General features: G+C 72.9%; 55 protein-coding genes and 1 tRNA gene (1 of these 56 running past the window's edge). 38 read left to right on the forward strand and 18 right to left on the reverse strand.

The window, feature by feature from the left end:
- Positions 1 to 483: 483 nt before the first annotated feature.
- The gene (locus tag ACIQIB_RS18890; RefSeq protein WP_363606603.1) at positions 484 to 1134 is read left to right on the forward strand and encodes a helix-turn-helix domain-containing protein; all 651 of its coding nucleotides are present in this window, start codon (positions 484 to 486) and stop codon (positions 1132 to 1134) included.
- Between the two features lie 37 nt (positions 1135 to 1171).
- Entirely contained in the window at positions 1172 to 1978 is an 807-nt protein-coding gene (locus ACIQIB_RS18895) for a S16 family serine protease (protein WP_400759122.1), read from the forward strand.
- Between the two features lie 42 nt (positions 1979 to 2020).
- Here ACIQIB_RS18895 and ACIQIB_RS18900 read toward each other — a convergent pair whose 3' ends face one another.
- Positions 2021 to 2584: an Lrp/AsnC family transcriptional regulator gene (locus tag ACIQIB_RS18900; RefSeq protein WP_363606607.1), complete on the reverse strand. Its 564-nt coding sequence runs from the start codon at positions 2582 to 2584 to the stop codon at positions 2021 to 2023.
- A gap of 200 nt (positions 2585 to 2784) precedes the next feature.
- On the opposite strand from ACIQIB_RS18900, the gene ACIQIB_RS18905 reads away from it, so the two are divergent.
- A complete protein-coding gene (locus ACIQIB_RS18905) occupies positions 2785 to 3315 on the forward strand; it encodes a VOC family protein (protein ID WP_363606608.1) in 531 nt (176 codons plus the stop codon).
- A 7-nt stretch (positions 3316 to 3322) separates the two neighbouring features.
- Here ACIQIB_RS18905 and ACIQIB_RS18910 read toward each other — a convergent pair whose 3' ends face one another.
- A complete protein-coding gene (locus ACIQIB_RS18910) occupies positions 3323 to 3880 on the reverse strand; it encodes a hypothetical protein (RefSeq protein WP_400759125.1) in 558 nt (185 codons plus the stop codon).
- A gap of 178 nt (positions 3881 to 4058) precedes the next feature.
- On the opposite strand from ACIQIB_RS18910, the gene ACIQIB_RS18915 reads away from it, so the two are divergent.
- The 4 genes from ACIQIB_RS18915 (at position 4059) to ACIQIB_RS18930 (ending at position 9732) form a co-directional block, all read left to right on the forward strand.
- Entirely contained in the window at positions 4059 to 4784 is a 726-nt protein-coding gene (locus tag ACIQIB_RS18915) for a response regulator transcription factor (RefSeq protein WP_363606611.1), read from the forward strand.
- A complete protein-coding gene (locus ACIQIB_RS18920; protein WP_400759127.1) occupies positions 4781 to 6322 on the forward strand; it encodes a sensor histidine kinase in 1542 nt (513 codons plus the stop codon). Before ACIQIB_RS18915 ends, ACIQIB_RS18920 begins: the two co-directional genes overlap by 4 nt.
- A 244-nt stretch (positions 6323 to 6566) precedes the next feature.
- Positions 6567 to 8153, forward strand: coding sequence for a cellulose binding domain-containing protein (locus ACIQIB_RS18925; protein WP_400759129.1), 1587 nt, complete (start codon positions 6567 to 6569; stop codon positions 8151 to 8153).
- A gap of 175 nt (positions 8154 to 8328) precedes the next feature.
- A complete protein-coding gene (locus ACIQIB_RS18930; RefSeq protein ID WP_400759132.1) occupies positions 8329 to 9732 on the forward strand; it encodes a glycosyltransferase 87 family protein in 1404 nt (467 codons plus the stop codon).
- Between the two features lie 71 nt (positions 9733 to 9803).
- Here ACIQIB_RS18930 and ACIQIB_RS18935 read toward each other — a convergent pair whose 3' ends face one another.
- A complete protein-coding gene (locus tag ACIQIB_RS18935; protein WP_363606615.1) occupies positions 9804 to 10220 on the reverse strand; it encodes an SsgA family sporulation/cell division regulator in 417 nt (138 codons plus the stop codon).
- Positions 10221 to 10623: 403 nt separating this feature from the next.
- Between ACIQIB_RS18935 and ACIQIB_RS18940 the strand changes: the two genes are divergently transcribed.
- Both ACIQIB_RS18940 and ACIQIB_RS18945 read left to right on the forward strand, forming a co-directional pair.
- Positions 10624 to 12114 (forward strand): RDD family protein, encoded by a 1491-nt coding sequence (locus tag ACIQIB_RS18940; protein WP_400759134.1) that lies wholly within the window; start codon positions 10624 to 10626, stop codon positions 12112 to 12114.
- A gap of 78 nt (positions 12115 to 12192) precedes the next feature.
- Positions 12193 to 12924 carry an RDD family protein gene (locus ACIQIB_RS18945; protein ID WP_400759135.1) on the forward strand — a complete coding sequence of 244 codons (732 nt, stop codon included), beginning with the start codon at positions 12193 to 12195 and terminating at the stop codon, positions 12922 to 12924.
- Between the two features lie 38 nt (positions 12925 to 12962).
- Here the strand turns inward: ACIQIB_RS18945 and ACIQIB_RS18950 are convergent, their stop codons facing one another.
- Complete coding sequence (locus tag ACIQIB_RS18950; protein ID WP_363606618.1) at positions 12963 to 13220, reverse strand: hypothetical protein; 258 nt, start codon at positions 13218 to 13220, stop codon at positions 12963 to 12965.
- A 202-nt stretch (positions 13221 to 13422) separates the two neighbouring features.
- On the opposite strand from ACIQIB_RS18950, the gene ACIQIB_RS18955 reads away from it, so the two are divergent.
- From ACIQIB_RS18955 to mycP, 4 genes are all read left to right on the forward strand, one after another.
- Positions 13423 to 14142 carry an endonuclease V gene (locus ACIQIB_RS18955; RefSeq protein WP_400759137.1) on the forward strand — a complete coding sequence of 240 codons (720 nt, stop codon included), beginning with the start codon at positions 13423 to 13425 and terminating at the stop codon, positions 14140 to 14142.
- A gap of 139 nt (positions 14143 to 14281) precedes the next feature.
- Entirely contained in the window at positions 14282 to 14728 is a 447-nt protein-coding gene (locus ACIQIB_RS18960; protein WP_363606620.1) for a hypothetical protein, read from the forward strand.
- Between the two features lie 37 nt (positions 14729 to 14765).
- Positions 14766 to 16208 carry a WXG100 family type VII secretion target gene (locus ACIQIB_RS18965; RefSeq protein ID WP_400759140.1) on the forward strand — a complete coding sequence of 481 codons (1443 nt, stop codon included), beginning with the start codon at positions 14766 to 14768 and terminating at the stop codon, positions 16206 to 16208.
- An 89-nt stretch (positions 16209 to 16297) separates the two neighbouring features.
- Positions 16298 to 17623, forward strand: a complete 1326-nt coding sequence (gene mycP, locus ACIQIB_RS18970) for a type VII secretion-associated serine protease mycosin (protein WP_400759143.1) — start codon at positions 16298 to 16300, stop codon at positions 17621 to 17623.
- Between the two features lie 106 nt (positions 17624 to 17729).
- Here the strand turns inward: mycP and ACIQIB_RS18975 are convergent, their stop codons facing one another.
- Positions 17730 to 18218, reverse strand: coding sequence for a GNAT family N-acetyltransferase (locus ACIQIB_RS18975; RefSeq protein WP_400759145.1), 489 nt, complete (start codon positions 18216 to 18218; stop codon positions 17730 to 17732).
- A gap of 152 nt (positions 18219 to 18370) precedes the next feature.
- Between ACIQIB_RS18975 and ACIQIB_RS18980 the strand changes: the two genes are divergently transcribed.
- On the forward strand, positions 18371 to 18949 hold the full coding sequence (locus ACIQIB_RS18980; protein WP_400759148.1) for a DinB family protein: 579 nt from the start codon (positions 18371 to 18373) through the stop codon (positions 18947 to 18949).
- Positions 18950 to 19002: 53 nt separating this feature from the next.
- Here the strand turns inward: ACIQIB_RS18980 and ACIQIB_RS18985 are convergent, their stop codons facing one another.
- Complete coding sequence (locus tag ACIQIB_RS18985) at positions 19003 to 19446, reverse strand: hypothetical protein (RefSeq protein WP_363606626.1); 444 nt, start codon at positions 19444 to 19446, stop codon at positions 19003 to 19005.
- 291 nt (positions 19447 to 19737) lie between these two features.
- Between ACIQIB_RS18985 and ACIQIB_RS18990 the strand changes: the two genes are divergently transcribed.
- A complete protein-coding gene (locus ACIQIB_RS18990; protein ID WP_400759151.1) occupies positions 19738 to 20835 on the forward strand; it encodes a cation diffusion facilitator family transporter in 1098 nt (365 codons plus the stop codon).
- Positions 20836 to 20874: 39 nt separating this feature from the next.
- Here the strand turns inward: ACIQIB_RS18990 and ACIQIB_RS18995 are convergent, their stop codons facing one another.
- Positions 20875 to 21420: a hypothetical protein gene (locus ACIQIB_RS18995; RefSeq protein ID WP_363606629.1), complete on the reverse strand. Its 546-nt coding sequence runs from the start codon at positions 21418 to 21420 to the stop codon at positions 20875 to 20877.
- Between the two features lie 255 nt (positions 21421 to 21675).
- Here ACIQIB_RS18995 and ACIQIB_RS19000 point away from each other — a divergent pair, with 255 nt between their 5' ends.
- Positions 21676 to 22704: a hypothetical protein gene (locus ACIQIB_RS19000; protein ID WP_363606630.1), complete on the forward strand. Its 1029-nt coding sequence runs from the start codon at positions 21676 to 21678 to the stop codon at positions 22702 to 22704.
- A gap of 44 nt (positions 22705 to 22748) precedes the next feature.
- Here the strand turns inward: ACIQIB_RS19000 and ACIQIB_RS19005 are convergent, their stop codons facing one another.
- A complete protein-coding gene (locus tag ACIQIB_RS19005; RefSeq protein WP_400759154.1) occupies positions 22749 to 23339 on the reverse strand; it encodes a nicotinamidase in 591 nt (196 codons plus the stop codon).
- A gap of 161 nt (positions 23340 to 23500) precedes the next feature.
- The gene (locus ACIQIB_RS19010) at positions 23501 to 24817 is read right to left on the reverse strand and encodes a nicotinate phosphoribosyltransferase (RefSeq protein ID WP_400655581.1); all 1317 of its coding nucleotides are present in this window, start codon (positions 24815 to 24817) and stop codon (positions 23501 to 23503) included.
- Positions 24818 to 24962: 145 nt separating this feature from the next.
- On the opposite strand from ACIQIB_RS19010, the gene clpS reads away from it, so the two are divergent.
- From clpS to ACIQIB_RS19045, 7 genes are all read left to right on the forward strand, one after another.
- A complete protein-coding gene (gene clpS, locus ACIQIB_RS19015; protein ID WP_363606635.1) occupies positions 24963 to 25256 on the forward strand; it encodes an ATP-dependent Clp protease adapter ClpS in 294 nt (97 codons plus the stop codon).
- Positions 25257 to 25313: 57 nt separating this feature from the next.
- Positions 25314 to 25892: a DUF2017 domain-containing protein gene (locus tag ACIQIB_RS19020; RefSeq protein ID WP_363606636.1), complete on the forward strand. Its 579-nt coding sequence runs from the start codon at positions 25314 to 25316 to the stop codon at positions 25890 to 25892.
- Between the two features lie 186 nt (positions 25893 to 26078).
- Positions 26079 to 27521: an amino acid permease gene (locus tag ACIQIB_RS19025; protein ID WP_363606637.1), complete on the forward strand. Its 1443-nt coding sequence runs from the start codon at positions 26079 to 26081 to the stop codon at positions 27519 to 27521.
- A 55-nt stretch (positions 27522 to 27576) separates the two neighbouring features.
- Positions 27577 to 28008: a Mov34/MPN/PAD-1 family protein gene (locus tag ACIQIB_RS19030; protein ID WP_400759157.1), complete on the forward strand. Its 432-nt coding sequence runs from the start codon at positions 27577 to 27579 to the stop codon at positions 28006 to 28008.
- 139 nt (positions 28009 to 28147) lie between these two features.
- Positions 28148 to 28267 carry a putative leader peptide gene (locus ACIQIB_RS19035; RefSeq protein WP_363606640.1) on the forward strand — a complete coding sequence of 40 codons (120 nt, stop codon included), beginning with the start codon at positions 28148 to 28150 and terminating at the stop codon, positions 28265 to 28267.
- A 102-nt stretch (positions 28268 to 28369) separates the two neighbouring features.
- Positions 28370 to 28648, forward strand: a complete 279-nt coding sequence (locus ACIQIB_RS19040; protein ID WP_350544771.1) for a MoaD/ThiS family protein — start codon at positions 28370 to 28372, stop codon at positions 28646 to 28648.
- An 89-nt stretch (positions 28649 to 28737) separates the two neighbouring features.
- Positions 28738 to 29706 carry a PLP-dependent cysteine synthase family protein gene (locus ACIQIB_RS19045; RefSeq protein WP_400655586.1) on the forward strand — a complete coding sequence of 323 codons (969 nt, stop codon included), beginning with the start codon at positions 28738 to 28740 and terminating at the stop codon, positions 29704 to 29706.
- 35 nt (positions 29707 to 29741) lie between these two features.
- On the opposite strand, the gene ACIQIB_RS19050 is transcribed toward ACIQIB_RS19045, so the two are convergent.
- Complete coding sequence (locus ACIQIB_RS19050; protein WP_363606644.1) at positions 29742 to 30182, reverse strand: type II toxin-antitoxin system PemK/MazF family toxin; 441 nt, start codon at positions 30180 to 30182, stop codon at positions 29742 to 29744.
- A 185-nt stretch (positions 30183 to 30367) separates the two neighbouring features.
- On the opposite strand from ACIQIB_RS19050, the gene ACIQIB_RS19055 reads away from it, so the two are divergent.
- On the forward strand, positions 30368 to 30559 hold the full coding sequence (locus ACIQIB_RS19055; protein ID WP_363606646.1) for a MerR family transcriptional regulator: 192 nt from the start codon (positions 30368 to 30370) through the stop codon (positions 30557 to 30559).
- Between the two features lie 185 nt (positions 30560 to 30744).
- Positions 30745 to 31491 carry an MBL fold metallo-hydrolase gene (locus ACIQIB_RS19060; RefSeq protein ID WP_363606647.1) on the forward strand — a complete coding sequence of 249 codons (747 nt, stop codon included), beginning with the start codon at positions 30745 to 30747 and terminating at the stop codon, positions 31489 to 31491.
- Positions 31492 to 31527: 36 nt separating this feature from the next.
- Here ACIQIB_RS19060 and ACIQIB_RS19065 read toward each other — a convergent pair whose 3' ends face one another.
- The gene (locus ACIQIB_RS19065) at positions 31528 to 32442 is read right to left on the reverse strand and encodes a branched-chain amino acid transaminase (RefSeq protein ID WP_400759161.1); all 915 of its coding nucleotides are present in this window, start codon (positions 32440 to 32442) and stop codon (positions 31528 to 31530) included.
- 142 nt (positions 32443 to 32584) lie between these two features.
- On the opposite strand from ACIQIB_RS19065, the gene ACIQIB_RS19070 reads away from it, so the two are divergent.
- Entirely contained in the window at positions 32585 to 33658 is a 1074-nt protein-coding gene (locus ACIQIB_RS19070; RefSeq protein ID WP_400759164.1) for a LuxR C-terminal-related transcriptional regulator, read from the forward strand.
- 52 nt (positions 33659 to 33710) lie between these two features.
- On the opposite strand, the gene ACIQIB_RS19075 is transcribed toward ACIQIB_RS19070, so the two are convergent.
- From ACIQIB_RS19075 to ACIQIB_RS19090, 4 genes are all read right to left on the reverse strand, one after another.
- A complete protein-coding gene (locus tag ACIQIB_RS19075; RefSeq protein ID WP_400759167.1) occupies positions 33711 to 34997 on the reverse strand; it encodes an LLM class flavin-dependent oxidoreductase in 1287 nt (428 codons plus the stop codon).
- Positions 34994 to 36037 (reverse strand): LLM class flavin-dependent oxidoreductase, encoded by a 1044-nt coding sequence (locus tag ACIQIB_RS19080; protein ID WP_363606653.1) that lies wholly within the window; start codon positions 36035 to 36037, stop codon positions 34994 to 34996. Before ACIQIB_RS19080 ends, ACIQIB_RS19075 begins: the two co-directional genes overlap by 4 nt.
- A gap of 407 nt (positions 36038 to 36444) precedes the next feature.
- On the reverse strand, positions 36445 to 37716 hold the full coding sequence (locus ACIQIB_RS19085) for a PTS transporter subunit EIIC (RefSeq protein ID WP_363606655.1): 1272 nt from the start codon (positions 37714 to 37716) through the stop codon (positions 36445 to 36447).
- Positions 37717 to 38575: 859 nt separating this feature from the next.
- Positions 38576 to 39865, reverse strand: a complete 1290-nt coding sequence (locus ACIQIB_RS19090; protein WP_363606657.1) for a PTS transporter subunit EIIC — start codon at positions 39863 to 39865, stop codon at positions 38576 to 38578.
- A gap of 403 nt (positions 39866 to 40268) precedes the next feature.
- Between ACIQIB_RS19090 and ACIQIB_RS19095 the strand changes: the two genes are divergently transcribed.
- From ACIQIB_RS19095 to rdgB, 4 genes are all read left to right on the forward strand, one after another.
- Positions 40269 to 40502, forward strand: a complete 234-nt coding sequence (locus ACIQIB_RS19095; RefSeq protein ID WP_030060521.1) for a glucose PTS transporter subunit EIIB — start codon at positions 40269 to 40271, stop codon at positions 40500 to 40502.
- Positions 40503 to 40602: 100 nt separating this feature from the next.
- Entirely contained in the window at positions 40603 to 41328 is a 726-nt protein-coding gene (gene rph / locus ACIQIB_RS19100) for a ribonuclease PH (protein WP_363606659.1), read from the forward strand.
- Between the two features lie 172 nt (positions 41329 to 41500).
- Positions 41501 to 41890, forward strand: coding sequence for a hypothetical protein (locus tag ACIQIB_RS19105; protein WP_363606660.1), 390 nt, complete (start codon positions 41501 to 41503; stop codon positions 41888 to 41890).
- A gap of 30 nt (positions 41891 to 41920) precedes the next feature.
- A complete protein-coding gene (rdgB, locus tag ACIQIB_RS19110; protein WP_400759171.1) occupies positions 41921 to 42526 on the forward strand; it encodes an RdgB/HAM1 family non-canonical purine NTP pyrophosphatase in 606 nt (201 codons plus the stop codon).
- A 67-nt stretch (positions 42527 to 42593) separates the two neighbouring features.
- Here the strand turns inward: rdgB and ACIQIB_RS19115 are convergent.
- Positions 42594 to 42680, reverse strand: a tRNA-Leu gene (locus tag ACIQIB_RS19115).
- Positions 42681 to 42952: 272 nt separating this feature from the next.
- Here ACIQIB_RS19115 and ACIQIB_RS19120 point away from each other — a divergent pair.
- The gene (locus ACIQIB_RS19120) at positions 42953 to 45448 is read left to right on the forward strand and encodes a chitinase C-terminal domain-containing protein (RefSeq protein WP_400759173.1); all 2496 of its coding nucleotides are present in this window, start codon (positions 42953 to 42955) and stop codon (positions 45446 to 45448) included.
- Positions 45449 to 45596: 148 nt separating this feature from the next.
- Here ACIQIB_RS19120 and bcp read toward each other — a convergent pair whose 3' ends face one another.
- Positions 45597 to 46073, reverse strand: a complete 477-nt coding sequence (gene bcp, locus ACIQIB_RS19125; RefSeq protein ID WP_400759175.1) for a thioredoxin-dependent thiol peroxidase — start codon at positions 46071 to 46073, stop codon at positions 45597 to 45599.
- Positions 46074 to 46217: 144 nt separating this feature from the next.
- Between bcp and ACIQIB_RS19130 the strand changes: the two genes are divergently transcribed.
- The 3 genes from ACIQIB_RS19130 to ACIQIB_RS19140 all read left to right on the forward strand — a co-directional run bounded on the left by ACIQIB_RS19130 (position 46218) and on the right by ACIQIB_RS19140 (position 48387).
- Positions 46218 to 46559 (forward strand): DUF3618 domain-containing protein, encoded by a 342-nt coding sequence (locus ACIQIB_RS19130; protein WP_363606666.1) that lies wholly within the window; start codon positions 46218 to 46220, stop codon positions 46557 to 46559.
- Between the two features lie 209 nt (positions 46560 to 46768).
- Positions 46769 to 47071, forward strand: a complete 303-nt coding sequence (locus ACIQIB_RS19135; RefSeq protein ID WP_148645002.1) for a co-chaperone GroES — start codon at positions 46769 to 46771, stop codon at positions 47069 to 47071.
- A 134-nt stretch (positions 47072 to 47205) separates the two neighbouring features.
- Positions 47206 to 48387 carry a winged helix DNA-binding domain-containing protein gene (locus ACIQIB_RS19140; RefSeq protein ID WP_400759178.1) on the forward strand — a complete coding sequence of 394 codons (1182 nt, stop codon included), beginning with the start codon at positions 47206 to 47208 and terminating at the stop codon, positions 48385 to 48387.
- Between the two features lie 31 nt (positions 48388 to 48418).
- On the opposite strand, the gene ACIQIB_RS19145 is transcribed toward ACIQIB_RS19140, so the two are convergent.
- The gene (locus ACIQIB_RS19145; RefSeq protein WP_400759181.1) at positions 48419 to 50752 is read right to left on the reverse strand and encodes a transglycosylase domain-containing protein; all 2334 of its coding nucleotides are present in this window, start codon (positions 50750 to 50752) and stop codon (positions 48419 to 48421) included.
- A gap of 328 nt (positions 50753 to 51080) precedes the next feature.
- Here ACIQIB_RS19145 and ACIQIB_RS19150 point away from each other — a divergent pair, with 328 nt between their 5' ends.
- From ACIQIB_RS19150 to ACIQIB_RS19165, 4 genes are all read left to right on the forward strand, one after another.
- Positions 51081 to 51941 (forward strand): ABC-2 family transporter protein, encoded by an 861-nt coding sequence (locus tag ACIQIB_RS19150; protein WP_363606669.1) that lies wholly within the window; start codon positions 51081 to 51083, stop codon positions 51939 to 51941.
- Positions 51934 to 52860 carry an ABC transporter permease gene (locus tag ACIQIB_RS19155; protein WP_400759184.1) on the forward strand — a complete coding sequence of 309 codons (927 nt, stop codon included), beginning with the start codon at positions 51934 to 51936 and terminating at the stop codon, positions 52858 to 52860. Before ACIQIB_RS19150 ends, ACIQIB_RS19155 begins: the two co-directional genes overlap by 8 nt.
- A gap of 42 nt (positions 52861 to 52902) precedes the next feature.
- Positions 52903 to 53862 (forward strand): ATP-binding cassette domain-containing protein, encoded by a 960-nt coding sequence (locus tag ACIQIB_RS19160; RefSeq protein WP_400655612.1) that lies wholly within the window; start codon positions 52903 to 52905, stop codon positions 53860 to 53862.
- A gap of 222 nt (positions 53863 to 54084) precedes the next feature.
- Positions 54085 to 54917, forward strand: partial view of a DUF445 domain-containing protein gene (locus tag ACIQIB_RS19165; RefSeq protein ID WP_363606674.1) — the 5' portion only. Its footprint extends 463 nt past the window's final position; 833 of the gene's 1296 nt are visible here — the first part of the coding sequence; it begins with the start codon at positions 54085 to 54087; its stop codon lies off the right edge, out of view.

Below are 54917 nucleotides of genomic sequence, written 5' to 3' on the forward strand. Positions count from 1 at the left end.
GTGAAACGGAGGTCGTCGCCGTGTCCGGCAGATCCCCATGTGGGTGACCAGATCGAACAACCTCAAGCCGATCACCGGAGGTAAAACGACAAGCTGAGCCGGCGGGCGTCCGGGGCCGGGCACCCGGGGCGGCCGGTCCGGGCGTGGCGCCCCCCTCCGGTCCAGGTGTCCGAACTTCGGACTGTGTTCGAACTGACACCCGGTCACGCCTTGTGATACGTGGGCATTTGCCCGGATTTGCCGGGCGCGTTCAAATCGATCATGCCCGAATTTTGGACAACCACTTCCGTCGCGACATTTCCTTCACTACCTTTCCCACACGCTCTTCCGCCGGGTAACCCCCGGGGACGGGCGCCGCAGGACCGCCAGGGCGTCAAGGACGACACACCGCGGCCCGAGCGCGGTCACCCACCTGCGCGCGACACCTGAGTCCCGGACCGGCGCCGCCGCTCCGGCGACCGCCGCGGAAAGGAATTGCGCGTCGTGACTGCAGAGACCTCCCAGACCCTGGACCGTGGCGTCCGGGTCCTCAAACTCCTCGCCGACTCCGAGCGCGGGCTGACGGTCACCGAACTGGCCGCCCGGCTCGCCGTCAACCGGACCGTCGTCTACCGGCTGCTGGCCACCCTGGAGCAGCACGGGCTGGTCCGTCGGGACATCGGCGGCCGGGCCCGGGTCGGCCTGGGTGTCCTGCGCCTGGCGCACCGGGTGCACCCGCTGCTGCGCGAGGCGGCCCTGCCGGCCCTGCGCAGCCTGGCCGAGGACCTCGGCGCCACCGCCCATCTGACCCTGGTGGACGGCAACGAGGCGCTGGCCGTCGCCGTGGTCGAACCCAGCTGGACCGACTTCCACGTCGCGTACCGGACCGGCCTGCGCCACCCGCTGGGCGAGAGCGCCGCCGGGCGGGCGATCCTGGAGGCGCGCGGGTTCCCCGGCCAGCGCCGGCCGGACCAGGGATTCGTCATCACCCGTGCGGAGGAGCAGTCCGGGGCGTCCGGCGCCGCGGCCGCGCTGCTGGGGCTGAGCGGGATCGAGGGCAGCGTGGGCGTGGTGATGCTGAACGGACTGGTCCCCGAGCGGGTCGGCCCCCGGGTGGTGGAGGCGGCGACCGAGGTGGCCGACGCCCTGCGGTAGTACCCGGCGGGAGTGCCGGGTGTGTTTGGATGCCTCTGTGTCCGACTCCAGGCTGCCCAAGGCCCTGACCGCCCCCCGTACCCGCGCGCTGGCGCTGTGCGGGGCGCTGGTCACCGCGCTGTTCGGCGTGGCGGCCTTCGTCCCGCTGCCGTACACCCTCACCTGGCCCGGCGTGACGGCGGACACCCTCGGCAGCTACCAGGACCGGCCGGTGCTCACCATCACCGGAGCGCCGGTCCGGGCCACCGACGGCCAGCTGCGGATGGTGACCATCTCGGCGACCAGCCCGGGGGAGCGCACCACCTTCTGGCGCTCGCTGCAGGCCTGGTTCGACCGGGACGAGGCGGTCCGGCCGACCGACACCGTCTACCCGCAGGGCAATCCGGCCAAGGCCGAGGAGGTCACCGCCCGGCAGATGGCCGAGTCGCAGAACAGCGCCGCGATGGCCGCGCTCTCCTACCTCCACCTCTCGCCGGACCAGGTGAAGGTGAAGGTCGACCTCGGCGACATCGGCGGCCCGAGCGCCGGCCAGATGCTGGCGCTGGGCATCGTCGACAAGCTCGCCGGGGACGGCAAGGGCGGCGACCTCACCGGCGGGCTGAAGATCGCGGGCACCGGCACCATCGACGACCAGGGCACCATCGGCGCGGTGGGCGGCGTACCGCTGAAGACGCAGGCCGCCGCCCGGGACGGCGCGACGGTGTTCCTGCTGCCCAAGGACGAGTGCACGGACGCCAAGGTGAACACGCCCGAGGGCCTGCGGCTGGTCCCGGTGGGCACGCTGGGGGAGGCCGTCTCCGCGCTGGAGGCGCTCAGGAACGGCGGCGGCGTCCCGAGCTGCTGACGGCCGACGGCGGCCGGACGGCGCGGGTGCCGGGCCGGGCGGCTACTCCGCGGCGGCCTGGTCCACCAGCGGCAGGATCCGGTAGGGCACCGGGTTCTCCAGCGCGATCGCCGTCGAGGACCGGACGATCCCGTCGAAGCCCACCACCCGGTCGATCACCCGTTGCAGATCGGCGTTGGAACGGGCCACGATCCGCACCATCATGTCCCCGTGCCCGGTGATCGTGTGCAGTTCCAGCACCTCCGGCACGCCCACCAGGTGCGCCCGCACGTCCGCGCCCTGCCCCTGGGAGATCTCCAGCGTGGCGAACGCCGTCACCGGGTAGCCCAGCGCCGCCGGGTCCACCTCCGGGCCGAAGCCGCCGATCACCCCCTTCGCCTGGAGCCGGTCCAGCCGCGCCTGCACGGTGCCCCGGGCCACCTGGAGGCGGCGGGAGCACTCCAGCACCCCGATCCGGGGCTCCTCCGCCAGCAGCCGGATCAGCCGTCCGTCCAGCGGGTCGATCGCGTCGTTGCCGCCGCCCGCGCCCGCCGGCGGCGCGGAAGGGCTCGGTGCGGCAGGGGAGTCGGCCGAGCCGGGGGAGCTCGGGGAGTTGGCGGGGGGCATCGCGGGCTCCGTCCTCCGGTGGGCATTCTGTACAGCGGTGCGGCCGATTCTCCCGCCCCGGCGCACACCTTGACCAGGAGGAAACGGAACAGTTGCGCGGCGGTCGGCTCGGCGCCACCCTCCAGCCACACCCCCGTGAGCCGGTCCCCGCACCGCGCCCGGGCTGATCGTGGTCCCGTACGCCTACCGGGAGGGCCGTCATGACCGACACCGCCGCCGAACCCGTTCTGCTCGCCGCGGGCCGGGAGGAGCCCGACCTCGTCCCGATGGGGCGCGCCGACGCGGTGGTCTTCGCGGTCGGGGACGCCGAGCGCGCGGCACGTCGCTACGCCGCCGCGCTCGGCCTGCGATGTACCGCCTACGCGGGGCCCGGGACGGGCGAGCCGGAGACCGTCTCGTACGTGCTGCGGGCGCCCGGGACGCGGTTCGTGCTCACCTCGCCGGTCCAGGTCGTCGGCCCGCGCGGGCGGGAGCTGGCCGCGTACCTGGCCCGGCACGGCGACGGGGTGGTGGACCTGGCGGTGGCGGTGCCCGACGTCCACTACGCGTACGACTTCGCCGTCGACCGGGGCGCCGGCTCGCTGGCCGAGCCGTACGAGGTGCGGGACCGCTACGGCACGGTGGTGCTCGCCGCGATCAGGGTGCCCGGCGGCACCCGGCACACCCTGGTCGACCGCTCCCGCTACACCGGGCCCTATCTGCCCGGGTACCTGCCGTTCGAGGGGTGGTGACGGGAGGTCAGCGGATCACCGGGTCGACAATCGGCGGGTGGCCGTTCCAGTAGGCGATGACCGAGTTGGTCTGGTCGTCCTTGGTGAAGTCCACCCGCAGCCACTGCTCGCCGTTCCAGACCCGCATCGTCCAGCCGGGGTCCGGTGTGGCGGAGACCAGCGAGGCACTGTCCGACCGGATGTCCAGGGCCACCTTGCCGCCCGGGACCGGGTAACTGCGCACGGTGGACGTGGGGGTGGCGGTCGGTACGGGCCGGCGGGAGGAGGGCTGGGCGGTGGCCGCGGTGACGGGACTGCGCTGGGTGGTCGGGGCGGCGGGCGTGGACGGCGGGGCGGGCGGCTGGGGCTGGGGCGTCGACGGCGCCTGCGTCTGGGCCTGCGCGGACGTGGGCGTCGGCGTGGGTGTCGGCCTGGTCCCGCTGGAGGCCGGGGAGGGCAGTGGCAGCGCCGTCGGCTGCTCGAACGCGGCGCCGGTCAGCACCGCGTGCACGCCGAGCCAGGACAGCGCCACCGCCGCCCCGGTGGCTGCCGCCCAGGCGCCGAGCTGTACCAGTCCGTTCCGCATCGTGCGCACATCCTGCCGTATCCCGGGGCGCGGCAGGTGGGCACCCCTGCTATTCGGCAGGGTAGTTGCACAAAACCCCGGCCGCGGGCCGGACCGGGTCCGGCCCCGCCCGCGGCCGGGGCCGGACCCGACCCCGAGGTACAGACCATTGCATGCCGATGGCGTACCGTGCAGCCCCATGGCAACAGTGCTCGTGGTCGAGGACGACCCCTTCGTACGCTCCGCCCTCATCCGGCACCTGGCCGACACCGGCCACGCGGTCCGCAGTGTGGGCACGGCACTTGAGGCGCTGCGCGAGGTCGCCCAGGTCGGCTGTGACCTGGTGATCCTCGACCTCGGCCTGCCCGATCTGGACGGCAGCGAGGCGCTCAAGATGATCCGCGGCCTGACCAATGTGCCGGTCATCATCTCCACCGCCCGCGACGACGAGACCGAGATCGTCCGGCTGCTCAACGACGGCGCCGACGACTACTTGGTGAAACCTTTCTCCGGTGAGCACCTCAGCGCCCGGATGGCCGCCGTCCTGCGCCGGCTCGGCGGCGGCGTGGCCCCCGTGGCCCAGGTGCTCAGAGTTGGCGGGCTCGCCATCGATCTCCAGCGGCGCGAGGCCGCGCTGGACGGGCGGCCGCTGGATCTGACCCGCCGTGAATTCGACCTGCTGGCCTTTCTCGCCGCCCGCCCGGGGGTGGTGGTGCCGCGCAAGGAGATCCTGGCCGAGGTCTGGCGTCAGACCTACGGCGGCGACCAGACCATCGACGTCCACCTCTCCTGGCTGCGCCGCAAGCTCGGCGAGACCGCCTCCAGCCCCCGTTACCTGCACACCGTGCGCGGCGTCGGGGTCCGGCTGGAGGCGGCCGGGCACCCCACCGGTCCCGGGCCGGCCCACGCGGAGCGCCGGACATGAGGAAGTTCGGCCACTCGCTGCGCTGGGCCCTGATCAAGGCCGCCGTGGCCGGTACCACCATGGTCGCGCTGGCCTTCCTCATTCCGCTCGGGCTGATGGTCCAGCAGACCGCCCGCGACCGGGCGTTCACCGCGGCGGAGCGTCAGGCCGCGGCCCTCGGCCCGGCGCTCGCCATCACCACCGGCCAGGAGGCCATCACCCGCGCCGTGGCCAGCACCGACGCGGGCGCGCAGCGCCGGATGGCGGTCCACCTGCCGGCCCCGGCGCGGACCGCCGCCGGGGCGGACGGCACGGCGGCCACGGCACCGGCCGCGGTGCCGGGCGTCCTGCCCGGCGCGGCACCGACCGCGGTGCCCGGCGTGCCCGCCGCGGCGGGCGGGGAGCCGGCCGGCGCGGGTGAGGGGGGCGGGCCGACCATCGGCGACGCCCACGCGCTCGCCGCCGACGTGGCCAGCGCCGCCGGCCAGGGCCGCTCGTTCACCGTCGAGGTGCCCGGCGGCTTCGCGCTGCTCCAGCCGGTCGCCGTCGACACCGGCCGGACCGCCGTGGTCGAGGTGTTCGTGGCCGACGTCGACCTCACCCGGGGCGTCTCCACCGCCTGGCTGGTGCTGTCCGCCGTCGCACTCGCCCTGGTCGCCATCTCGGTGCTGGTCGCCGACCGGATGGGCGCGCGGATCGTCGCCTCCGCCCGCCGGCTGGCCGGCGCCGCCCGTTCGCTCGGCGCCGGCAACCTCGCGGTCCGGGTGCCCACCGACGGCCGGCAGACCGCCGGCAGCCCCGAGGAACTGCGCGAGGCCGCGCACGCCTTCAACGCCATGGCCGACCGGGTCGTCCACCTGCTCGCCGCCGAGCGGGAGCTGGCCGCCGACCTGTCGCACCGGCTGCGTACCCCGCTCACCGTGCTGCGGCTCAACGCCGCCTCGCTCGGCGAGGGCGACGCCGCCGACGCCACCCGGCACGCCGTCTCCCAGCTGGAGCGCGAGGTCGACCAGATCATCCGCTCGGCCCGCCGGGCGCCCGAGGACGCGCCCGCCGTCACCGTCGGGTGCGACGCCGCCGAGGTGATCCAGGAACGGGTCGGCTTCTGGTCCGCGCTCGCCGAGGACGAGGGCCGCCGCTGGCAGCTCGCCGGCGCCGACCAGCCGGCCCCCGTCCCGGTCCAGCGCGGCGACCTCGCCGCCGCCGTGGACGCGCTGCTCGGCAACGTCTTCCGGCACACCGCCGTCGGCACCGCCTTCTCGGTGGACGTGCTCGCCGCCGACAGCTCGGTCATCGTCCTGGTCGGCGACGCCGGCCCGGGCTTCACCGACCCCGAGGCCGCCCTGCAGCGCGGCCAGGGCCACGGCGGCGAGGGCTCCACCGGCCTCGGTCTGGACATCGCCCGCAAGCTCGCCGAGGCCACCGGCGGCGATCTCGCGCTCGGCCGCTCCGCCGTGCTCGGCGGCGCCGAGATCCGGCTGCGGCTGGAGGCGCGCCCCGACGGCGCCCCGGCCCGGGCCGGCCGCCGCCGCAGCCGCAGCGCGCTGTTCCAGCGGTGAACCCCGGCGACGCCCCCGGCCTCTTTCTTAAGCGGGCCCTAAGGGACCTGTACCCCTCGCTCAGCAGGCCGGTTCCGGTCCTCGGGCACCGCTAGCGTCGTCCGCGCCGGTCACCCGACCGAGCCGGGTCGCAGGCCCGCGACGGGTCCACGCACCCTCGCCCGGCCGCTGCGGCCCCCACCGGCCCCACCTTGCCTCCCCCACCCTTTCGGGCGGGGAGGTTTCCCAGCGGAGGTACGCCCCTATGACGACCCAGCCCAACCGCCGTCCAGGCCGCCGCCGACGCAGCCGCAAGGGGACCGTCATCGGCGCCTCGGCGGTCGCCGCCGCGCTGGTCGCGGGCGGTGTCGTCGTCCTCGCGTCCTCGGCCAGCGCCGCCTCGCTGGGCGCCGTCTACAGCCGCACCAGCACCTGGGACGCCGGCTACACCGGCCAGTACCTGGTCACCAACCCCGACAGCGGCGCGATCGAGGACTGGACGCTCTCCTTCGACCTGCCCGCCGGAGCGAAGATCGACTCGCTCTGGAACGCCACCTTCAGCGCCACCGGGCAGCGCATCACCGTCAAGCCCGAGTCGTGGAACAAGCGGCTGGAGCCCGGCAGGAGCGTGGTGGTCGGCTTCGTCGCCCAGGGCTCCGGCGCCGCCCAGGGCGAGCCCGGCAACTGCCTGATCAACAACGTCTCCTGCAAGGCCGGCGACGGCACCGCGCCCACCCCCTCGGGCCGGCCGACCACCTCGCCCAGCGCCAGCGCCACCGCGACCGCCGTCCCGACGTCGGCCACCCCGACCGCGACGGCCCAGCCCACCACCGCCCCGCCCAGCCCCACCGCCACCGTCAAGCCCACCACCCCGGCGCCGACGCCGACCACGGTCCCGACGCCCACCGCGACCGGCACGCCCGTCCCGGCCACCGGCGCCGGCTTCGCCCCGTTCGTGGACACCTCGCTCTACCCGCCGTACGACCTGGTCGCCACCGCCAAGGCGAGCGGCGTCAAGAACTTCACCCTGGCCTTCGTGGTCTCCGGCGGCGGCTGCGTCCCCAAGTGGGGCGGCGTCAGCGACCTCTCCGCCGACGCGGTGGCCGCGCAGATCGGCGCGCTGCGGGCGATCGGCGGCGACGTCCGGGTCTCCTTCGGCGGTGCCAACGGCAGCGAGCTGGCCCTCGCCTGCTCCTCGGTGGCCGACCTGACCGCCGTCTACCAGAAGACCGTCGACACCTTCGGCCTGACCAAGATCGACTTCGACGTGGAGGGCGGCGCGATCGGCAACACCGCCGCCAACACCCGCCGCGCCCAGTCCATCGCCCAGCTGCAGAAGAACGCCGCGGCCAAGGGCAAGGCCCTGGACGTCTCCTACACCCTGCCCGCGCTGCCCTCCGGCCTCACGCAGGAGGGCGTCAACCTGGTCGCCGACGCCAAGAACAACGGCGTCGCGATCGGCGCGGTCAACATCATGGCGATGGACTTCGGCGACGGCGTCGCCCCGAACCCGCAGGGCCAGATGGGCAAGTACGCCATCGCCGCCGCCACCGCCACCCAGGCCCAGGTGAAGAGCGTGCTCGGCCTGGACGACGCGTCCGCCTGGCGCAAGGTCGCCGTCACCCCGATGATCGGCGTCAACGACGTCGCCAGCGAGATCTTCACGGTCGCCGACGCCAAGCAGCTCGCCGACTTCGCCACCGCCAAGCACCTCGCCTGGCTGGCCATGTGGTCCGGCACCCGGGACAAGGCCTGCGACGGCGGCGCCAAGGCGTACGCCGACGCCAGCTGCAGCAGCATCGTCCAGCAGCCGCTGGACTTCACCCGGGCCCTCGGCGCCTACGCCGGCTGACCCGTCGACCGCCCTCCCCCCGGCCCCGGCCGGCCGCGCACCGACCGCAACGGAGCGTGGCCGGCCGGGGCGTTTCCCTCAGGGTGGACACTCTCCGTGACCGAACGGCGCCGGGCCGGGGTGCCGGGCATCCGGTATCGTCGCTGGTTGGTCGAGCGGTGGACGGAGCGGAACAGTGACAGCGGTGCAAGACGAGCGCAGCCCGGTGCGAACCGCACCCGACCCGGCGCCCGCCCCCCTGTCGAACCGGCTGAAGGCCGCCCTCGGCGCGCCCGTCCAGGCCCTGCGCGAGGCGCCGCGCCGACCACTGCTGGCCGTCTCCGCCGTGGCGCTGCTGTCCCTGGTCGTCTACGCCGTCGTCCGGCACTTCGTCCACACCTCGATGGTCGACATGATCGTCTACCGGGCCGAGGGCGCCGCCGTCGCCAACGGCACCGATCTGTACGGACTGCGGGTCACCGAGTGGAACCTCCCCGCGACCTACCCGCCGTTCGCCGCGATGCTGTTCGTGCCGACCACCTGGTTCCCCGTCCCCTTCCTCCGGGTGGCGATCACACTCGGTAACCTCGGGCTGCTCGCGCTGCTCACCCACCTGTCGTTCAAGCTGGTCGGCTGGCCACGCCGGGAACTGCGCCCGCTCGGCGTGATCCTGGTCACCGGCGGCGGGGTCTGGCTCGAACCCGTCTTCACCACGCTGCGCTACGGCCAGATCAACCTGGCCCTGGCCTGCCTGATCCTCTGGGACCTCACCCGCCCGGACGGGCGCCGCAGCAAGGGCGTCGCGATCGGCATCGCCGCCGGCATCAAGCTCACCCCCGGCCTGTTCGCCGTCTACCTGCTGATCACCGGCCGGGTCCGGGCCGCGCTGGTGGCCGGCTTCACCTTCCTCGGCACCTTCCTGATCGGCGCCCTCGTCCTGCCGGACGCCACCTGGGGCTTCTGGACCAAGTACCTCTACGACTCCTCGCGGGTCGGCAAGACCGAGATCGTCGACAACCAGTCGGTGCGCGGCGCCATCGCCCGCCTGCTGCACACCGCCGACCCCGGCACCGTCGCCACCCTCGCCGGCGTCGTGGTCGCCGTGGCCGGTCTCGGCGTCGCCGCCTGGGCCTCCTACAGCTCCCGCTGGCTGCCCCGCGCCGAGGCGTGGGGCGTCTGCTGCGCCGCCGTCACCGCCGTCCTGATCTCGCCGATCAGCTGGACCCACCACTGGGTCTGGTGCGTGCCGATGCTCGCCCTGCTCGCCTGCGAGGCGTCGATCGAGCACGCCCGCCCGGCCGCCGTCCGCAAGCTGCGCTGGCGCGCCGCCTTCTGGGCCACGCTGGTCGCCTTCTTCTCCTTCGCGATGTGGGCCGTGCCGCACCACGGCGACCTCGACCTGCACCTCCCGCCGGCCAGTCAGCTCCCGGCCTCGGTCTACCCCTGGGTCGGGCTCTGCTTCCTGCTGGCCGCCGGGCTACGCATAAGGGCCAGGAGGCGCGCCGCCGGCGCTCCGCTGGTCCGGCTGCCCGGCCAGCGCGGCGGCGGTGGCCACCCGGGCCCCGCGCACGACCGTCAGCAGGCCCCCGCGGCCCGCTGAGTCGTCGGGGCCGCCTGGGCCGGCGAAGCGGTCCGGGCCGCCGGGGTCGTGCGCCCCGGGGGCGCGGCCGGTCACGCGAGCAGCTCGGCGAGCGAACCGTCCAGGTCCAGGGCGGACAGCTCGCTGCCCGGCGGCACCAGCCGGTGCGCCCGCTCCAGCCAGGCCGCGACGGCCGGCAGCGGCGCCTCCAGCAGCGCGTCCCCGGCCGGCGAGCTCAGCGCCAGACAGAGCACGCTGCGCCGGCCCGAGCGGGTCGGCCAGATCCGCACGTCCCCCTGGCCGCACGGCCGGAAGGTCCCCTCGACCAGCAGCTCGCGGGCGAACACCCAGGTGACCGGCGAGCCGGTGTCCAGGTGGAAGGTGATGTGCACCGCGTACGGGTCGTGGCTGCCGTACGACAGCCGGGCCGGGACGGGGACGCTGTGCTCGGGTGAGAGCACCAGGTTGAGTTCCAGCTCGTGCTCGACCACGCTCGTCGCGCGCTCCATGATCGGCTTCCTCTCTGCCTGCGGTTTCGTGCCCGGTTCCGGGCCCTGCCCCCTTTCAGAGCGCGTCCGGGGTCCGTTCTTACTCGGGTTTCCGAGATTTCTTCGCGGACTTCCGTGGACTTCGGTGAGGAGTGGTGAACACGGTGGAGTGAGCGCGTGTTCGTGGGCGCGCGCCGGGGCGACCGCAGGCCGGCCTTACCCCGTTCGAACCCGCTCCGTCCGATGATTGACCAACTTTCCACCTCGGGGCCGCCGAGGCACTACCCTTTGTGACTGTCCGGCGACTGTCCGCCCATGCGGTGGTGCCCCCGAGCGCGCCAACGGCGCAGCCGCCGCCCCGCCCCGGGTCGCCCGCGTGCTCGCCGGGCGCGCCGCATCGGCCCTGCCAGGAAAGAAGACCCCCATGACGGACCGGCCCTTCGTCGGCGGTACGGACACGGCCGTCGGCCCCGCGCCGGGCTACTACCCCGACCCCTCGATCCCCGGCTTCGTCCGCTACTGGGGCGGCACCGCCTGGGTGCCCGGCACCAGCCGGCCCGCCCCCGCGGCGGGTGAGGTGCTGGAGCCGCCCCGGTTCGCGTCCCGCAGGCCGGTGCAGGGGGGTGCCGGAGTGGGTGGCGGTGCGCGGTTCGTGCCGCCGCCGGTGGTGCCGGAGGCCGGCGGGGAGGGGGCGGGGTTGCCGCCGGGGGCGGGATCCGGGGAGGCGTTCGCGGCGGGGTCCGCGGTGGCCGCGGGGGAGACCGGGCCGGTGTACCTGGACCAGACCGAGGGCAGGGCGTCGTTCAGCGTCGGGCCGCCGGTGGAGCCTGCGGGCGGCCCGGTGTTCCTGCCCGCGCGTGGTGAGGCGGGGGCGTCCGCGGCGGTGGGGTACGAGTCCGTCCCGTCGGGCTGGCAGGTCGACCCGCGGACCCAGCGCGGACTGCTGGACACGGGTGACGCGCCGCGCTGGGTCTCCTGGGGCGTGCTGTCCGGGGCCGGCCCGGCTCCGGACTCCGTGGACTCCGCGCACTCCATGGGCTCTCCGGACTCCGAGGGTTTCCCGGAGCTCTCGGGCGTCCCGGGCTTTCCGGGCTTCCCGGGTGCGGGCGAGTGCGTCGCGGACGAGCGCGGGCCGGCGGCCGGATCGGGGGCCGCGCTCGGTCCTGTGCCCGGCCCCGGCGCCGCTTCCGGGCCCGGCGCAGGCCCGGTGGCGGTTCGCTCCGCCGTTCCGGCGGCTGCCGTGCCCGGTCCCGTACCGGCTTCCGCGGCCGCCTCGCCGTCCGCCCCGTCGGTCCCGTCCGCCCCGGTGGGGTCGGCCGAGTCGGTCCCGGTGGTACCCCCTCCTGCCGCAGCCGCCGTCCGGCCGGTGGCGGAGGCCGCCCCGCGCCGCCCGTCCACCGCCCGGCGCCGCCCCGCCCGGCGGACACCCGCCGGCCCGGGGCGCCGGCTGGCCGCCCGGCTGGTGGACACCGCCGTCCTGGCCGTGGTCGCCGCCGCCGCGGGCCTCCCGCTCGGCCGCGAGGTGTCCGCCCACCTCCAGCGGAAGCTCGACCAGGCCCGGATGGCCAGCGTCCTCACCCACCACCAGGTCCAGGTCTGGCTGGTGGACGGCGTGGTGGTGGGCAGGCTCGCCGTTCTCCTCGGCATCCTGGCCTTCGTCGGACTGCTCTACGAGGTGCTGCCGACCGCCCGTACCGGCCAGACCTTCGGCAAGCGCCTGGCCCGGATCCGGGTGGTGGACGCGGCCCCGGCGGCCGCCCGCGCCCGGCTGGGCTTCGGCCGGTCGCTGCTCCGCTGGACCGTCGGGCAGCTCGCGGCCCTGCTGCTGATCGGCCTGGTCTGGCCGCTGCTCGACCGCCCGGCCCGCCGCGGCTGGCAGGACCGGGCGGCGCGCACCCGGGTCGTCCGGGACTAGGACGTGTTGTGCGGGTCGAATAGGCAAAACGGACTAAATATCCCAACCCCATAGAATGCGTGATGTTCTACTCGGGGCATGAGCACCCACGACCCCTCAGGCCCCGAGCCGGAGGGGGGCGGCCAGCCCTCCTTCGACAAGCGGCCCCCGCAGTCGGGCGGCGGCACGCCGGAAGGTAAGCCGTCGGACCCGTACGGAAACCCCCCGCCGTCGTCCGGTGGCCCCGAAGACCGGCCCGGCGCGTACGGCGGTGAGTACGGCGGCGCCCCCGGCGGGTCGCCGTACGGGCAGAGCCCCTACGGCCAGTCGCCGTACGACCAGCCGCCGCCGCCGCCCGGCTACGGCCCGACCGGACACGGCACACCGGGCGCCGGGCCCCTGCCCGGGATGCCGCCGCTCGGCAGCTGGCCCAACCGGATCCTCGCCCGGCTGATCGACTACCTGCTCGTGCAGGTCGTGGCGATCATCGTGGTACTCCCCTTCGCCAGCCTCGGTGACCGCTCCGGTTCGACCGGCGCGTTCTGGCTCGCCTGCGCGCTCTACCTGGTCTACGAGGGTCTGATGCTCAGCCGGGACGGCCAGACGCTCGGCAAGAAGGCGATGAAGATCCGGGTCGCCATGCTGGCCGACGGCAACTCGCCGGCCCCGGCCGCCGCCTGGACGCGGGCCGCCGTCTTCATCGTCCCGGCGGTCGTCTGCTGCGCCGCCCTCTGGTGGCTGATCGACGGCCTGTTCGGCGTCTTCGACAAGCGGTACCGCCAGTGCCTGCACGACAAGGCCGCGAAAACCGTGGTGGTCTCCACGGCCTGAGCGCGAGCCCTTCGGGTCCGGTGCCGCCAGGTGGTGGGTCAGCGCTGCCGGGCGTACTCGTGCCCGGCGGGGCCCGCGGCGGGTGCGGGCGCCTGGGCGGTGGCGCCCGCCGGACGCCGGCGGGCGGCGGTGGACAGCGACAGCAGGGTCACCAGCGTGCCGAGCGCGAGCGCGAAGCCCAGCAGGACGGCGGTCTCCAGGACACCGGTGGCGCCCGAGACGGCCAGCAGCGCCACGGTGGCGGCGACGACGGTGAAGGTGCCGAGGCAGATCTGAGCGGTGGTCGGGCGCGGCATGGCGGTGGTCCTTCGCACGTCGGGGGGAACGGGCGGTGCCGGGGGAGGTGCCAGGAGCCATGCCCGGCACGGGAGTTCGGTACGTTCAGGCTAGCCCGCCGGCTCCGGGGCACAGGGGGCGCACAGGCTCACCCGGGGGTCGTCCGCCCCACTCGGTACGGTGGTCGCGACCCGACCGCCGACCCTCGCAGGGAGAACCGCCGTGCCCATCCCCGCCGACTGGCCCACCACCGAGGCCGAGGCGCTTGCCGAGCAGGAACGGCTGCGCCCGCTCGTCCGGCCGTACGGCGACAGCCCCGCCGCCGACACCGGCGAGCGGCCCGACGAGGCGCTGGTCGCCGGCGTCGACGTCGCGTACGACGACGAGCGGGACCTCGTGGTCGCCGCCGCCGTCCTGCTGGACCGCGACACCCTCGCCGTCGTCGAGGAGGCCACGGCCGTCGGCCGGATCGCCTTCCCCTACGTACCCGGCCTGCTCGCCTTCCGGGAGCTTCCCGCCGTCCTGGACGCCCTGGCCGCACTCACCCGCACCCCCGGCACCGTGGTCTGCGACGGGTACGGCCTCGCCCACCCGCGCCGCCTCGGCCTGGCCAGCCACCTCGGCGTGCTCACCGGCCTGCGCACCCTCGGGGTCGCCAAGACCCCGTTCACCTTCGACCACCGCGCACCGGACGCCGCCCGCGGCTCCTGGACCCCGCTCACCGACCCCGCGACCGGCGAGGAGGTCGGGCGCGCCGTCCGCACCCGGCCCGGCGTCAAACCCGTCTTCGTCTCGGTCGGCCACCGCATCGGCCTGCCCGAAGCCGTCGACACCACCCTCGGCCTCGCCCGCCAGTACCGCCTGCCCGAGACCACCCGCCGCGCCGACTCGCTCTGCCGCCGCGCCCTCGCCGCGCTGCAGGAGAGGACGCCCACGAACTGACCCCGGGTCAGGCGGTGTGGCGTTCACCGGCGATGCCGTTCTGCCGGCCCGGGCCATGTGTTAGACATGTGTTCCCGGGCGCCGCAGAGGGCCGCGCGGGACGAACGTACGGGACGGACGCACGGGGGAGGCGCCGGGAGTGGGCACGGGGACCGGTTCGAGCGGCGGGGCCGGCGGCGGCTACCGCGTCGAGGTCGAGCAGCTGAGGGCGTTCGCCGCCCAGGTCCGGGTACTGCTGGCCGAGTTCCAGCACTACGCCGACGGCACCACGACGCACGGCCGGAGCGGCGTCGGCAAGAACGCCTTCGGCACCTTCGCCGAGGCCACCGAACTGCACGGCCGGTACCAGGCGATGCGGGACGGCCTGCGGGACGTGCTCAACCAGCTCCAGGAAGCCGTCGACGACGCCCAGAAGAAGGCCGAACTCACCGCCACCAACTACGAGGAGCAGGAGCGCCGCACCGCGGGCAGACTCAAACTCGGCGACGACGGCTGGTCGGTGGCGGTCCCGTCCGCCACCAGCGCCGCCGCGTACGCCCGGACGGTGGCCCCGCCCCGGCACTCCGGCGGGAAGTCCGAACGGTGAGCACCGAACAGCCGAGGAAGAGCGGAGGCGACCACCGGTGAACTACACCGACTTCGGCGCGTACAGCCACGGCCAGCTCCGGAAGATGGCCGAGGCCCTGAACCCCGGCGAGGTCATGGCCGCCAGCGACCCCTGGCGCCGCGCCGCCGACACCCTCAAGGCGATCCGCACCACCCTCACCCGCGCCAGCACCGAGGCGGCCGTCAGCTGGGAGGGCAGCACCAGCGACGCCTTCCACACCCGCATGCTCCAGCTCGCCGCCACCATCAACAACACCGCCGCCTACGCCAACGACGCCGCCATCACCCTCAAGGCCATGTCCGAGGCCATCGCCAAGGCCAAGCGCGACATGCCCGAAGAACCCAGCGGCTGGGACCAGTTCAAGGACGGCGTCGGCGACACCGTCTCCTCCCTCTTCGGCGGCGACGACGAGGACACCAAGACCGCGGTCGTCGAGCAGAAGAAGGCCGAAGCCGTCGCGGTCATGCAGACCCTCGCCATGCACTACCGCGTGGCGACACCGATGCTGAAGCCGCCGCCTCCGCCGCCTCCGCCCGGAAAGCGCGGGGACAACCGTGATCCGGTCTCGCAGGACGACCCCACCGGCTCGGCGGCGGTCGGTGCGATGATTGCCGGAACCGCCATGGGCAGTACCGGAACGCCCTCTTCGGTGACGAACAGCCCGGCACCGCAGAGGCGGAAGCCTCCGGACCAACTTGCGGCGAAGCGCCCCGCCGCGTCGGCAGCGGCCGCGCCGACCGACTCCGGGATCAAGGGTGGTGCGGCGCGCACACTGCCGAAGTCTCCGGGCACGACCAATATCGGCCCCGGTGTGGGCATTGACGGTACGAACGCGAGCATCCCCGGTAGGTCCGGCAGCGGTCTTCCTGCTTCGGGCACCCAGATCTCTGGAAACGGCTTCTCGAACCCTGCTGGCCCTGCAGGTGGATCTACGGGTGGTGGTCCCGGGGGCGGGACCTTCGGCAGTGCAGGGGGGACGGTTGTCGGTATCCCCGGTGGGCCCGGGGGACAGAACAAGGCCGGTGCGCCTGGCGGGGAGCCGCCCGGTCGGGAGAACCTCCCCGGTAGGTCCGCAGTGCGCGGCGGTCAGGCCTTTGGTGCCGGAGAGGTCTACGAGGGTGGCTACGGAGCCGGCGGTCGTGGTGCCCCGCGGCTCAGGGACGGCAGCGGACCGGCAGGGCGGACCGGAGGCGTCATCGGAGAGGGCGGTCGCCCGAGTGTTGGGTCGGGCGGGAGACAGGCATTCACCGAAGGCGGTTCCGGCCTGGGCGCCCGGAACCGAGTCAGGGGGGAGCTCGGCGCCGGAACGGGGGGTGGGCTTGCTCCGGGTATGCCGTTCGGCGACGCACAGCGGCGTAAGAAGGACAACGGGAAGGACGGCAAGCGCCCTGACTACCTCGTGGAGGACGAGGAGACGTGGGCGTCGGACAAGCCGACCAATCCGAACGTGGTGGAATGACTTCTGTCCGAAGGAGGACAGGCCGATCCGACCGGTTGTCCCGCAGACCCGTGATCTGCGGGAGGCCTCGCTGAGTGGGGTGACCAGGCTTGACGAGCAGCCGACTGGCGCGCGGTGCAGCTGTTCTTGCCGCTGGGGCCCTGCTGTGGGGAACCGCTGCCGCACCGGCTTTGGCAGACCAGATCCGTGACAAGCAGTGGCCTCTGGCGTTCCTCGAAGCCGAGAGCAAGGTCTGGCCCGTCAGCCAGGGAGAGGGCGTCGTCGTCGGACTTGTGGACAGCGGCGTCCATCAGGACCACCAGGATCTCGCGGGCCAAGTGCTGCCCGGCGCTGACTTCTCCGGGGCGAAGACGGATGGCCGGGTCGACGGTGACGGCCACGGCACCGCGATGGCGAGTCTGATAGCGGGACACGGACATGGCTCAGAAGCGGGGGTCATGGGCCTGGCGCCGAAGGCGAAGATCCTGCCCGTCAAAATGAGATCGAACGGTGAATCACCGGACCTCCAGCAGAACGATCTCGCGCTGGCCATTCGATTTGCGGTCGATCACGGGGCCAAGGTCATCAACCTGTCCGTCGGTGGGACATCGCGGTTTGATTCCCAGGCACGTGCGGCGGTCGACTACGCGGTGTCCAAGGACGTTGTTCTGGTCGGGGCCGCGGGGAACAGCGGCGGGCAGCTTACGCATGTCGACTATCCGGCGGCATTCCCAGGAGTGGTGGCAGTCGCGGCCGTTGATTCCCAGGGACGTGTATGGGAACGGTCTACGCCAGGTCCTGAGACCACGCTCGCGGCCCCCGGTGCCGAGGTCTATCAGGCCACGGCCAAGTCGACATCGAGCTACGGAATCGGTAATGGCACCTCGGACGCCACCGCCTACGTCTCCGCGACGGCCGCGCTCATTCGGTCGAAGTACCCCGGTCTCTCGGCCGGGCAGGTCATCAACCGGATGATCAAGAGCGCGACTCCGCCCGGCGACGGTTCGGCGGTGCCGAATGACCGGTACGGGTACGGGGTGGTCTCTCCGGCGAAGGCGCTGGAGGCCAATCCGGCAGTGGACGGCGGGCCGAAGGAGAACCCGTTGCTGGGGCGGGCGGAGTCCCAGGGGACTCCGCCGGGGGCGACGACGGCCGTTCCCGGTGGGGAGCCCTCCGAGGACGTGACCGAGCCGCCGATGGCCGCGCCGGTGGCGGGGGCGGGCGGGAACCCGGGGATCACGTACACGTTGGTCGGCGCGGGCGGCCTGTTGGTGCTGGTGGTCGCGGGTGTGGCCGGGGCGGTGGCGGTGCGGGCGCGGCGCCGGAGGCGGGCGGTCGTGGTGCCGGGGTACGGCGGGTACCCGTATGCCGGGCCGACGGCGCCCGTGCCGCCCCCGACGCCTCCGGTGCCGCCGTCGGGGAATCCGTATCAGTGAGCGGGGCCGTGCGGCGCGTCCTCCGAAGGAGTAACCCTCCGGGTGAACGCGGTGTCGGCGGATTCGCTCGAAGGCGTGACGCGGGAGGCGGTGGTCGGGGAGGGGGTCAGAGCTTCCGGTACATCACGTGCAGGCCGATGTCGCCCTTGTCGGGGTGGTGGAAGGCCTCGGGGACGGTGGTGAGGATCTCGAAGCCGAAGGACTGCCAGAGCGCGACGGCGCGGTGGTTGGTCTCGACGACGGCGTTGAACTGCATGGCGCGGTAGCCGTCGGCGCGGGCCTGGTCGAGGACGTGGGCGCAGAGGGCGCGGGCGACTCCGCGCCCGGAGTGGCGGGGGTCGACCATGAAGCCCGCGTTGGCGACGTGGGAGCCTGGGCCGGCCTGGTTGGGGTGGCTCTCGGCGGTGCCCAGGACGGTGCCGTCCTCGTCGACGGCGACGAAGGTGCGGCCGGGGGCGGGCCTGCACCAGAGGGCGCGGGCCCGTTCCTCGCCGGTGTCGCGGTCCCAGCAGTACGTCTCGCCGGCGGCGACGATCTCACGCAGGAAGCGCCAGATGGCCGGCCAGTCGTCGGGGGTGGCCTCGCGGATGAGCATGGTGTCCAGCATGGACCGGAGCGCCCCGGTTTGACCAGGGGTTTCCGGCCTGCGGGCGGTCGGTCCGGCCCGGCGGCGGGCTGGCAGTATTTCGGCGGCCGCTGGCGGTAAGGGCGCTGGCCGGGGCGCCGGCCCGCCGTCATCCTGGATGCATGACCACCGCCGAGAACCCCGCCGCCGTCGTCCCGGACACCAAGGACTGGACCTGGGTCCTGGAGCGCCCCTGCCCGGACTGCGGTCTGGACACCCCGTCCGTGGCCCGGGAGGAGGTCGCCGGGATGATCCGGGCCAATGCGGACGCCTGGCTGGCCGTGCTGGCCGGCGAGGAGGACGCGCTGCGCCGCCGCCGCAGTCCGGAGATCTGGTCGGACCTGGAGTACGCCTGCCACGTCCGGGACGTCTTCCGGCTGTTCCACGTCCGTCTGAACCTCATGCTCGACCACGAGAACCCGCTCTTCCCGAACTGGGACCAGGACGAGACGGCCGTCGCCGACCGCTACGGGGAGCAGCGTCCGCAGGGCGTGGCCGACGGGCTGGCCGCCGCCGCGCAGACGCTGGCGGCCGCCTTCGAGGAGGTCGCGGACGGGCAGTGGCAGCGTACGGGGGGCCGCAGCGACGGCGCGCGTTTCACGGTGGAGTCGTTCTCCCGCTACCTGATCCATGACCCGGTCCACCACCTGTACGACGTCACGGGCGAGCGGGCCCGGGCCGCCGGGCGGCGGGTGGTGTAGGGGAGTTCAGCCGGTGGGCAGGCCTCCGGCCGGGGCCTGGGCCCGTGCCGGGGTCACCAGTCGGAGGCCTCGCGCAGCATGGTCCGGCGGAGCCGGCCGGCCACGCTGGCGGTGTCGGTGCCGATGACGTCGGCGATCTCGGGCGCGGCGAGACCGACGACGTAGTGCAGGATCGCCAGGTCGTCGTCGACGGGGTGGCGGACCGGTTCCGGCGGCCGGGACAGCCGGGTGTGATCGGTGACGATGCCGCGCAGGATCTGCCAGGCGTGCGCGGTCGGGTTGGAGCTGCCCAGCAACTCGCGCCAGCGGATCGCGATTTCGGCGAACGCCTGTTGGACCGCGCCGGCCGCCTCGGCCTGTTCCGGCAGCCAGACCCGGGCGTAGCTGAGGTACCGAGGCCGGTGCAGCTCACAGAAAGCCGTGAACTCCAACGGCATGTCGGGTGGTTCGCCGGGCCCCGGAGGGGGTTCGGCGGTGCTGTCATGACGAATTGTCATCTCGACTTCTCGGCAAGGGAGATGGATTTCTGACGGTCGATCATCTGTGCTCACTCTACGGTAGGCGCTCGGTGCGCTGGGTTACCAATCGGCCGGAGCGCCCGGCGTGCGCCGTCGCCCGGCCGGTTCCGGTGGCGGCCGGCGGGGCGGGGCGGACGGAGGGTTGGCGAGGGAGCGGTCGTGGCGTGGTGCGCAGTAGCGCCACGGGTGCAGGTGCGAGCGCGTCGCACCTGGTCAGGAGGTGTAGGACGGCAATAGCTGCAAGGCAGTTGATGTGCCACCGTAGGCCGTATGGAGGCTCACGTCCACGACCACGGCGCGAAGCCGCGCCCGCACAACCATTCACACGACCACCCGCACGGTGGTGATGCCGATGATCATGCTGACGCCCGTCAGGTGCAAGCTCGCCGCTCCGGCCGCGGCGATCACGGGCGGACCCGTGCGCACGGCTCCCCGCGCCACCGTCTCGGCCATCTGCTGCGCCCGCACTCGCACGACGCGGCGGACCGGGTGGACGCCGCCCTGGAGGCCTCCGCGGACGGTCTGCGCACGCTCTGGATCTCCCTCCTGGTGCTCGGCGCCACCGCGCTGGTCCAGGCCGCCGTGGTGCTGTTCTCCGGCTCGGTGGCGCTGCTCGGCGACACCGTGCACAACCTGGCGGACGCGCTGACGGCGGTCCCGCTGGCGGTGGCCTTCCTGCTCGGCCGCCGGGCGGCGAACCGCCGCTACACCTACGGCTACGGGCGGGCCGAGGATCTGGCGGGTGTCGCGATCGTGCTCGCGGTCGCCGCCTCGGCCGGGTTCGCCGGGCTGGCCGCGGTGGACCGCCTGCTGAACCCCCGGCCGGTGGGCCACCTCTGGGCGGTGGCCGGCGCGGCGGTGGCCGGCTGTGTCGGCAACGAGTGGGTGGCCCGCTACCGGATCAGGACCGGCCGGCGGATCGGCTCGGCGGCCCTGGTGGCGGACGGTGTGCACGCCCGTACCGACGGCCTGACCTCGCTGGCGGTGCTGGCCGGCGCGGTCGGCGCCGGACTCGGCCTGCCCTGGGCGGACCCGCTGGTCGGCCTGCTGATCACGGTGGCGATCCTGTGGGTGCTGCGGGGTTCGGTGCGCGAGGTCGGCCGCAGGCTGATGGACGGGGTGGATCCGGCTCTGGTGGACGCCGCAGAGGGCGCGTTGCGCGAGGTGGAGGGCGTGCGCGGGGTGGGCGCGCTCCGAATGCGCTGGATCGGGCACACGCTGCGGGCCGAGGCGGACGTGGTGGTGGACGGCACGCTCTCGGTGGTGGCGGCGCACCGGGTGGCCGAGGCGGCGGAGCAGGCGCTGGTCCGGGCGGTCCCGCGCCTGCTGGCCGCCACCGTGCACATCGACCACGCTCCGGCGGCCTGAGGCCGAATCGCGAAGCGCGGCCGTGGGTGTGATCGCTCGTCAGTTCTGGCGTCCGGTCTCCGCCGGGGTGATCCGGTCGTCCGCCGCGGTGCGCCGCTCGACCTGGGCGGGGAACGATTCGAGGGCTCGCCGGCGGGCCAGTTGCGCCGCTGCGGCGGCCGCGGCGCCGGCGGCGCTCGCGAGTCTCGCGGTGTCGGCCTCGTCCCCGCCGTGCACGGTGAGTCTCGCGAGGTCGGCCCCGGTGCCCCGCCGGTCGCGGCCGACGGCGCTGCGCGCGGCGTGTTCCTCGGCCGCCTGTCTCGCGGCCAGATAGGCCTGGACGGCGGCCATCCCGTACACCGGCTGGATCAGCTGGTGGCCCTTGAAGAAGGGTCTGGCCGGGGCGAACCCGGCGGCGACCACGAGGTCGCGAATCTCGGCTATCTCCGCCTCGCTGCGGGCGGTGAAGCGGACCTCCCAGCCTTTCTTGTACGTATGGCCCTGTTCGCCGCTCCGGCGGGCCGGGTCCGGCCGGCGGACGTATCCGGGCAGGCGGCCGAGGCGGAGTTGGGCCGCGCGGAGGCCGGCGGTCTCGTCACGTGACATGAAGTAAGGGTAGGCAATCCGGAGGGCGGGAGTGACTCCCGGAGGGGCTTCGGCGTATGCCCTTGGTCACCCACGGTCAAACGCCCTGGTCGGCGATCGGCTTCGATCGGTGATGACAACCATAAGGCCGACCATTGCTCCGAATGGGTGAGGGTATGGGGACTTTAGTGCGGGCTGATCCCGGTTTCGCGACGGTTGGGTAACAGTGCGTCAGGCGCCTGATGGCCGGTCGGTGCTGTTGGGGATGGTGTCGGCATGAGCTACCGGATTCCCTCGCCGCCGCCTTCCCTGGAGGAGCTGGCGAAGCGTCAGCAGAATGTTGTCACCGCCAGCCAGTTGCGCGCCCGCGGCGTGCCGGCCCGGGTCGTCAGTGAGCACTGCCGCCGTGGTGGCCCGTGGCGGCGGCTGCTGCCCCGCGTCTACCTGTTGCAGGACGAAGGGCCGACGCCGGAGCAGCGGATGTGGGCCGCCCTGCTGTACGCCGCGCAGAACGGCCGGGAGGAGGGCCGCCGCGAGGGCGCGGTGATCACCGGTACGGCCGCGCTCGCGCTGTACGGCTTCGCGGCCGCGCCGCGGCTGACCGCCGTCACCGGGGTGGACGTCCTGGTGCCCCGGCAGCGCCGGCTGAAGGACGCCGGTGAGGTGCGGATCCGGCGCACCGAGCGGGAGTTGGTGGCCCGGTCCGTGCAGGGCCTGGCGTGTGCGCCGGTCGCCCGGGCGGTCGCCGACGCGCTGTGCGCGTGGACGGCGGACGGGGCCGCGCCGGGCGTCGCGGCCGGCCCGCGGCTGGTCCGCGAGGTCCTGCGCGAGGCCGTGCACCGGCCGGACGTCCGCTGCACGGCGGGGGAGTTGGTCGCCGAGCTGACCGAGTCCGGGCTGATCGCCGACCCGGCCGTGCGGGCCGCACTGGACGAACTGCTGGCCGCCGAGCGGGATGTGGCGCTGGACCGGGTCGGCGAGGTGGTGGACGCGTGGCTGCTGCCCGCCCCGCTGGCCGGCCCCGAACTGCGGATGCGCGGCGGCACCTACATCGCCGTTCCGGACCTCTACTGGCCGCAGGCGGGCGTGGCGGTGGAGGTCGACTCGGAGCTGCGCTGTGTCAGCGAGGGGGAGACCGCCTGGGTGCGCGGCGGCCAGCAGCGGATGGAGTACCTCGGGGTCCGGGTGGTCCACCTCTCCGGCGCGCGGCTGGCCGCCGACCCGGACGCGGTCGGCGCGGAGCTGCGCGAGGCGTTGTTGCGGGGTGGTACCGACGTGGTGGAGCTGATGGTCACCGAGTTCTGAACCGCGTGCCGAACCGCGTGCCGAGCGGTCTGCGGAGCAGGGGCTCAGCTCCGCACCACCGGGGAGCCGACCAGCTCGACCCCGGCGGCCCGCAGCTCCTCCAGCGCGGCGGAGACGGTCGCCGGCATGACGCCCGCCGTCAGGTCCAGCAGGACGCGGGTGGTGAAGCCCGCCCTGGCCGCGTCCAGCGCGGTGGCCTTGACGCAGTGGTCGGTGGCGAGGCCGACCACGTCCACCTCGGTGACCTGCCGCTCGCGCAGCCACTCCACCGGTCCGCGGTTGTTCTCGTCGATCCCCTCGAACCCGCTGTACGCCGCCGCGTAGGCGCCCTTGTCGAAGACCGCCTCGATGGCGCCCGAGGTGACGGAGGGCGCGAAGTTGGGGTGGAAGCCCACACCCTCGGTGCCCGCCACGCAGTGCACCGGCCAGCTGTTGATGTAGTTCGGCCGGTCGGAGAAGTGGTCGCCCGGGTCGATGTGGTTGTCGCGGGTGGCGAGGATGTGCTGGTACCCGGGGGAGGACTCGGCGATCAGGTCGGTGATCGCGGCGGCCACCTCGGCCCCGCCGGAGACGGCCAGGCTGCCGCCCTCGCAGAAGTCGTTCTGCACGTCGACGACGATCAGTGCCCGGTGCATGGCTCGCATCCTCGGTTGTGGGGGGTCTGCGCCCCGGCGGTGGGAGCCCTCGGGAGGTCCTCGGGAGCTCCGCGGGAACTCTACGGCTGACTCTAGGGAGTGGCGCGCGGAGGCGGAAGGCCCGGGCCCGCCGCCTCCGCGCGAGACCTGCGTTCGAACGTTCAGACGATCAGTTCGGTGGGCAGCACCGGATCGCCCTTGGACAGCTGGGTGGCCGACAGCGGCAGCGCCGCCCGGGCCCGGACGTGCCGCTCGCGGGCCGCGCTCAGGGGTTCCCGGCCGACCACCTCGCCCGCCCGGACCAGCGGCACCTGCATCAGGTGCGGCTCCAGCCCGGCCGGGACGGGCCCGGTGCCGACCACCTCGGCCTCGGCGACGCCCTCCCCGTCGGGCCGGCGCGCCGCCCACTTGCGGCCGCCGATGCTGGTCTTGCCGCCGGCCGCGCGCTTGGCCACCGGGGCCAGCGGCCCGTCCGCCGACGTGGCCCGGGCGACCAGCTTGTAGACCATCGCGCAGGTCGGGTGGCCGCTGCCGGTGACCAGGCTGGTGCCGACGCCGTAGCCGTCCACGGGTGCGGCGGCCAGCGCGGCGATCGCGTACTCGTCCAGGTCCGAGGTGACGATGATCTTCGTCCGCTCGGCGCCGAGCTCGTCCAGCTGGCGGCGGACCCGGTGGGCCAGCAGGGTGAGGTCGCCGGAGTCGATCCGGACCGCGCCCAGCTCCGGTCCGGCCACCTCGACGGCGGTGCGCACCGCCTCGCGCAGGTCGAAGGTGTCGACCAGCAGGGTGGTGCCCTTGCCCATGGAGGCGATCTGCGCCCGGAACGCGTCGCGCTCGCTGTCGTGCACCAGGGTGAAGGCGTGTGCGGCGGTGCCGGTGGTCGGGATGCCGTAGGTGAAGCCGGCCTCCAGGTCGGAGGTGGCGCCGAAGCCGGCCACGTAGGCGGCCCGGGCTGCCGCGACGGCGGCGTGCTCGTGGGCGCGCCGGGCACCCATCTCGATGCAGGGGCGCCCGCCGGCGGCGGCGGTCATCCGGGAGGCGGCGGCGGCGATCGCCGAGTCGTGGTTGAGGATGGAGAGGATCACCGTCTCCAGGATCACCGCCTCGGCGAAGGTGCCCTCGACGGTGAGCAGCGGCGATCCGGGGAAGTAGACCTCGCCCTCCGGGTAGCCGTGGATGTCACCGGTGAACCGGTAGTCGGCCAGGTAGCGCAGGGTGTCCTCGTCGGCCACGCCCTGGCCGGCCAGCCAGTCGAGCTGTGCGGCGGTGAAACGGAAGTCCTCGACGGCGTCCAGCACCCGGCCGGTGCCGGCCATCACGCCGTAGCGCCGGCCGTTCGGGAGCCGGCGGGTGAACACCTCGAAGACGGAGCGGCGGTGCGCGGCCCCGCTGCGCAGGGCTGCCTGCAGCATGGTGAGCTCATAACGATCGGTGAACAGCGCGGTCGAGCCGGCCGCGCGCACGGAAGTGGCGTCCATGTGGATGATGCTACTACCACTTAGCGTCAGAGTGACGATTTCTCGTTCGCGGTACCTGGGGCGGAATCGCCCGCGGGTCCCCCGGATGGCAGCATGGGGGCTGGAAGGGCATGTGGGAGAGAGCACAGCGAGGGAGGACCCAGCGGTGAGTGTCGCGCCCGCGGAGATCGAGCGCCCGGAGGTCGAAGGCCTGCCGGTGGTGGAGCCGGACACGCCCTGGGTGACCATCGTGCACAACGATCCGGTCAACCTGATGAGCTACGTCCAGCACGTCTTCCAGGCCTACTTCGGCTACCCGAAGGACAAGGCGAGGAAGCTGATGATGGAGGTGCACAGCAAGGGCCGGGCAGTGGTCTCCAGCGGCTCCCGCGAGGAGATGGAGCGTGACGTCCAGGCGATGCACGGGTACGGCCTCTGGGCCACCCTGCAGCACGACTGACCCGCCGGCGCGGGCTCCGCACACCACCGAATCGACGAGACGGGCTGACCGATACAGATGGCTGGGTTGTTCGAGAGTGCCGGCGGCGGGAGCGCGGCGATCGCGCTGGACGAGCTGGAGGCCTCCATCCTGCGCTCCCTGGAGGTGCAGATGCTGGAGCTGATCGGCCCCGGCCCGGCGGCGGAGGGCGGCGGCGACCCGCTGGCCGCGCTGTTCGCCGAGGGGCCCACCGAGGCGCCCGCCGATCCGGCGCTGGCCAGGCTCTTCCCGGACGCGTACGGCGATCCGGAGCGGCCCGAGGAGGCCGAGGACAAGGTGGCCTCCGCCGAGTTCCGCCGCTACACCGAGCTGGACCTGCGCGCCCGCAAGCGCGAGGACGCGCTGCACGTGGTCCGGGCCCTGGACGGGCTGGGCGGCGAGGGCGGGGTGCTCAAGCTGGCCGCCGCCGACGGTCTGCGCTGGCTGGGCGCGCTCAACGACCTGCGGCTGACGCTGGGCGTGCGGCTGGAGGTCACCGAGGAGGACGAGCAGGGGCTGTACGACCTGCCGGACACCGACGAGCGCAAGCCGCTGGTGATGGCCTACCTCTGGCTGGGCGCACTCCAGGAGTCGCTGCTGGAGGCGATCGCGGACTGATTCTCCCGCCGCCGGGCCGCCCCGACCATCTGTTCACATGATGGACCGATGGTCGGGGCATTTCTGTCTAAAACGGGCGAAAACCTACCAGGTCATGCTCAAATGTCGCTCAGATGAACACCGCTATTCGGAGCCTGCGTGGTACGACTTCCTCCTCCCCACGAGACCCACCCAGGACGGTGAACCATGGCCGAACAGCTCTACGACGAAGTCGTCGACGCCAAGCCGGACGAGGAGGGTTACCAGCGGGGGCTGGGCAGTCGCCAGATCCAGATGATCGCCATCGGTGGCGCCATCGGCACCGGCCTCTTCCTCGGTGCGGGCACGGCGATCTCCAGGTCGGGGCCGAGCCTGATCCTGTCCTACGCCGTCGCCGGCGTGGTGATCTTCGTGATCATGCGGGCCCTCGGCGAACTGCTCACCTACCGCCCGGTGTCGGGCAGCTTCGCGGAGTACGCGCGGGAGTTCCTCGGCCCCTTCGCGGGTTATGTGACCGGCTGGACGTACTGGCTCTTCTGGGTGGTCACGGGCATGGCGGAAACCACCGCCGCCGCCGTCTACATACGGTTCTGGGCGCCCGACATCCCGCAGTGGATCAGCGCGTTGACCTTCCTGGTCATCCTGTACGCGGCCAACCTGATCTCGGTGAAGCTGTTCGGCGAGATCGAGTTCTGGTTCTCCATGGTCAAGGTGACGGCCATCATCGGCATGATCCTGATCGGCATCGGCGTGCTCACCCTGGGCTTCAGCAAAGCCGGTGACACCGCGTCGATCACCCACCTCTGGGACAACGGCGGCTTCTTCCCCAAGGGCATCGGCGCCACCGTGATGACGTTGCAGATCGTGATGTTCGCCTACCTCGGCGTCGAACTCGTGGGCGTCACCGCCGGGGAGAGCGAGAACCCGCAGAAGACCCTGCCGCGGGCCATCAACACCCTGCCCTGGCGCATCGTGCTGTTCTACATCGGCGCCCTGACGATCATCCTCGCGCTGGTGCCGTGGACCGAATTCCAGCCCGGCGTCAGCCCGTTCGTCGCCGCCTTCGGCAAGATAGGCATCCCGGCCGCGGCCGGCATCATCAACTTCGTGGTGCTCACCGCCGCGCTCTCCTCCTGCAACTCCGGCATGTACTCCACCGGCCGCATGCTGCGCGACCTCGCCCTGCGCGGCCAGGCCCCCGGCCGGCTCACCGGCCTCAACGCGCGCCGCACCCCCGCCGTCGCGATCACCGTCTCCTCGCTGCTGATGGGCGTCGGCGTGGTGCTCAACTACCTGGTGCCGGCCAAGGCGTTCGAGTACATCACCTCGGTCGCCACCGTCTGCGGGCTCTGGACCTGGGCGATGATCCTGATCTGCCAGATCCGCTACCGCCGGGCCTGGCGGAACGGCCACCTGCCACCGCCCAGCTTCAAGGCGCCCGGCGGTGTCTGGAGCAGCTGGGCCGCTCTCGCCTTCCTCGCCCTGGTCGTCGTGCTGATCGCCTTCGACCCGATCAGCCGGATCTCGCTCTACGTCTTCCCGGTCTGGGCCGTGCTCCTGGTCGTCGGCTACCAGGTGCTCAAGCGCACCCGCCCGCAGGCCGTCCACGGCACCGCCCATGACCACCTGCACGTCGGCGACAGCGGCTGAGCCGGGCCGTGGACGCCCCGGCGGACACCGGCCGGGGCGTGGCTATCCTGGCCGCATGCTGACCATCACCCGAGAACTGCGCGACGCGATCGTCGCCCACGCCCGCGCCGACCATCCGGACGAGGCCTGCGGCGTGGTCGCCGGACCGGCCGGCAGCGGACGGCCGGAGCGGTTCATCCCGATGCTCAACGCCGCCCGGTCGCCCACCTTCTACGAGTTCGACTCGGGTGACCTGCTCAAGCTCTACCGCGAGATGGACGACCGGGACGAGGAGCCCGTGATCGTCTACCACTCGCACACCGCCACCGAGGCCTACCCGTCGCGCACCGACGTGAGCTACGCCTCCGAGCCGTTCGCCCACTACGTCCTGGTCTCCACCGCCGAGGGCAACGGCGCGGACGACCCGTACCAGTTCCGCTCGTTCCGCATCGTGGACGGCGCGATCACAGAGGAAGACGTCCAGGTAGTCGAGGCCTACCCGGCCTGACCAGCACCCACCTGGGCGGGGCCCGCCGACTGTCCGCGAAGCGGTCGGCGGGCCGTGCTGTCTCAGCAGCAGAAACGGAAACATCCGGATCCCGAGACGGGCATGTCGGAGCGGGCCCGGGAATCTATACGATGAGTCCATGCGTTCCGTCGATGTGAGCAACCAGGCCCCGGGCATCCGCCTTGTGGCGCGCCTGCACGTCGACCTGTGCCGGCTCGCCAGTGCGATCTGTCCCGGCACGCCGGCGCGCTCGCGCTGAGCCGCCCGTCCAGGCCCGCCGTCGGCCCCAGGCCCCGGGCCCACCCCGCCCTGCCGCGTCCGCTGCGGCCCACCACCCCACCACTCGCACAGGAGCGCACCCATGGCCATCGAGGTCCGCATCCCGACCATCCTCCGCACCTACACCGACGGCGCCAAGGCCGTCGAGGGCACCGGTAGCAACCTCGGGGAACTCTTCCACGACCTCGACGCCCGCCACCCGGGCATCGCCGCCCGCCTGCTGGACGGCGGCGAGCTGCGCCGCTTCGTCAACGTCTACCTCAACGACGAGGACGTCCGCTTCCTGGAGGGCATCTCCACCGCCCTCGCCGACGGTGACAGCGTCACCATCCTGCCCGCCGTGGCCGGCGGCGCCCGCTGACCTCCCGCTCTCCCGCCCGATCGCCCACCGGGCGGCGCGGGCGGGAGAGCCGCCGCACCCGACCCTCACCGCCGTTGCCGGAGGCCCCCTTGCGTTACGACAGCCCGCTCGAAGCCGTCGGCAACACCCCGCTGGTCCGCCTGCCCCGACTCTCCGCCGCGCTCCCCGGCAACGCCGACGGCCTGGTGAGCCTCTGGGCCAAGCTGGAGGACCGCAACCCCACCGGGTCCATCAAGGACCGCCCGGCGCTGCACATGATCGAGCGCGCCGAGGCCGCCGGCCGGCTCACCCCCGGCTGCACCATCCTGGAGCCCACCAGCGGCAACACCGGCATCTCGCTCGCCATGGCCGCCAAGCTCAAGGGCTACCGGATGGTCTGTGTGATGCCCGAGAACACCAGTGAGGAACGGCGCGAGCTGCTCCGCATGTGGGGCGCCGAGATCATCGCCTCCCCGGCCGCCGGCGGCTCCAACACCGCGGTGCGGATCGCCAAGGAGATCGCCGCCGAGCACCCCGACTGGGTGATGCTCTACCAGTACGGCAACCCGGACAACGCCGGTGCCCACTACGCCACCACCGGGCCCGAGATCCTCGCCGACCTGCCCACCGTCACCCACTTCGTGGCCGGCCTCGGCACCACCGGCACCCTGATGGGCGTCGGCCGGTTCCTGCGCGAGAAGGTCCCCGGCGTGCAGATCGTCGCCGCCGAGCCCCGCTACGACGACCTGGTCTACGGTCTGCGCAACCTCGACGAGGGCTTCGTCCCCGAGCTGTACGACGCCGAGGTGCTCACCACCCGCTTCTCGGTCGGCTCCGCCGACGCCGTCCGCCGCACCCGCGAGCTCCTCCAGCAGGAGGGCATCTTCGCCGGCGTCTCCACCGGCGCCATCCTGCACGCCGCCATCGGCGCCGGCCGCAAGGCCGCCGCGGCCGGCCGCCGCGCCGACATCGTCTTCGTGGTCGCCGACGGTGGCTGGAAGTACCTCTCCACCGGCATCTACACCGCCGAGACCACCGAGGACGCGGTCGAGGCCCTTCAGGGCCAGCTCTGGGCGTAGGGCCCTTCCCGCCGGACGGGCGGACGGCCCGACCGCTAGACCCCGGCCGCGTGCCGGGCCCGGGCCCAGGTCTGCCCGTCCACCGCACCGGCCCGGCGGCGGAAGGCCGAGAGCGGCACCTCGCGCAGCTCGTCGGTCTCCAGCCAGCTGCTCCGGCCCTGCCGGTCGGCCACCGTGCCGGGCGGCAGCGGCAGCACCCCGGGGCGGTCGGCGTGGTGCTTGCTGGTGATCTTCGCGACGGTCGCGACCCGGCCGTTCACCCGCAGCACCAGACAGGGGCGGTCCTTCGACCCCGGGCCGTCCTCGAACGGGACCTCGGCCCACCAGATCTCCTGCGGCGCCGGTCCGGGACGGCCCTTCGCCGGCCGTGGCGCGGCCGGTGCGGGCGCCTGCCGGGCCCGCCGGACCAGCGCCGGCACGACGAAGGCCAGGGCCGCGACCGCCGCCACCGCCAGGACCACCCAGATGCCAGTCATGCGGCCGACCGTACCGGGCACGCGGCTCCCCGCACCACTGTGACCGTCGCCGCGGCCGGGTATTTGTCCGGACTCTGCTTCCGGTTCGTCACGGAATGACCACAGAGTCCGATCTTGGGCGAGGATGCCCCCGGCCCCCGGAAAGGCTGCTCACGAACGTTTCCCGACGCAAACGGAGTGACCCCGTGAGGCACAGCACCGACCTGTGGACCTACACCGAGATCGCCCGCCACATCAAGGTCCAGCCGGAGACCGTCCGCAACTACCGCAGGCACGGCCTGCTGCCCGCCCCCGACGTCGTCGACGGCAGCGGCCACCCCCGCTGGTACCCCGCCACGATCAGGACCTGGGCCCGCAGGCGCCCCGGCCACCGCTGAACCGGAGACGCCGCCCCCGGCCCAGGCGTTCTGGTGATTCCAGCCACAGCGCGGCACGGAGACGGGGGCAAAGTGCCGCTCCCCCCTTACTCTCGACACGCGAACGCAGTGCTACCGGCCGGTTCACCGGCCCGTACTGCCATTGACCAGCAGCAGCCAGGACGTGTCGGGGCGGAGGGGCTCGGATGAAACTGACCGTGGTGGGGTGCTCGGGGAGCTTCCCGTCCGCCGACTCGCCGTGCTCCAGCTACCTCGTCGAGGCCGACGGCTACCGGGTGGTGCTCGACCTCGGCAACGGCGCGCTCGGCGCCCTGCAGAAGTACGCCGACCTCTACGAGGTGGACGCCGTCCTGCTCAGCCACCTCCACGCCGACCACTGCATCGACCTCTGCGCCTACTGGGTCGCGCGCAACTACCGTGCCGGGGGCTGTCCCGACCCGATGCCGGTCTACGGCCCGGCCGGGACCGCCGAACGGCTCGCCCGCGCCTACGACATGCCGGAGGACCCCGGCATGAAGGAGGTCTTCGACTTCCGCACCCTCACTCCCGGCGGCTTCGACCTCGGCCCGCTGCGGATCGGGGTCGCGCAGGTCAACCACCCGGTCGACGCCTTCGCCTTCCGGCTCGAACACAACGGCCGGGCCCTCGTCTACTCCGGCGACACCGGGGAGAGCGCCGAACTCGTCGAGCTCGCCCGCGACAGCGACCTCTTCCTCTGCGAGGCCGCCTACCTCGACGGCCGGGACACCTACCGCGCCGTCCACCTCAACGGCCGTGAGGCCGGTGAACACGCCACCGCCGCCCGCGCCCGGCGCCTCGTGCTCACCCACATCCCACCGTGGACCGACGCCGAGCACAACCTGCGGGACGCCGCCGAGGCCTTCGCCGGCCCGGTCGAGGTCGCCCGGGCCGGCGCGGTGTACGAGATCTGAGTCCGCACCCGGAGACCGTCCGGCCTCCGGGCGGGTTCACTCCACCGGGGTCAGCCAGTGCCGGTACCGGGGATCGGCGCCCGAGACCGCCGCCTCGTAGGCCGCCCGCAGCCGGGCCGTCAGCGGGCCGGGCGCGGCCGGCAGCTCCCGGTCGTCCAGCGACCGCACCGGGACCACCCCGGCCGCCGTCCCGCAGACGAACACCTCGTCCGCCGCGTACAGATCCGAGCGCAGCAGCCGTTCCACCCGCACCTCCACCCCCAGGCCCCGGGCCAGCGCCAGCACCGTGTCCTGGGTGATCCCCTCCAGCGCTCCCGCGCTGGTCGGCGGGGTACGCAGCACCCCGTCGCGCACCGCGAACACGTTCTCCCCGGTGCACTCGCTCACCGAGCCGTCCGGGCCGAGCAGCAGCGCCTCGTCGTACCCCGCGTCGGTCGCCTCCCGGCGGGCCAGCACCGAGTTCAGATACGGGCCGGTCGCCTTCGCGGCGGGCGGCACCGTGTTCGGGTCGTTCCGCCGCCAGCTGCTCGTCTTCACCCTGATCCCCGCGTCCGCTTCGGGGAGTTGGGACTGCCACTCCCAGCTCGCGATCGACGTCGAGACGGGGGAGGAGCGCATGTCCATCCCCATCGAGCCGTAGCCGAGGAAGGCGAAGTGCCGCAGATAGCAGGACCGGTGGCCGTTGGCGCGCACCAGTTCGATCGTTGCCTTGGTCAAGTCATCCACGGTGTAGGGGAGTTCCATGCGCAGCATGCGGGCGCTGCGCTCCAGCCGGCGCAGATGCTCGGGCAGCCGGAACACCGCCGGGCCGTCCGCCGTCGCGAACACCCTGGTGCCCTCCAGTACCCCTGTGCCGTAGTGCAGTCCGTGCGTCAGGACGTGCACCCGCGCCTCCTGCCAGGGCACCAGTGCGCCGTCCAACCAGATCGTCGAAGCTTCGGGAAGAGCCATGGGCCCATCCTGGCCACCGCCGGACCGCGGGTCAGCCGCCCCGGCGCTGCCGGAACCGGCCATGACCGGGAGCGGAAGGGGCGGCCGTCTCGCTCCTCGGAAACCCCGGACCCACCCGCCGCCCCCTCACTACGCTGCGCTGATGGAGAGCCCCGACGGCCGCCCCGACAGCGACGCCACCCTGCTCTACGCCCGCCTGCTCGCCGAGCCGGGACGCCCGGCCGTCGCCCTCGGCCTGGGCTGGGACGAGAGCCGCCTCGCCGCCGCGACCGGCGAGCTCCTCGCGCTCGGCCTGCTCCAGCCGACGGCCGGCGGTCGGGGCGCGGGCCAGGAGACAGGTCGGGGCGCAGGTCGGGGGCCGGGCCAGGGCGCCGACGGCGTCGGCGATCACGCTGCCGGTCATGCGGCGGTCTCCGTCGACACGGCCGTCCGCCAACTGCTCCTCGACGCCGACCAGCAGGTCGGCGCCCTGGTCACGGCCCTGCGCCGGGCCCGCGACTCCGTCGACCGCCTGCACACCGGCTACCTGCCGGTCCAGCACCGCCACCACGCCGGTACCGCCCTCGAGCTCGTCCGCGGGGCCGACCGGATCGCCGCCCTGCTGGAGGACGCGGCCCGCGGTGCCCGCACCGAGGCGCTCTCCCTGCGCCCGGGCCAGGACCTGTCGGGTCCGGCCCTGGCCGGCAAGCTGGCCCGCGAACGGCTCGCCCTCGCCCACGGCGCCGCCCTGCGCACCATCTACCCGGCCGCCGCGCTGCGCCGGCCCGCCGTGCTCGCGCACGTCCGGGAGCTGACCGGCGCCGGGGCCAGGATCAGGGCCGCCCACTCGCTGCCGCTCTGGCTGATCGTGGTGGACGCCCGGCTGGCGATCCTGCCCGCGCCGGGCGCCGGTCCGGACGGCGACGCCCCGGTGGCGGAGGCGGCCGTGGTGGTCCGCGAACCGGCCCTGGTCGCACTGGTGGCGGAGCTGTTCGAGTACTTCTGGTCGGCCGCCTGGACACCGCCGGAACTCCTCTCCGACCCGACGGAGATGACCGACCGTCATCTGGAGGTGCTGCGGCTGCTCGCGGCCGGCCGCACCGATGCGGCGATCGCCCGCAAGCTGGAGGTGTCCGAGCGTACGGTGCGCCGGCTGGTCGCCGAACTGACCGCCGGCCTGGGAGCGGAGAGCCGCTTCCAGGCCGGCGTGCACGCGGCCCGCCTCGGCCGGATCTGAGGCGGGATCTGAGCCCGGATCCGAGGCGGGCCGCGGTGCGGGTGCGTTCGGCTCAGCGCCGTCCGGGCACGGGCAGGCCGAGGTGGTCGCGCAGCGTCGTCCCGGTGTACTCGGTGCGGAACACCCCGCGCTCCTGGAGCAGCGGCACCACCTGGTCGACGAAGTCGTCCAGGCCGCCGGGGGTGAGGTGGGGGACGAGGATGAAGCCGTCCGCCGCGTCGTTCTGCACATAGCCGTTGAGCTGCTCGGCGACCGTCTCGGCCGAGCCGATGAAGGACTGCCGCCCGGTCAGCTCGATCACCAGTTCGCGGCTGGTCAGCTTCTTCTCGGCGGCCACCGCACGCCATCGGGCGGCGAGTTCCAGTGGGTTCCCGGCCCTGACCCGGCCCTGGACGAGGGTGCTGTCCGGGTCGGGGTCCACGGCGGGCAGCGGACCGTCCGGGTCGTGGTCGGACAGGTCGATGCCCCAGACCTGCTCCAGGAAGGCGATCGCCGTCTGCGGTCCGACCTGGGCGCGGCGGATCTCGGCGGCGCGCTCGGCGGCCTCGGCGTCGGTGTCGCCCAGGACGTAGGTGACCCCGGGCATGATCTTCAGCTCGTCGGGCTTGCGCCCGTACCCGGCCAGCCGCCGCTTGACGTCGGCGTGGAAGGCCTGGCCGTCGGCGAGGGTGGAGTGCCGGCTGAAGATGACGTCGGCGGCCGAGGCGGCGAACTCCCGCCCCTCGTCGGAGTCCCCGGCCTGGATCACCACCGGATGGCCCTGCGGCGGGCGGGGGAGCGACAGCCTGCCCTCGACCTCGAACTGCGGGCCGCGGTGCCGCACCGGTTCCTCCTCGCCGTCCCAGAACTCCCGGGCCAGCTGGACGAATTCGGCGGCACGGGAGTAGCGGTCGGCGCGGGCGAGGTAGCCGCCGCGGCGGAAGTTCTCACCGGTGAAGGCGTCCGAGGAGGTGACCACGTTCCAGGCCGCCCGGCCGCCGGAGAGGTGGTCGAGCGAGGCGAACCGCCGGGCCAGCTCGTACGGCTCGTTGAAGGTGGCGTTGACGGTGGCGGCCAGCCCGAGGTGGGTGGTGACGGCGGCCAGCGCGTTGAGCACGGTGATCGACTCGGGGCGCCCGACCACGTCCAGGTCGTGGATGCGGCCCTTCAGCTCGCGCAGCCGCAGGCCCTCGGCGAGGAAGAAGAAGTCGAACCGGCCGCGCTCGGCGGTTTCGGCGAGATGGCGGAAGGAGGAGAACTCGATCTGGCTCCGGGAGGCCGGATCGGTCCACACCGTGGTGTTGTTGACGCCCGGGAAGTGCGCGGCGAGGTGGATCTGCTTGAGCGGTCGGTCCGTCATCGGGTCACCTCGGCGGGGGCGGCGGCAGCGGGGGCGGCGGTGCTGGAGAGGGCGTAGCGGCTGGCGGGGCGGACCAGGCCGAGGTGGTCGCGCAGGGTGCGGCCGGTGTAGCGGGTGCGGAACAGCCCGCGCTCGCGCAGGGCCGGGACCACGTCGTCGGCGAGGGCGGCCAGGTCACGGGCCGGTTCGGCGGGCACCAGATGGAAGCCGTCCACGCCGCCTCCGCTCCCGGCTATCTCCGCGACCAGCGCGCGGGCCGCGGGCGCGTCGGGGAGCGCGGCGTCGATCCGGGCGAGGATCCGCAGGCTCTCGCCCGCGTGCAGCCGCAGTTCGGTGGCGGCGGTCAGCCGGGCGGCCGGGCCGGGGGCGTCCAGCAGGACCACGTCCGCGTACCGGGCCGCGGTGCGGACCCGGGCGCGGGCGCCGGCCGGGGCGTCCGGCGCGAGGTCCGCCGCGGCGACCGGGACCACGATGACCGGGCGGCCCTGCGGCGGGCGCGGGGTGATGGACGGCCCGCGAACGGAGAAGTGCGGGCCCTCGAAGTCGATGTAGTGCAGCTTGTCGCGGTCGATGAAGCGGCCGGTGGCGACATCGCGGATCTCCGCGTCGTCCTCCCAGCTGTCCCAGAGCCGGGAGGCGACCTCGGCGGCGTCGGCGGCCTCGGCCCAGAGCACGTCGGCCGGGGCGACGGCGCGCCGGCCGAAGGCCCTGGCCTCCGCCTCCGTGTCGGAGACCCCGACCAGCCAGCCGGCCCGGCCCTCGCTCACCCAGTCCAGCGTGTTGACGGAGACCGAGGTGTGGAACGGCTCGGTGTGGGTGGTGGTGACGGTGGGGACGAGGCCGAGGCCGCCGGTGACCGGTGCCAGCCGGGAGAAGGTGGCGAGGGCGTCGAGGCGGCGCGGCTCGGGGGTGTACGAGTCGTCGAGGGTGGCGAAGTCCAGGGTGGCCCGTTCGGCGAGGCGGGCGAGGGCGGCGAAGTGCCCGGCATCGACGTGGCCGGGGCTGTCGAGGGCAGCGGAAAGGTGCAACTGGCGGGGCATGTGAGGCCTTGACTTTCCTCGTGCGGGTGCGTGCGGGCACGGGTCGGACCTGCGCGGGCACGCGGGGGTACGTGGCGGTGGCCCGGACAGAGCGGGCGGACACGAGAGGCGGGAAGCAACGGGGCCGGGCCGGGCGGGGTCGTCAGCCGGGCGGCGGCGGGGGAACGGTCAGGTCAGGCGCAACACGCCGCGGACCACACCCGACCGAAGTCGATGTGGCTGCGGGTGACCAGAATGCGCGGGGCGTTCACCGCTTCAGTTGACCAGCGATCTTGCCGGTTCGTCAACCACCGTCTCGCCGGGCGGGCCAGGATCCGGGACGGCCGGAGACGGGACGACCCCGCCCCGCCGCTCGGGGGAGCGAGCGGCGGGGCGGGGTCGTGAGTGGTGCGGGGTGATCCTCGGCGTCAGGCCTTGGTCACGTCCTCGATCTCGTCGTCGTCCTCGCGACCGGGGGTCTTGATGTCGAACTTGATGATCGCGAAGCGGAAGAGGAAGTAGTACAGCGCGGCGAAGACCAGGCCGATCGGGATGATCAGCCACGGGTCGGTCGCGAGGTTCCAGTTGAGCAGGTAGTCGATCAGGCCGGCCGAGAAGCCGAAGCCGTCGTGGACGCCGACGGCCCAGGTCACGGCCATCGACAGACCGGTGAGCAGGGCGTGGATGACGTACAGCACCGGCGCGATGAACATGAAGGAGAACTCGATCGGCTCGGTCACACCGGTGACGAAGCTGGTCAGGGCGACCGAGATCATCATGCCGACGACGGCCTTGCGGCGCTCGGGGCGGGCGCAGTGGGCGATGGCCATCGCGGCGGCCGGCAGGCCGAACATCATGATCGGGAAGAAGCCGGACATGAACTGGCCGGCGCTCGGGTCACCGTGGAAGAAGCGCGGGATGTCGCCGGTCCAGACCTGGCCGGAGGCGTCGGTGAAGCTGCCGACCTGCTGCTGGAAGAAGGTGTTCAGGAACTGGTGCATGCCGACCGGGATCAGCATGCGGTTGGCGACGCCGTAGATCCCGGCGCCGCCGGCGCCGAGGCCGGTGAGCCAGTCGCTGGCGTTGGTCAGGCCGGTGCCGATCGGGCCCCAGGCGAGACCCATCACGACACCCAGCAGGGTGCCGACGAAGGCCATCAGGATCGGGACCAGGCGGCGGCCGTTGAAGAAGCCCAGCCAGTCCACGAGCTTGGTGCGGTGGTACTTCTGCCAGATCATGGCGCTGAGCAGACCGACCACGATGCCGCCGAAGACGCCGGGGTTCTGCGGCTTTCCGTCGGGCAGCGCCGCGGTGACCGTCCCGTCCATCGGGAAGGCGGTGAGCACGTTGTGGTAGACGAGGTAACCGACCAGGGCGGCCAGCGCCGTGGAACCGTCCGCCTTCTTGGCGAAGCCGATCGCCACGCCGACGCAGAACAGCAGCGGGAGGTTGCCGAACACGGCGTCACCGGCGGTGGCGAAGACCTTGGCGACCTTGCCCCAGCCGAGGCCGTCCGCGCCGAAGACATCGGGCTGGCCGAGGCGCAGCAGGATGCCCGCTGCCGGCAGCACGGCCACCGGGAGCTGGAGGCTGCGGCCGATCTTCTGCAGACCCTGAAGCAGGTTCTGGCCGAACTTCTTGGTGGGACTTGGCGTGGCCGGAGCCGCGGCGGGCGCCGGTGCCTGCGCAGACTGACTCATGGGGGTGGGTTCCTAACGACAGGGGCGGGTCGGTCGGGGGTAGGTGCACAGGGGGCCGAACCGCGAACTGGTCTACACCACACGTGGTGTAGACCAGTTTTGTAGCACGGGTGGAGAAGGGGGGGAACCCCTGAAAGCGGTGCTGGTGAGAAGCGCTATGAAATCGAAACCTACTTGCGGATCAACGATCATGATTACCCGCCGTGATTGGGATTTTGGCTATTTGCGCAACAAAAAGGCCCGGGCGCTCGGCGGGTGGTGCGCGGAGGCCCGGACGGGGCCGGACAGTGGACGAATGGTCGGCCGGGCCGGGCGGTGCCGGCGGACCTCGGTCCGGGTCGGGGTCCGACTCGGTGGGGCGGGCCGGACGGCGGGGCCGGGGCGCGGGGTGAGGTGGCGGCCGCGGTCGGCGGCGGGCCGGCCGGGACCGTCGCCGGTCAGCGGCGGCGATCGTCGGCGTGATCGCGGGACGCCGCCCGCCCCCGTCCGGGTGCCCGGTATTTCCTGACACATTGAGATCGGTCTCGGCGCAGGTGTCCCGCCTTCTCGGTGAAACCGGCGGCAGCGCCCGGGGGCGGCGGCGGTGGCCGATTGCCGAACGCGGTATCGCCGGCGGTGGTGATCTCTCCCCCCACCCGGGCCCGCTCCCGCCGCCGTGGGCGCTCCGGCGGCCCCGGGGCAGGCCGCCCACGGCCGGTCCGGCCCCGGGCCCCGGGCGTCCGGCGGGCCCCGGATCACCCTGGGAGGGATATCTCCGTCCTTTTCGCGGCCGTCGGAACCGGCTCTTTTCGGATATGCCGAAGGCCCCCGGGCCGATGCTCCGGAGGCCTTTTTCGGATGGCGCGTGGTGACGCTCGGTTTATGCCTTGGTCACGTCCTCGATCTCGCTGTCGTCCTCGCGTCCGGGGGTTTTCAGGTCGAATTTCAGGATGATGAACCGGAACAGCGCGTAGTACACGGCGGCGAAGCAGAGCCCGATCGGGATGATCAGCCAGGGCTTGGTGGCCAGGCTCCAGTTGATCACGTAGTCGATCAGGCCGGCCGAGAAGCTGAAGCCGTCGTGCACCCCGAGGCCCCAGGTCACCGCCATCGACGCGCCCGTCAGTACGGCGTGCACGCCGTACAGCGCCGGGGCGATGTAGGCGAAGGAGTACTCGATCGGTTCGGTGACGCCGGTGACGAAGGAGGTGAGCGCCACCGAGGTCATCAGGCCGTAGATCTCCTTGCGGCGGTGCGGCTTGGCGCAGTGGGCGATGGCCATCGCGGCGGCCGGCAGCGCGAACATCATGATCGGGAAGAAGCCGGAGGTGAACTGGCCCGCGGTGGGGTCGCCCGCCAGGAAGCGCGGGATGTCGCCGTGGACGATGCTGCCGTCGGGCTTGGTGAAGTCACCGAACTGGAACCAGACGAAGGTGTTCAGCAACTGGTGCATGCCGATCAGCAGCAGCGCGCGGTTGGCCAGGCCGAAGATGCCGGCGCCGCCCGCGCCCAGGTCGGAGAGGTCCTGGCTGAGGTCGGTCAGGCCGCGGCCGATCGGCGGCCAGACCCAGAGGGCGACGCACGCGGTGGCCAGGCCGACCAGGGCGGTGATCATCGGCACCAGGCGGCGGCCGTTGAAGAAGCCCAGCCAGTCCACCAGCCTGGTGCGGTGGAAGCGGACCCAGAGCCAGGCCGTCATCAGGCCGATCAGGATGCCGCCCAGCACCCCCGGGTTCTGGTACGTCGCCGCCGCCGCCCGCGCCGAGGTGTAGTCCACGCACTGGTCGCTGACCAGTACCGTCGGCGGCTTGCAGTGCTCCGGGAAGGCGTGCAGCACCTTGTAGTAGACGAGGAAGCCGACCACGGCGGCCAGCGCCGTCGAGCCGTCCGCCTTCTTCGCCATGCCGATCGCGACGCCGATGCAGAAGAGCAGCGGCAGCCCCAGCGAGGAGTCCAGCAGCGCGCCGCCCGCCGCCGCGAAGACCTTGGCCACGTCGTCCCAGCCGAGGCCGTCCTTGCCGAAGACGTCGTCCTGGCCGAGCCGGTTGAGGATGCCCGCCGCCGGCAGGACCGCCACCGGCAGCTGGAGCGAGCGGCCCATCTTCTGGAGTCCGCCGTAGAAGGTGTGCCACCACGTGGTCTGCGGGGCTGTGGCGCCTGCCGAACTCATCCCTGGCCCTCCGAGAGCAGTTGCCGATCGCTGGCCCCGTGGGGGACCCTCGGACGGGGCTCAGGAACGCCCGGGGCGCTTCCTGCGTTCATCGGAGTACCCATATATTGGTGTAGACCACTTTTGGGTTGCAGGCCGCGCGCGCCGGGGCGCAAGCCCCACTGGTCGTCATCCTCGGACGAAGATCCAGACCGTGCGCGTCGGAATGGGCCAAAAGTGGACTAACGTGGCAGATCGGTCCTGCTCGGGTGATGCTTGTCGCGCTGCCGCGCGGCGCGACGACGGCTGAATCCGCATCAGCACCGACAGCGATCCTCCCCGGTCTTCGGCCGGGGTACCCCCGCACAGCGCAGGACGGCACCCGGCAGAGCAGCCGACGGGCCGAGACAGAGGGAGAAATCAGATGGCCAGCAAGGCTGAGAAGATCGTCGCCGGTCTGGGCGGCATCGACAACATCGAAGAGGTCGAGGGCTGCATCACCCGCCTGCGCACCGAGGTCAAGGACGCCTCCCTCGTCGACGAGGCAGCCCTGAAGGCCGCCGGCGCCCACGGCGTCGTCAAGATGGGCACCGCCATCCAGGTCGTCATCGGCACCGACGCGGACCCGATCGCGGCCGACATCGAGGACATGATGTGAGCTGAGCCCACCGGGCTCGCCCTCCCCGGCCCGCCGACCCCAGGTCGGCGGGCCGAGGCATCCCCGGGGCACCCGTGCGAAGCGACTACGCTCGATGCCTATGTCACGCATCGACGGCCGCACCCCCGACCAGCTCCGCCCCATCACCATCGAACGGGGCTGGAGCAAGCACGCCGAAGGCTCCGTCCTCATCTCCTACGGCGACACCAAGGTGCTGTGCACCGCCAGCGTCACCGAAGGCGTCCCCCGCTGGCGCAAGGGCAGCGGTGAGGGCTGGGTCACCGCCGAGTACTCCATGCTCCCGCGCGCCACCAACACCCGCGGCGACCGCGAGGCCGTCAAGGGCCGCATCGGCGGGCGCACCCACGAGATCAGCCGCCTCATCGGCCGCTCCCTGCGCGCGGTCATCGACCACCGCGCCCTCGCCGAGAACACCATCGTCCTCGACTGCGACGTCCTCCAGGCCGACGGCGGCACCCGCACCGCCGCCATCACCGGCGCCTACGTCGCCCTCGTCGACGCCGTCTCCTGGGCCCGCGAGAAGAAGATCCTCCGCGCCAAGGGCCAGCCCATCACCGGCGGCGTCAGCGCCGTCAGCGTCGGCATCATCGACGGTGTCCCGATGCTCGACCTCCAGTACGAGGAGGACGTCCGCGCCGAGACCGACATGAACATCGTCTGCACCTCCGACGGCCGCTTCGTCGAGGTCCAGGGCACCGCCGAAGGAGCCCCCTTCGACCGCGCCCTGCTCGACCGGCTCCTCGACCTGGGCACCCTCGGCTGCGCCGAACTCGACGAGATCCAGCGCAAGGTGCTGGAGGGCTGAGCCGCTCCCCGGCCGCCCAACGGGCCCCGGTGCCTGGCCGGTTGTACGGCGTCGCTGCTGTACAGGCCGGGCCCGGAGCCCGTACGGTTCCCGCAGCACCCCCGTTGCGGGAACCGCGCACCCCTCGGCGCGCGTCCCCTCCCTTCGGAACCCGCGCACCCAGGAGGACCGGATGCCCCCGAGCATCGCCCGCCCCGCCACCCTCGCCGTGGCCGGCCTGATCGCCATCCTCCCGCTCAGCGCGGTCAGTTGCTCCGCCGCCCAGAAGGCCCTCGACTGCGGCAACACCGCGGTCCGGATCACCGGCGACCTCGCCGACGTGACCAGCGCCTACGACAACGCAAGCAATGACGCGGCCGCCGCCGGGCAGGCCCTGCAGAAGCTGAAGAACGACCTCGACCAACTGGGCAGGAACTCCAAGGACACCGATGTCGCCAAGGCCATCAGCGACCTCCAGACCCAGGTCGACAAGGTCCAGAAGGCCGTCAACGACAAGGAGGTCCCGGACCTCAAGCCGCTGGGCGACGCGGCCGGGAACCTCACGCAGGTCTGCGGCAGCTGACCGGCGGTGACGGTTGGCTAGGGTGGGGGCATGTCCACCCGACTGATCCTCGCCACCCGTAACCAGCACAAAGTAGCCGAACTTCGCGCCATTCTCGGCGCCGCCGGCCTGGACGTCGAACTGGTCGGCGCCGACGCCCACCCCGAGATCCCGGACGTTCGCGAGACCGGTGTCACCTTCGCGGAGAACGCCCTGCTGAAGGCGCACGCCCTGGCGCGGGCCACCGGTCTGCCCGCGGTCGCCGACGACTCGGGCCTCTGCGTGGACGTCCTCAACGGTGCCCCCGGCATCTTCTCGGCCCGCTGGGCCGGCAAGCACGGCGACGACCGCGCCAACCTCGACCTGCTGCTCGCCCAGCTCTCCGACATCGACGCCCCGCACCGCGGCGCCCACTTCTTCTGCGCGGCAGCCCTCGCGCTCCCCGACGGCACCGAGCGGGTCGTCGAGGGCCGTCTCCTCGGCACCCTCCGGACCGCCCCCGCGGGTGACGGCGGCTTCGGCTACGACCCGATCCTGCAGCCGCTCGGTGAGGCCCGCACCTGCGCGGAGCTGACGGCGGACGAGAAGAACGCCATCAGCCACCGCGGTCAGGCCTTCCGTGCCCTCGCCCCGGTGGTGAAGGACCTCCTCGGCTGACGAGGCCTCGGAGAACGACGAAGGCCCACCCGGAGATCGCCTCCGGGTGGGCCTTCGATGTGAAGGCTGGTGCGGCCTGAGGGACTCGAACCCTCACGGGATTTCTCCCATGGGCACCTAAAACCCAGGCGTCTGCCAATTCCGCCAAGGCCGCTTACACCATTGCCTCTCATGCTACTGGGACCATGCGTGCGGTCGCACCACCCTTTCCCCGGCGTGGTCGGCGGCGGGTCTCCGGCGGCCCCCCGGCCGGGTCCGCGCCGGGCCCTCGGCGGGCCCTTGACCTGACCCCCGGTGAGTGCGTGGTTGACCGGCGATGTTTGGGATTTGATTACCAATTGGTACAGACCTATTGACCTATGTGGTTCAGACCACATAGCTTCAGCGCCAATCTGCAATCCCCCACGTGCGTGCTCCCCCACAGGCATGCGCCGGCACTCTCTCCCGGAGGACCGAGTGTTGATCAGAACCACGGCGGAGCAGCGTCCCACCGCTGTTCGCCGCCGCAAGAACCCGGCCGCCCGGGCAGGCGTGGCCTCGCTGGCGGCAGCCGGTCTGGCCGGTCTGCTGCTGGCGACGCTCGGCGCGGCGCCCTCGCAGGCGTCCGCCACCGTCGACAACGCCGCCTGTCGTCCCGACGGCATGTACCAGACGCCCGGCGTGGACGTTCCGTACTGCAACGTCTACGACACCGCCGGCCGCGAGAAGATGGGTGCGGACCACCAGCGCCGCATCATCGGGTACTTCACCGGCTGGCGTACCGGCAAGGACGGTACGCAGCCCTACCTGGTGAGCGATGTCCCCTGGGACAAGGTCACCCACCTGAACTACGCGTTCGGGCACGTCGGCGGCGACAACAAGCTGTCCGTCGGCACCGACAACGACAAGAACGAGGCCACCGGGATCTCCTTCCCGGGCGTGCCCGGCGCCGAGCTGGACCCGTCGCTGCCCTACAAGGGCCACTTCAACCTGCTGACGAAGTACAAGAAGCAGTACCCGAACGTCAAGACCATGATCTCGGTGGGCGGTTGGACCGAGACCGGCGGGTACTTCGGTGACGACGGCAAGCGCGTCAACAGCGGCGGCTTCTACTCGATGACCGTCAACCCGGACGGCAGCGTCAACCAGGCGGGCATCGACACCTTCGCCAGCTCGGCGGTCGACTTCATCAAGAAGTACGGCTTCAACGGCGTCGACATCGACTACGAGTACCCGACCTCGATGAAGGACGCCGGCAACCCGCTGGACTGGCAGCTCGCCAACAGCAAGCGCGGTTCGCTGGCCAAGGGCTACGCGGCGCTGATGAAGACGCTGCGGGAGAAGCTCGACCGGGCCGGCGCCACCGACGGCAAGCACTACCTGCTCTCGGTCGCGGCCCCGTCGTCCGGCTACCTGCTGCGCGGCATGGAGACCTTCCAGATCGCGCAGTACCTGGACTACGTCGACATCATGTCGTACGACCTGCACGGCTCCTGGAACAAGTACGTCGGCCCGAACGCCTCGCTGTTCGACGACGGCAAGGACGGCGAGCTGGCGGCGGCCAACGTGTACGGCACCGGCCAGTACGGCGGCATCGGCTATCTGAACGCCGACTGGTCGTACCACTACTTCCGCGGCGCGATGCCGGGCGGCCGGATCAACGTCGGCCTGCCGTACTACAGCCGCGGCTTCAAGAACGTCACCGGCGGCACCAACGGCCTCTGGGGCACCGCGTCCGCGACCACCTGCCCGGTGGGCTCGGGTCTGACCGCGTGCGGTGACGGCGCCGTCGGCATCGACAACATCTGGAACGACAAGGACGACGCGGGCAAGGAGTCCCCGGCGGGCTCGAACCCGATGTGGCACGCCAAGAACCTGGAGAAGGGCATCGTGCCCGACTACCTCTCCAAGTACGGCGTGAAGGACACCGCGCTCCAGGGCACCTACACCCGCAACTACAGCTCCACCCTGGTGGCGCCGTGGCTGTGGAACGACACCAAGAAGGTGTTCCTCTCCACCGAGGACGAGCAGTCGGTGGGCGCCAAGGCCGACTACATCGTCAACCAGGGCGCCGGCGGCGCGATGATCTGGGAGCTCGCGGGCGACTACAAGTGGGACGCGACCGCCAACGGCGGCAAGGGCCAGTACGTGCCGGGCTCGACGCTGACCTCGCTGATGTACGACAAGTTCAAGGCGGCCTCGCCGTACGGTGCGACCCGCTCGACGATCGCGCTGCCGCAGCAGACCCTGCCGATCGACGTGTCGTTCACCAACTTCGCGCTGGGTGACTCCAACTACCCGATCAACCCGAAGATCCACATCGTCAACAACTCGGCGCTGACCCTGCCGGGCGGCACCGAGTTCCAGTTCGACTACAGCAACTCGGCTCCGGGCAACGCCAAGGACCAGTCCGGCTTCGGGCTCCAGGTCATCAAGCAGGACAACCCGGGCCCGGGCAACGTGGGCGGCCTCAAGGGCACCTACAACCGGGTGTCGGTCAAGCTGCCGGGCTGGCAGTCGCTGGCGCCGGGCGCGTCGATCGACATGGACTTCGTCTACTACCTGCCGGTGACGACCCCGTCCAACTGGACGGTCAACGTCGGCGGCACGCTGTACGGCCTGAAGGGCGACCTGACCCGGGGCGCCGTGGACGGTGGCACCCCGTCGCCGACCCCGACCCCGACGGCCACCGCGACCGTGTCGCCGACCGCCTCGCCGACCGCCACCGCCACCGCGACCGCCACCGCCACGGCGACCGCGACCACCACGCCGACCCCGGGTGCCTGCACGGGCGCGCCGAGCTGGGACGCGGACACCTCCTACGCGAGCACCACCAAGGTGTCGTGGAAGGGCCACTACTACCAGAACAAGTGGTGGACCAAGGGCGACGACCCCAGCGCCAGCGGTGCCTGGGGGGTCTGGAGCGACCTCGGGACCTGCTGATCGGTCGATCCGATGAGCATGGCTCTCTGAGGTGAGAGACGGCGGTGGCGGTGCACCCGGTCGGGGGGTGCGCCGCCACCGCTGCCGTCTGCCCGGGGAGACCCCGGACCGGGCGTCAGGGGGCTTCGGGCGTCAGCGCGGACGGGCGTCAGGCCGCGTCGACCTTGAGGTCGCGCAGCAGCTTGGCGACGTGCCCGGTGGCCTTCACGTTGTACAGGGCGTGCTCGACCTTGCCCTGCTCGTCGACGATCACGGTGGAGCGGATCACGCCGGTCACCGTCTTGCCGTACAGCTTCTTCTCGCCGAACGCGCCGTACGCCTCCAGCACCGCCTTCTCCGGGTCGGAGAGCAGGGTGACCTTGAGGTTCTCCGCCTCGCGGAACTTGCCGAGCTTCTCCGGCTTGTCCGGCGAGATGCCGATGACGTCGTACCCGGCGCCGGCGAAGACCTCCAGGTTGTCGGTGAAGTCGCAGGCCTGCTTGGTGCAGCCGGGGGTGAGCGCGGCCGGGTAGAAGTAGACGATCACCTTGCGGCCGAGGTGGTCGGCAAGGGACACCTGCGTGCCGTCGGCGTCGGGCAGGCTGAAGGCCGGCGCGGGGTCACCGGGCTGGAGACGCTCACTCACGGTTGGACTCTCCTGGTGCGTGGACGGGCGGTCGTACCACGGCAAACTTACCTCCGATGGTGGGTGGGGCCGCGCGGCCCTGCTCGGCAGCTGACAAACTGGTTCAGTCGTACAGGACAACATCAGTGAATTGGGGTGGCCCGAGTGGGCGAGGCGAGCACGAAGGACAAGTCGACGCGGACGACCGCCCAGATCGAGGCGGACATCTCCCGGACCCGCACCCAGCTGGCGGCGACCCTGGACGAGCTCGCCATGCGTGTCCACCCGAGCACCATCACCGCCCAGGCCAAGGCGAAGGCCGTGGCCGCCGTGGAGGAGAAGGCCGGCCGGGCGTACGTGGCGGCCAACGGCGCCGTCGAGAAGCTCAGGGCCCAGTTCGTGGACGAGAAGGGGCAGCCGCGCAAGGAGCGGATCGTCCCGGCCGCGCTGGTCGGCGTCGGCCTGGTGCTGCTGGTCGCCTCGGCCCGGAAGCGCCGCAAGGGCTGACCCGCGGAAGCGCGGGCCCGCGAGGGGCTCACGAGGGGCCGGGCGCGTGCGCGCCCGGCCTCCCGGATGCCGGGCCGGCGTCACACCGGTCGCCCCGGGGCGGTACCTTCGGGGTCGTGAGTACGAACGACGAACCGACCCGGCAGTCCGCTTCGCCCGAGCACGACTCCCCGCGCCACGACCGGCTCGGCGAGAAGCTGCCGATCAAGATGCTGCACGACCGCGTCCTGGTGAAGACCGAGGGCAGCGAGGGCGAGCGCCGCTCGACCGGCGGCATCCTCATCCCCGCCACCGCCGAGCTGTCCAAGCGCTGCACCTGGGCGGAGGCCGTCGCGGTCGGCCAGAGCGTGCGCTCGGTGGAGCCCGGCGACCGGGTCCTCTACGACCCCGAGGACAAGCTGGAGGTCGAGGTGCGCGGCGCCACCTATGTGCTGCTGCGCGAGCGCGACCTGCACGCGGTGGCCGCGATGCGGTTCGGCGACACCGAGGGCTCGACCGGGCTCTACCTCTGAGCCTCTAGCTTTGAGCCTCTGAGCCTCTGGGCCCAGGGCGCTGGTCCGGGCGCTCCGAGTCGCCCGGACCCTCCGGCGGGGCTTCCGACCGGTGACGACCCGGCGTTGTCAGTGGGCGGCAGTAAAGTCCCGGCATGACCAGCCGCATGCCTCTGATCAGTGATGAGCAGCGTCGCGCCCGGGTGGGGCGGCGGCACCTGCTGGCGCCCGCGGAGCGGGCCGCGGCCGTCGAGGAGGTGGCCGGCGCGGTCGTCGGGCTGCACGCCTCCGACGCGGCGACGGTGTACCTGTCGGCCTGCGCGCGGCTGGCGGAGCCCTCGGCGGCGGAGGTGGAGCGGGCGCTCTACGAGGACGTCACGCTGGTGAAGCTGCTGTCGATGCGGCGGACGATGTTCGCGGTGACGGAGGAGTTCGCGCCGTATGTGAGCGCGTCGAGCGCGCGGGCGATCGCCGCCCGGGAGCGGGCCACGCTGCTCAAGCACCTGCGGGAGTTCGCCGAGGGCTGGGACGAGCGGCGGCTGGCCGAGACGGAGCGCGCGGTGCTGGCGGCGCTGGAGCGGCACGGCGAGGCGACGACCGGCGAACTCGGCGCGGACGTCCCGGCGTTGCGCGAGACGATGCTGATGTCGGCGGGCAAGCCGTACGAGGCGAAGCAGAGCGTGGGCAGCCGGCTGCTGCGGCTGCTGGCCTCGGACGGGCACGTGCGGCGGTGCCGTCCGCGCGGGTCCTGGCTGAGCAGCAGCTATCCGTGGGCGCCGGTGCCGCCGTGGCGGGACGTGCCGGTGCGGGAGGCGAAGGCCGAGGTGGTGCGGCGCTGGCTGGCGGCGTACGGGCCGGCCACGGTCGAGGACGTGAAGTGGTGGACGGGCTGGACGCTTGGGGACACCCGCAAGGCGCTGGCGGACGTCGCGGCGGAGGACGTCCGGCTGGCGGGCGGGGTGGCCGGGCTGGTGCTGCCGGGGGACGCGGAACGGGTGGTGGAGCCCGAGCCGTGGGCGGCGCTGCTGCCGGGCCTGGACCCGACCACGATGGGCTGGCGGGTGCGGGACTGGTACCTGCGGGCGGAGGACGTCCCGGCGCTGTTCGACCGGGCGGGCAACGCCGGCCCGACGGTCTGGTGGTGCGGCCGGGTGGTGGGCGGCTGGGCGCAGCGCCCCGACGGTGAGGTGGTGTGGCGGCTGTTCTCGGACCTCGGGGCGGAGGCGGAGGCGGCGATCGGGGCGGAGGCGGCGCGGCTGGCGGGCTGGCTCGGCGAGGTGCGGGTGACGCCGCGGTTCCGGACGCCGCTGGAGCGGGAGTTGGTGTCGGGGGTGTAGCGGTCGCTGCGGTGCGTCACCGTCCGGCGCGTCACGGCCCGGCCGGTGGGGTGGAGCCGGCGGCGGGTGCGGTGGCGGTCGCGGTGGGCGGGGCGGTCGGCCGGGGCGAGGTGGGCCGGCTGGTGGGGGTCGGCTGTGTCGGGGTGGGCGCGGTCGGGCTGGGCGCCTGCGGGGTCTGGTTCGTCGTCGGCTCGGGGACCGCGGTGGGCTGGGTGGTCGGGGCGGTGGGCGGCTCCGGGGTGCCGGGCGGCGCGGTCGTGGCGGTGGCGCTCGGGGAGGAGGAGGGCGAGACGGTGGCGGTGGCCGTCGGGCCGCTGCTCTGGCCGGTGCTCTGGCCGGTGCCGTGGCCCGGCTGGAGGTCGAAGTGCTGGACGGCGGTGCCGTCCAGGGCGTCGGACATGTAGGCGGTCCAGATCCGGGTGGGGAAGGCGCCGCCGTTGATCCGGGTGAGGCCCGCGGTGCCGGCCAGCGGCTCCTTGGCGTGGGTCTTCGGGTTCTCCCGGAACAGGCCGACGGTGGTGGCGAGTTCGGGGGTGAAGCCGGCGAACCAGGCGGAGAGGTTGGAGTCGGTGGTGCCGGTCTTGCCGGCGGCGGGGCGGCCGAGGTCGAGGGCGGCGGCACCGGTGCCGCGCGGGCCGACGACGTCGCGCAGCACGTCGGTGACGGCGTCGGCGGTGCCCCGGTCGAGCGCGGTGGTGGGGACGTGCTCGGGCATCTTGGGGACGTCGATGGAGCCGGAGTCGGCGTTGAGGCGTTCGAGTTTGACCACGGACCACGGGGCGTACGCCGCACCGTGGTTGGCGAAGGCGGCGTAGGCGCCGGCCAGGTCGAGGGCGCTGGGGGTGGCGGTGCCGAGGGTCATCGAGGTGTTGGCCGGGTCCATGCCGGGGACGTTGTCGGGGATGCCGAGCCGGACGGCGGTCTCCCGGACGTGTACGAGTCCGGCGTCCACCCCCTCCTGCGCGTACACCGAGTTGACGGACTTCGTCATGGCGTAGCGCAGGGTGATGTTGCCGTAGTCGATGTCGTCCTCGTTGGGCGGGGCGTAGGGAGTGGGGCCACCGGTGACCGGGCGTTCGCTGGTGCCGTCGTAGCGGGTCTCGGTGGTGATCGGGCGGCCGTCGCCGCTGCTGCGGCCGGAGTCGAGCCCGGCGGCGAGGTCGATGGGCTTGAAGGTGGAGCCGATCTGGTTGTCCTGGCGCAGGGCGTCGTTGTAGGGCTGCTTGGCGTAGTCCGGGCCGCCGTAGACGGCGACGACGCGGCCGTTGCCGGGTTCGACGGAGGCGCCGGCGACGCGGACGTCGGTGTCGGTACCGGGCCGGGCCCTGGGGTCCAGTTCGTCGGTGAGTTCCTGTTGGACGGCGTGGACGAAGGCGTCCTGCTTGTTCTTGTCGAAGGTGGTGGTGATGCGCCAGCCGCCGGCCTTGAGGGTGGCGGTGTCGACGATCCCGGCGGAGGTCAGGTAGTCGTCGGCGACGCCGACGAGGTAGCCGGCCTGGCCGCTGAGGCCGGTGGCGGGCTGCGGGTCGATCGGGTCGGGGAAGGCGGTGGCGGCGCGGTCGGCCGGGCTGAGGAAGCCGAGTTGGACCATGCCGTCGAGGGTGTAGTTCCAGCGGGCGACGGCCTTGTCGCGGTTGGCCGGGGTGGCGGTCTTCACGTCGTAGGCGCTGGGGGCCTGGAGCAGGGCGGCGAGGTAGGCGCCCTGGGCGAGGGTGAGGTGGGAGACGTCGGTGCCGTAGTAGGCGTGGGCGGCGCTCTGGATGCCGTAGGCGTTGCGGCCGAAGTAGCTGCTGTTGAGGTACCCGGCGAGGATCTCGTTCTTGTCGCGCTGCTGGTCGACCTTGAGGGCGATGAACAGTTCGCGGCCCTTGCGGGAGATGGTCTGGTCCTGCGTCAGGTAGTAGTTCTTGACGTACTGCTGGGTGATGGTGGAGCCGCCCTGCATGCCCTTGCCGAGGAGGGTGTTCCAGCCGGCCCGGAGCATGCCCTTCAGGTCGATGCCGCGGTTCTGGTAGAAGGTGCGGTCCTCGGCCGAGACGACGGCGTGCTGGATGTCGGGCGGGATCCGGTCGATCGTCACGTCGGTCCGGTTGACGGCGCCGGTGCGGGCGATCTCGGTGGTGCCGTCGGAGTAGAGGTAGATGTTGTTCTGCGCGACGGCGTGGGCGTTGGGGTCGGGCACCGGGACGAGGACGTAGAGCACCGCGAAGGCGCCGACGGCGAGCAGCAGGACGGTGGTGAGGGCGCCGAGGGTGACCCGCCAGGTGGGCAGGAGCCGGCGCCAGAACGGGAGGGCGCGTCGGGCCTGGCGGCGAGCGGCACGTTTGGCCCGGCGGCGGGTGCGGCGATCTGCCCTCATGGTCATGCCGCGATTATGTGCTATTTGATCCGGAATCAGGCCCTTCTCTTTTGGCCCAACGGCCGTGGCGGCCGGGTTTGGTTCCGTTCGTCCGGAGTCGGTGGCGGGCGGGGCCGGGGCCTGCTCCGGGCCGGGGTGGGGGAAGGGCGGAAAACCCGGTGCGCGGGGTGATCGTCGGCGGTACGGTGAAAGGTGCAAACCACATAGCGCACCCACTTCGTGCAGCTCCGCCCGCCCTGCCCGGCACCCCCGGGTGGTGCCGGTCGGAGCCGGTCCGGCGTGCGCTGACGCCTACGGGCCGATGCTTGCCCGTATTTGTCGACAAGGAGACAATATGCCGAATGTCGAACCCCCTGAGACGCGGCTCGGGCCCCCTCCCGATCCGGCCGGTCCGGTCGGCCTCTACCTGGCCGTCGCCCGGGGAGCCTTCCGGCGCTACTCCACCTACCGGGCCGCCACCCTGGCCGGCGCCTTCACCAACACCGTCTTCGGCTTCATCCTCGCCTACACCTTCGTGGCCCTCTGGCAGGCCCGCCCCGGGCTCGGCGGCTACGACCAGAGCCAGGCCGTCACCTACATCTGGGTCAGCCAGGCGCTGCTGGTCACCGTCGCGGTCTGGGGCGGCGGGTTCCAGGACGACGTCCAGGACCGCTTCCGCAGCGGCGACATCGCCATCGACCTCTACCGCCCGGTGGACTTCCAGGGCTGGTGGCTGGCCACCGACCTCGGCCGGGCCGGCTTCCACCTGGTCACCCGCGGTGCGGTGCCCATGGTCGCGGGTGCGCTGGTCTTCCGCATCCGACTGCCCGAGCAGCCGCTGACCTGGGTGTTCTTCCTGTTCTCCGTGTTTCTCGCGGTGGTGGTCAGCTTCGGGCTGCGCTTCCTGGTCTCGCTCACCGGCTTCTGGCTGCACGACTCGGAGGGGGTCCGCTCGGTGATGCTGGTGGTGTCGATGTTCTTCTCCGGGATGCTGCTGCCGCTCTCGCTCTTCCCCGGCCGGCTCGGTGACCTCGCGCCCGTGCTGCCGTGGGCCGCGCTGGTACAGGTGCCGACCGACGTCTTCCTGGAGCGCTCGACCGGGGCGGGGCTGCTCGGCCCGCTCGGCTTCCAACTCGCCTGGGCCGCGGTGCTGCTCGCCGCCGGCCGGGCCGTCCAACTGCTCGCGACCCGCAAGGTGGTGGTCCAGGGTGGCTGACCTGACGACAGCGGCCGACCGGGCGGCGTCAGACCCGGCGGCAGCGGCCGACCGGGCCTCGTGGGCCGCCGGGACCTCGTGGACCGACCCGACGACCGGGACCCTGCTGGGCCGGACGCGCTGGGCGCTGAGCTGCTGGCGGCTCACCGCCGGGATGTGGATGCGCGCGATGATGTCGTACCGGGCCTCGTTCCTGCTGATGCTGGTCGCCAGCATCGCCGTCACCTCGCTGGACTTCGTCGTGGTCGTGCTGATGTTCCAGCACACCGACCGGCTCGGCGGCTGGACCCTGCCGGAGCTCGGCTTCCTCTACGGCACCTCCGGCTTCGCGCTCGGCACCGCCAACCTGCTGGTCGGCTCGATCGAGGGCCTCGGCCAGCGGATCAAGGCCGGGACGCTGGACACCGTGCTGATCCGGCCCGCACCCGCGCTCGCCCAGCTCTGCGCGGAGCGCTTCTCGCTGCGGCGGCTCGGCCGTCCGCTCCAGGCGCTGGCGGTGCTGGCCTGGGCCCTGCCCGCGCTGGACGTCTCCTGGACCTGGGACCGGGTGCTGCTCGTGCCCGTCCTGCTGGTCTGCGGCACGGCCATCTTCGGGGCGATCTTCGTCGGCGGCGCGACCTTCCAGTTCTGGTGGGGAGAGGCCAAGGAACTGCAGAACTCCTTCACCTACGGCGGCGCGACGCTGCTGCACTACCCGCCGACCGTCTTCGCCAAGGAAATGGTGGCGGGCGTGGTCTTCGGCGTCCCGCTGGCCTTCGTCAACTGGCTGCCCGCCCTGCGCATCCTCGACCGGCCCGACCCGCTCGGCCTGCCCGCCGCCTTCCAGTTCGCCTCGCCGCTCGCGGCGGCGCTCAGCCTGGCCGCAGCCGGCCTGGCCTGGCGCGCGGGGCTGCGGGCGTACCGCGGTACCGGCAGCTGACGGCTGCTCGCTTCCCTCGTCCCCTCTGAACGGAGAACTCCCATGGCACTGATCGAACTCGAAGACGTCCGCCGCACCTTCACCGTCCGCGCCAAGGCCGGCCGGCTGAAGCGGGAGAAGCGCGAGGTGCGCGCGGTGGACGGGCTGAGCTTCGGCATCGAGGCCGGCGAGTGCGTCGGCTACATCGGCCCCAACGGCGCCGGCAAGTCCACCACCGTCAAGATGCTCACCGGCATCCTGGTACCCACCGGCGGGCGGCTGCGGGTCGCCGGAGTGGACCCGGCCCGGGAGCGGGTCACCCTCGCCCGGCGGATCGGCGTCGTCTTCGGCCAGCGCACCACGCTCTGGTGGGACCTGCCGCTGCGCGACTCCTACGAACTCGCCCGCCGCATCTACCGCATCCCCGACCAGCGATATCGCGCCAACCTGGAACGCTGCGTCGAACTGCTCGACCTCGGCGCGCTGCTGGACACCCCGGTACGGCAGCTCTCGCTCGGCCAGCGGATGCGCGGCGACCTCGCGGCGGCGCTGCTGCACGACCCGCAGGTGCTCTACCTGGACGAGCCCACCATCGGGCTGGACGTGGTCAGCAAGGGCAAGGTGCGCGAGTTCCTGCGCGAGGTCAACCGGGAGCAGGGGACCACCGTGCTGCTCACCACCCACGACCTGACCGACATCGAGCAGCTCTGCGACCGGGTGATGGTGATCGACCACGGCCGGGTCGTCTACGACGGCGGGCTGGACGGTCTGCACGCGGCCGGTGAGAGCGAGCGGACCCTGGTCGTCGACCTCGCCGAGGCCCGTCCGGCGATCGAGGTGGCCGGTGCGCGGGTGGTGAAGGTGGAGGGCCCGCGCCAGTGGCTGGCCTTCCCGGCCCAGCAGAGTGCCGCCCCGATCGTGGCCGCGGTCGCGGACCGCTACCCGCTGGTAGACCTCTCGGTCCGCGAGCCCGCCATCGAGGACGTGATCGCCCGGATGTACGCCGAGGTCGCGATCGGCTGACCGGGCCCGCGCCGCGGGCGGAGCGCGCCCGGCCGGGCGGGGCCGGGCGCGTGGCCGCTCGTCGGTGTGCGTCGGTGTGCGTCGGCGGGTTGGCGGCGCGTGTCGGCGGGTGGCGGCGGTTGAGGGCGCGTAAGGGCGGTTGGCGGCGCTCGAAGCGTTCGCCCGGCGTGCTCAGGTGGGGCACGCCGTCCGCTCGCGCCGGGCAACGGGCAGACTGGCGGGGTGAGTGACGAAGCCTTCAGCGGGACCGGCCCCGGGGTCCGGTTCACCGCGGCCGATGAGGAGAAGAGACGTGGCGTCCGCCGGATGAAGACCTTCGCGACCGGCCTGCTGGCCTTCGCGACCCTGGTCTTCGCCCTCGCCACCTGGGCGCAGGCGGCCGGCGCCGGCGCCTGGGCGGGCTATGTGGCGGCGGCCGCCGAGGCGGGGATGGTCGGCGCGCTCGCCGACTGGTTCGCCGTGACGGCGCTGTTCCGGCGCCCCTTCGGCCTGCCGATCCCGCACACCGCGATCATCCCGACCAAGAAGGACGCCTTCGGCCGGTCGCTCGGCGACTTCGTCGGCGACAACTTCCTCTCCGGGCACGTGGTGCGCGGCCGGCTCGCCGCGCTCGGCATCGCGCGCCGGCTGGGGGAGTGGCTGGCCGCCCCCGGCAGCGCCGAGCGGGTCACCAAGGAGGCGTCGGCGGCGTTGCGCGGGGTGCTCGCGGTGCTGCGGGACGACGACGTGCAGGCGGTCGTCGGCGAGGCGGTGACCAGACGGGCCGCCGCCACCTCGGTCGCCGAGCCGATGGGCCGGATGCTCGGCAAGGTCGTCGCCGACGGCGGCCACCACGGGGTCGTCGACCTGATCGCGGTACGGGCGCACGGCTGGCTGACCGAGAACCACGAGGAGGTCATCCAGCGGGTCACCCAGAAGACCCCGGGCTGGACGCCCCGGTTCATCGACCACCAGGTCGGCGAGCGGGTCTACAAGGAGCTGATGCGGTTCGTCACCGACATCCGGGACGACCAGGACCACCCCGCGCGCGGCGCCATCGACAACTTCCTCGCCGA

The organism is Kitasatospora sp. NPDC092286, from assembly GCF_044755565.1.
GTDB lineage: Bacteria > Actinomycetota > Actinomycetes > Streptomycetales > Streptomycetaceae > Kitasatospora.

Excerpts from the sequence above, each read along its gene's own strand:
- ACIQIB_RS19065 (WP_400759161.1), bottom strand. The coding sequence starts at position 32,442 with ATGGCTCTTCCCGAAGCTTCGACGATCTGGTTGGACGGCGCACTGGTG.
- ACIQIB_RS19030 (WP_400759157.1), top strand. The coding sequence starts at position 27,577 with ATGCTGACCATCACCCGAGAACTGCGCGACGCGATCGTCGCCCACGCC.
- ACIQIB_RS19020 (WP_363606636.1), top strand. The coding sequence starts at position 25,314 with ATGGCTGGGTTGTTCGAGAGTGCCGGCGGCGGGAGCGCGGCGATCGCG.
- ACIQIB_RS18975 (WP_400759145.1), bottom strand. The coding sequence starts at position 18,218 with ATGCTCATCCGCGAGGCCACCCCCGACGACTGGCCGGCCATCTGGCGC.
- ACIQIB_RS19105 (WP_363606660.1), top strand. The coding sequence starts at position 41,501 with ATGCCCCCGAGCATCGCCCGCCCCGCCACCCTCGCCGTGGCCGGCCTG.
- ACIQIB_RS19135 (WP_148645002.1), top strand. The coding sequence starts at position 46,769 with ATGCTGCACGACCGCGTCCTGGTGAAGACCGAGGGCAGCGAGGGCGAG.
- ACIQIB_RS18980 (WP_400759148.1), top strand. The coding sequence starts at position 18,371 with ATGACCACCGCCGAGAACCCCGCCGCCGTCGTCCCGGACACCAAGGAC.
- ACIQIB_RS19025 (WP_363606637.1), top strand. The coding sequence starts at position 26,079 with ATGGCCGAACAGCTCTACGACGAAGTCGTCGACGCCAAGCCGGACGAG.
- ACIQIB_RS18950 (WP_363606618.1), bottom strand. The coding sequence starts at position 13,220 with ATGCCGCGCCCGACCACCGCTCAGATCTGCCTCGGCACCTTCACCGTC.
- ACIQIB_RS18985 (WP_363606626.1), bottom strand. The coding sequence starts at position 19,446 with ATGACAATTCGTCATGACAGCACCGCCGAACCCCCTCCGGGGCCCGGC.
- ACIQIB_RS19085 (WP_363606655.1), bottom strand. The coding sequence starts at position 37,716 with ATGAGTCAGTCTGCGCAGGCACCGGCGCCCGCCGCGGCTCCGGCCACG.
- ACIQIB_RS19150 (WP_363606669.1), top strand. The coding sequence starts at position 51,081 with ATGCCGAATGTCGAACCCCCTGAGACGCGGCTCGGGCCCCCTCCCGAT.
- ACIQIB_RS18915 (WP_363606611.1), top strand. The coding sequence starts at position 4,059 with ATGGCAACAGTGCTCGTGGTCGAGGACGACCCCTTCGTACGCTCCGCC.
- ACIQIB_RS19000 (WP_363606630.1), top strand. The coding sequence starts at position 21,676 with ATGAGCTACCGGATTCCCTCGCCGCCGCCTTCCCTGGAGGAGCTGGCG.
- ACIQIB_RS19145 (WP_400759181.1), bottom strand. The coding sequence starts at position 50,752 with ATGACCATGAGGGCAGATCGCCGCACCCGCCGCCGGGCCAAACGTGCC.
- ACIQIB_RS19035 (WP_363606640.1), top strand. The coding sequence starts at position 28,148 with ATGCGTTCCGTCGATGTGAGCAACCAGGCCCCGGGCATCCGCCTTGTG.
- ACIQIB_RS19050 (WP_363606644.1), bottom strand. The coding sequence starts at position 30,182 with ATGACTGGCATCTGGGTGGTCCTGGCGGTGGCGGCGGTCGCGGCCCTG.
- ACIQIB_RS18990 (WP_400759151.1), top strand. The coding sequence starts at position 19,738 with ATGGAGGCTCACGTCCACGACCACGGCGCGAAGCCGCGCCCGCACAAC.
- ACIQIB_RS19070 (WP_400759164.1), top strand. The coding sequence starts at position 32,585 with ATGGAGAGCCCCGACGGCCGCCCCGACAGCGACGCCACCCTGCTCTAC.
- ACIQIB_RS19090 (WP_363606657.1), bottom strand. The coding sequence starts at position 39,865 with ATGAGTTCGGCAGGCGCCACAGCCCCGCAGACCACGTGGTGGCACACC.
- ACIQIB_RS18940 (WP_400759134.1), top strand. The coding sequence starts at position 10,624 with ATGACGGACCGGCCCTTCGTCGGCGGTACGGACACGGCCGTCGGCCCC.
- ACIQIB_RS19060 (WP_363606647.1), top strand. The coding sequence starts at position 30,745 with ATGAAACTGACCGTGGTGGGGTGCTCGGGGAGCTTCCCGTCCGCCGAC.
- rdgB (WP_400759171.1), top strand. The coding sequence starts at position 41,921 with ATGTCCACCCGACTGATCCTCGCCACCCGTAACCAGCACAAAGTAGCC.
- ACIQIB_RS19095 (WP_030060521.1), top strand. The coding sequence starts at position 40,269 with ATGGCCAGCAAGGCTGAGAAGATCGTCGCCGGTCTGGGCGGCATCGAC.
- ACIQIB_RS18905 (WP_363606608.1), top strand. The coding sequence starts at position 2,785 with ATGACCGACACCGCCGCCGAACCCGTTCTGCTCGCCGCGGGCCGGGAG.
- ACIQIB_RS19140 (WP_400759178.1), top strand. The coding sequence starts at position 47,206 with ATGACCAGCCGCATGCCTCTGATCAGTGATGAGCAGCGTCGCGCCCGG.
- ACIQIB_RS18925 (WP_400759129.1), top strand. The coding sequence starts at position 6,567 with ATGACGACCCAGCCCAACCGCCGTCCAGGCCGCCGCCGACGCAGCCGC.
- ACIQIB_RS19010 (WP_400655581.1), bottom strand. The coding sequence starts at position 24,817 with ATGGACGCCACTTCCGTGCGCGCGGCCGGCTCGACCGCGCTGTTCACC.
- rph (WP_363606659.1), top strand. The coding sequence starts at position 40,603 with ATGTCACGCATCGACGGCCGCACCCCCGACCAGCTCCGCCCCATCACC.
- ACIQIB_RS19160 (WP_400655612.1), top strand. The coding sequence starts at position 52,903 with ATGGCACTGATCGAACTCGAAGACGTCCGCCGCACCTTCACCGTCCGC.
- ACIQIB_RS18900 (WP_363606607.1), bottom strand. The coding sequence starts at position 2,584 with ATGCCCCCCGCCAACTCCCCGAGCTCCCCCGGCTCGGCCGACTCCCCT.
- ACIQIB_RS19075 (WP_400759167.1), bottom strand. The coding sequence starts at position 34,997 with ATGACGGACCGACCGCTCAAGCAGATCCACCTCGCCGCGCACTTCCCG.
- ACIQIB_RS18935 (WP_363606615.1), bottom strand. The coding sequence starts at position 10,220 with ATGGAGCGCGCGACGAGCGTGGTCGAGCACGAGCTGGAACTCAACCTG.
- ACIQIB_RS19120 (WP_400759173.1), top strand. The coding sequence starts at position 42,953 with ATGCGCCGGCACTCTCTCCCGGAGGACCGAGTGTTGATCAGAACCACG.
- ACIQIB_RS18910 (WP_400759125.1), bottom strand. The coding sequence starts at position 3,880 with ATGCGGAACGGACTGGTACAGCTCGGCGCCTGGGCGGCAGCCACCGGG.
- ACIQIB_RS19040 (WP_350544771.1), top strand. The coding sequence starts at position 28,370 with ATGGCCATCGAGGTCCGCATCCCGACCATCCTCCGCACCTACACCGAC.
- ACIQIB_RS19005 (WP_400759154.1), bottom strand. The coding sequence starts at position 23,339 with ATGCACCGGGCACTGATCGTCGTCGACGTGCAGAACGACTTCTGCGAG.
- ACIQIB_RS18945 (WP_400759135.1), top strand. The coding sequence starts at position 12,193 with ATGAGCACCCACGACCCCTCAGGCCCCGAGCCGGAGGGGGGCGGCCAG.
- ACIQIB_RS19080 (WP_363606653.1), bottom strand. The coding sequence starts at position 36,037 with ATGCCCCGCCAGTTGCACCTTTCCGCTGCCCTCGACAGCCCCGGCCAC.
- ACIQIB_RS18995 (WP_363606629.1), bottom strand. The coding sequence starts at position 21,420 with ATGTCACGTGACGAGACCGCCGGCCTCCGCGCGGCCCAACTCCGCCTC.
- ACIQIB_RS18920 (WP_400759127.1), top strand. The coding sequence starts at position 4,781 with ATGAGGAAGTTCGGCCACTCGCTGCGCTGGGCCCTGATCAAGGCCGCC.